This window comes from Pseudomonas sp. GM80 (assembly GCF_000282515.1).
GTDB lineage: Bacteria > Pseudomonadota > Gammaproteobacteria > Pseudomonadales > Pseudomonadaceae > Aquipseudomonas.
The window spans coordinates 1-47,825 of the sequence record NZ_AKJD01000053.1; the positions used below are offsets into that span (position 1 = coordinate 1).

42 protein-coding genes are annotated in these 47,825 nt (G+C 60.6%); 26 read left to right on the plus strand and 16 right to left on the minus strand.

Annotation, left to right across the window (positions count from 1 at the left end):
- Positions 1-384: 384 nt before the first annotated feature.
- Positions 385-1,527, minus strand: a complete 1,143-nt coding sequence (locus tag PMI37_RS07810; RefSeq protein ID WP_008079668.1) for a pectate lyase family protein — start codon at positions 1,525-1,527, stop codon at positions 385-387.
- 199 nt (positions 1,528-1,726) lie between these two features.
- Between PMI37_RS07810 and PMI37_RS07815 the strand changes: the two genes are divergently transcribed.
- Positions 1,727-2,482, plus strand: a complete 756-nt coding sequence (locus tag PMI37_RS07815; protein ID WP_008079675.1) for a FadR/GntR family transcriptional regulator — start codon at positions 1,727-1,729, stop codon at positions 2,480-2,482.
- A 4-nt stretch (positions 2,483-2,486) separates the two neighbouring features.
- On the opposite strand, the gene PMI37_RS07820 is transcribed toward PMI37_RS07815, so the two are convergent.
- From PMI37_RS07820 to PMI37_RS07830, 3 genes are all read right to left on the minus strand, one after another.
- Complete coding sequence (locus tag PMI37_RS07820) at positions 2,487-3,380, minus strand: SMP-30/gluconolactonase/LRE family protein (protein ID WP_008079676.1); 894 nt, start codon at positions 3,378-3,380, stop codon at positions 2,487-2,489.
- Positions 3,377-4,219 carry an NAD-dependent epimerase/dehydratase family protein gene (locus PMI37_RS07825; protein WP_008079677.1) on the minus strand — a complete coding sequence of 281 codons (843 nt, stop codon included), beginning with the start codon at positions 4,217-4,219 and terminating at the stop codon, positions 3,377-3,379. Before PMI37_RS07825 ends, PMI37_RS07820 begins: the two co-directional genes overlap by 4 nt.
- 96 nt (positions 4,220-4,315) lie before the next feature.
- Positions 4,316-5,041 carry an oligogalacturonate-specific porin KdgM family protein gene (locus PMI37_RS07830; protein WP_008079678.1) on the minus strand — a complete coding sequence of 242 codons (726 nt, stop codon included), beginning with the start codon at positions 5,039-5,041 and terminating at the stop codon, positions 4,316-4,318.
- 360 nt (positions 5,042-5,401) lie between these two features.
- Between PMI37_RS07830 and PMI37_RS07835 the strand changes: the two genes are divergently transcribed.
- The 9 genes from PMI37_RS07835 (at position 5,402) to PMI37_RS07875 (ending at position 15,835) form a co-directional block, all read left to right on the plus strand.
- Positions 5,402-6,556: a mandelate racemase family protein gene (locus PMI37_RS07835; RefSeq protein ID WP_008079679.1), complete on the plus strand. Its 1,155-nt coding sequence runs from the start codon at positions 5,402-5,404 to the stop codon at positions 6,554-6,556.
- 72 nt (positions 6,557-6,628) lie between these two features.
- Positions 6,629-8,239, plus strand: a complete 1,611-nt coding sequence (locus PMI37_RS07840) for an ABC transporter substrate-binding protein (protein ID WP_008079680.1) — start codon at positions 6,629-6,631, stop codon at positions 8,237-8,239.
- An 84-nt stretch (positions 8,240-8,323) separates the two neighbouring features.
- A complete protein-coding gene (locus tag PMI37_RS07845) occupies positions 8,324-9,337 on the plus strand; it encodes an ABC transporter permease (protein ID WP_371924614.1) in 1,014 nt (337 codons plus the stop codon).
- Positions 9,338-9,383: 46 nt separating this feature from the next.
- The gene (locus tag PMI37_RS07850; RefSeq protein WP_008079682.1) at positions 9,384-10,994 is read left to right on the plus strand and encodes an ABC transporter substrate-binding protein; all 1,611 of its coding nucleotides are present in this window, start codon (positions 9,384-9,386) and stop codon (positions 10,992-10,994) included.
- Between the two features lie 62 nt (positions 10,995-11,056).
- A complete protein-coding gene (locus PMI37_RS07855) occupies positions 11,057-11,974 on the plus strand; it encodes an ABC transporter permease (protein ID WP_008079683.1) in 918 nt (305 codons plus the stop codon).
- Between the two features lie 11 nt (positions 11,975-11,985).
- Positions 11,986-12,825, plus strand: coding sequence for an ABC transporter ATP-binding protein (locus PMI37_RS07860; protein WP_008079684.1), 840 nt, complete (start codon positions 11,986-11,988; stop codon positions 12,823-12,825).
- Between the two features lie 10 nt (positions 12,826-12,835).
- Positions 12,836-13,612 (plus strand): ABC transporter ATP-binding protein, encoded by a 777-nt coding sequence (locus PMI37_RS07865; RefSeq protein WP_008079685.1) that lies wholly within the window; start codon positions 12,836-12,838, stop codon positions 13,610-13,612.
- 23 nt (positions 13,613-13,635) lie between these two features.
- Positions 13,636-14,004 carry a 5-carboxymethyl-2-hydroxymuconate Delta-isomerase gene (locus PMI37_RS07870; RefSeq protein ID WP_008079686.1) on the plus strand — a complete coding sequence of 123 codons (369 nt, stop codon included), beginning with the start codon at positions 13,636-13,638 and terminating at the stop codon, positions 14,002-14,004.
- Between the two features lie 13 nt (positions 14,005-14,017).
- Positions 14,018-15,835 carry a glycosyl hydrolase family 28 protein gene (locus PMI37_RS07875; protein ID WP_008079693.1) on the plus strand — a complete coding sequence of 606 codons (1,818 nt, stop codon included), beginning with the start codon at positions 14,018-14,020 and terminating at the stop codon, positions 15,833-15,835.
- An 8-nt stretch (positions 15,836-15,843) separates the two neighbouring features.
- On the opposite strand, the gene PMI37_RS07880 is transcribed toward PMI37_RS07875, so the two are convergent.
- Positions 15,844-16,122 carry a hypothetical protein gene (locus PMI37_RS07880; RefSeq protein WP_008079695.1) on the minus strand — a complete coding sequence of 93 codons (279 nt, stop codon included), beginning with the start codon at positions 16,120-16,122 and terminating at the stop codon, positions 15,844-15,846.
- 100 nt (positions 16,123-16,222) lie between these two features.
- Entirely contained in the window at positions 16,223-17,827 is a 1,605-nt protein-coding gene (rtcR, locus tag PMI37_RS07885; protein WP_008079696.1) for an RNA repair transcriptional activator RtcR, read from the minus strand.
- A 204-nt stretch (positions 17,828-18,031) separates the two neighbouring features.
- Here rtcR and PMI37_RS07890 point away from each other — a divergent pair, with 204 nt between their 5' ends.
- The 5 genes from PMI37_RS07890 to PMI37_RS07910 all read left to right on the plus strand — a co-directional run bounded on the left by PMI37_RS07890 (position 18,032) and on the right by PMI37_RS07910 (position 23,460).
- The gene (locus tag PMI37_RS07890; protein ID WP_008079698.1) at positions 18,032-19,579 is read left to right on the plus strand and encodes a TROVE domain-containing protein; all 1,548 of its coding nucleotides are present in this window, start codon (positions 18,032-18,034) and stop codon (positions 19,577-19,579) included.
- Between the two features lie 336 nt (positions 19,580-19,915).
- Positions 19,916-21,142, plus strand: coding sequence for an RtcB family protein (locus PMI37_RS07895; RefSeq protein ID WP_008079700.1), 1,227 nt, complete (start codon positions 19,916-19,918; stop codon positions 21,140-21,142).
- Positions 21,143-21,156: 14 nt separating this feature from the next.
- Positions 21,157-21,945 carry a nucleotidyltransferase domain-containing protein gene (locus PMI37_RS07900; protein ID WP_008079701.1) on the plus strand — a complete coding sequence of 263 codons (789 nt, stop codon included), beginning with the start codon at positions 21,157-21,159 and terminating at the stop codon, positions 21,943-21,945.
- Between the two features lie 8 nt (positions 21,946-21,953).
- A complete protein-coding gene (rtcA, locus tag PMI37_RS07905) occupies positions 21,954-22,979 on the plus strand; it encodes an RNA 3'-terminal phosphate cyclase (RefSeq protein WP_008079704.1) in 1,026 nt (341 codons plus the stop codon).
- 151 nt (positions 22,980-23,130) lie between these two features.
- Positions 23,131-23,460, plus strand: a complete 330-nt coding sequence (locus tag PMI37_RS07910) for a hypothetical protein (RefSeq protein ID WP_008079706.1) — start codon at positions 23,131-23,133, stop codon at positions 23,458-23,460.
- 58 nt (positions 23,461-23,518) lie between these two features.
- Here the strand turns inward: PMI37_RS07910 and PMI37_RS07915 are convergent, their stop codons facing one another.
- Together PMI37_RS07915 and PMI37_RS07920 are read right to left on the minus strand one after the other, a co-directional pair.
- Entirely contained in the window at positions 23,519-23,932 is a 414-nt protein-coding gene (locus PMI37_RS07915; protein WP_008079714.1) for a VOC family protein, read from the minus strand.
- A 158-nt stretch (positions 23,933-24,090) separates the two neighbouring features.
- Entirely contained in the window at positions 24,091-24,678 is a 588-nt protein-coding gene (locus PMI37_RS07920) for a hypothetical protein (RefSeq protein ID WP_008079717.1), read from the minus strand.
- A gap of 124 nt (positions 24,679-24,802) precedes the next feature.
- On the opposite strand from PMI37_RS07920, the gene PMI37_RS07925 reads away from it, so the two are divergent.
- Positions 24,803-26,614 (plus strand): ABC transporter ATP-binding protein, encoded by a 1,812-nt coding sequence (locus tag PMI37_RS07925; protein ID WP_045123055.1) that lies wholly within the window; start codon positions 24,803-24,805, stop codon positions 26,612-26,614.
- Here the strand turns inward: PMI37_RS07925 and PMI37_RS07930 are convergent.
- The 3 genes from PMI37_RS07930 to PMI37_RS07940 form a co-directional block, all read right to left on the minus strand.
- Positions 26,611-27,555 (minus strand): alpha/beta hydrolase, encoded by a 945-nt coding sequence (locus PMI37_RS07930; protein ID WP_008079722.1) that lies wholly within the window; start codon positions 27,553-27,555, stop codon positions 26,611-26,613. The genes PMI37_RS07925 and PMI37_RS07930 overlap by 4 nt on opposite strands.
- Before the next feature lie 112 nt (positions 27,556-27,667).
- Complete coding sequence (locus tag PMI37_RS07935; protein WP_008079724.1) at positions 27,668-28,666, minus strand: NAD(P)H-quinone oxidoreductase; 999 nt, start codon at positions 28,664-28,666, stop codon at positions 27,668-27,670.
- A 71-nt stretch (positions 28,667-28,737) separates the two neighbouring features.
- On the minus strand, positions 28,738-30,012 hold the full coding sequence (locus PMI37_RS07940; RefSeq protein WP_008079726.1) for a YbfB/YjiJ family MFS transporter: 1,275 nt from the start codon (positions 30,010-30,012) through the stop codon (positions 28,738-28,740).
- Between the two features lie 111 nt (positions 30,013-30,123).
- Between PMI37_RS07940 and PMI37_RS07945 the strand changes: the two genes are divergently transcribed.
- Together PMI37_RS07945 and PMI37_RS07950 are read left to right on the plus strand one after the other, a co-directional pair.
- Positions 30,124-30,999 (plus strand): LysR family transcriptional regulator, encoded by an 876-nt coding sequence (locus PMI37_RS07945; RefSeq protein WP_008079728.1) that lies wholly within the window; start codon positions 30,124-30,126, stop codon positions 30,997-30,999.
- Positions 31,000-31,250: 251 nt separating this feature from the next.
- The gene (locus tag PMI37_RS07950; RefSeq protein ID WP_008079730.1) at positions 31,251-31,709 is read left to right on the plus strand and encodes a hypothetical protein; all 459 of its coding nucleotides are present in this window, start codon (positions 31,251-31,253) and stop codon (positions 31,707-31,709) included.
- A gap of 49 nt (positions 31,710-31,758) precedes the next feature.
- Here PMI37_RS07950 and PMI37_RS07955 read toward each other — a convergent pair whose 3' ends face one another.
- Positions 31,759-32,481, minus strand: a complete 723-nt coding sequence (locus PMI37_RS07955; protein WP_008079732.1) for a pirin family protein — start codon at positions 32,479-32,481, stop codon at positions 31,759-31,761.
- A gap of 222 nt (positions 32,482-32,703) precedes the next feature.
- Between PMI37_RS07955 and PMI37_RS07960 the strand changes: the two genes are divergently transcribed.
- Complete coding sequence (locus PMI37_RS07960) at positions 32,704-33,654, plus strand: GlxA family transcriptional regulator (RefSeq protein ID WP_008079734.1); 951 nt, start codon at positions 32,704-32,706, stop codon at positions 33,652-33,654.
- Between the two features lie 90 nt (positions 33,655-33,744).
- On the plus strand, positions 33,745-35,181 hold the full coding sequence (locus tag PMI37_RS07965) for an ATP-binding protein (protein ID WP_045123056.1): 1,437 nt from the start codon (positions 33,745-33,747) through the stop codon (positions 35,179-35,181).
- Here the strand turns inward: PMI37_RS07965 and PMI37_RS07970 are convergent.
- Both PMI37_RS07970 and PMI37_RS07975 read right to left on the minus strand, forming a co-directional pair.
- Positions 35,134-37,932, minus strand: coding sequence for an ATP-binding protein (locus PMI37_RS07970; RefSeq protein ID WP_008079737.1), 2,799 nt, complete (start codon positions 37,930-37,932; stop codon positions 35,134-35,136). The genes PMI37_RS07965 and PMI37_RS07970 overlap by 48 nt on opposite strands.
- Positions 37,933-38,054: 122 nt before the next feature.
- Positions 38,055-38,486, minus strand: coding sequence for a helix-turn-helix domain-containing protein (locus tag PMI37_RS07975; protein WP_008079738.1), 432 nt, complete (start codon positions 38,484-38,486; stop codon positions 38,055-38,057).
- 208 nt (positions 38,487-38,694) lie between these two features.
- Here PMI37_RS07975 and PMI37_RS07980 point away from each other — a divergent pair, with 208 nt between their 5' ends.
- The 5 genes from PMI37_RS07980 (at position 38,695) to ycaC (ending at position 43,770) form a co-directional block, all read left to right on the plus strand.
- Positions 38,695-39,618 (plus strand): LysR family transcriptional regulator, encoded by a 924-nt coding sequence (locus PMI37_RS07980; protein ID WP_008079739.1) that lies wholly within the window; start codon positions 38,695-38,697, stop codon positions 39,616-39,618.
- Positions 39,619-40,156: 538 nt separating this feature from the next.
- Positions 40,157-40,573, plus strand: a complete 417-nt coding sequence (locus PMI37_RS07985) for a DoxX family protein (protein WP_008079740.1) — start codon at positions 40,157-40,159, stop codon at positions 40,571-40,573.
- Entirely contained in the window at positions 40,566-41,192 is a 627-nt protein-coding gene (locus tag PMI37_RS07990; protein ID WP_008079741.1) for an antibiotic biosynthesis monooxygenase, read from the plus strand. Before PMI37_RS07985 ends, PMI37_RS07990 begins: the two co-directional genes overlap by 8 nt.
- Positions 41,193-41,235: 43 nt before the next feature.
- Entirely contained in the window at positions 41,236-43,074 is a 1,839-nt protein-coding gene (locus PMI37_RS07995) for an amidohydrolase (protein ID WP_008079742.1), read from the plus strand.
- 72 nt (positions 43,075-43,146) lie between these two features.
- Positions 43,147-43,770 (plus strand): isochorismate family cysteine hydrolase YcaC, encoded by a 624-nt coding sequence (gene ycaC / locus PMI37_RS08000; protein WP_007913541.1) that lies wholly within the window; start codon positions 43,147-43,149, stop codon positions 43,768-43,770.
- 78 nt (positions 43,771-43,848) lie between these two features.
- Here ycaC and PMI37_RS08005 read toward each other — a convergent pair whose 3' ends face one another.
- A complete protein-coding gene (locus tag PMI37_RS08005) occupies positions 43,849-45,276 on the minus strand; it encodes a mechanosensitive ion channel family protein (RefSeq protein ID WP_008079743.1) in 1,428 nt (475 codons plus the stop codon).
- A 249-nt stretch (positions 45,277-45,525) separates the two neighbouring features.
- Positions 45,526-46,542 (minus strand): alpha/beta hydrolase, encoded by a 1,017-nt coding sequence (locus tag PMI37_RS08010; RefSeq protein WP_008079744.1) that lies wholly within the window; start codon positions 46,540-46,542, stop codon positions 45,526-45,528.
- Positions 46,543-46,770: 228 nt separating this feature from the next.
- Here PMI37_RS08010 and PMI37_RS08015 point away from each other — a divergent pair, with 228 nt between their 5' ends.
- Complete coding sequence (locus PMI37_RS08015) at positions 46,771-47,670, plus strand: LysR family transcriptional regulator (protein WP_008079746.1); 900 nt, start codon at positions 46,771-46,773, stop codon at positions 47,668-47,670.
- Positions 47,671-47,825 lie beyond the last annotated feature (155 nt).

Below are 47,825 nucleotides of genomic sequence, written 5' to 3' on the forward strand. Positions count from 1 at the left end.
GATCAATCAATTGGTCCAGTAGTGGTGTAGTTGCGCAGGGCCTCATCGCGAGCAGGCTCACTCCCACAGGATTCTGTGTTGTGAAGTAAATTGCATTCGATCATTGAGAGCACTGAGTTGATCCAGTAGTGGTGTGTCTGATTTTTCGCTGGTGTCTGACCTGTCCTCATCGCTGGCAAGCCAGCTCCCACAGGTTTTGGTGTTGTGTCGCAGATCGTATTGACCACATGGCTCCTTGTGGGAGCTGGCTTGCCAGCGATGGGGCCAGTCGGGGCAATAAATAATCCAGTTTTTTTCAGGACTTCACCCCTGCACGGTCTTCAAGCAGACATGAAAAAGCCCTCGTCACCGAGGGCTTTTCATTAACGCGGTTACATCGATCAATCAGATCTTGCCAGCGCCAGCCTTGGCTTTAACATCAGCAGCGACTTTGTCCGCGTTCAGCGGAGTGTAGCTGTAAGGCGGGGTCCAGCCGATGCTCGAACTCCACGAACAGCTCAGTGCGCTGCCATTGAGTGTCGAGCCTTGGTCGCGGTAAACGCTGCCGCCGTAGTCGCCGGCGATTTTGTCGCAGCCGCTGATGCCGGAGATTTCGAAAGCGTTTTTCTCGGAAAAAATCTTCGAGTTTTTGCCCACGCCGTGCGCGTAGCTGAACGGGTAGACCTTATGACTGGTGCTGCCCACGTGATAGTTGTTGTACAGGTGCACCTGGCCGAAGCGAACGCGTGGTGCGCGTGCGGAGATGTTTTCGAACAGGGTATTGTGAATCGTGACCTTGAGCTTGCCATCATCGGTGGTGCGGCTGTCGCTCGAACCGATCAGGTTGTTCTTCTCGTGCGATTTGAACGCTGAGTAGGAAATGGTCACGTAGTTGGCACCGTTTTTCACGTCCAGTGCGCCGTCGTGGTGTTGCTTCGGACGACCGTTGGCAGTGCCGTTCTGGTCATCGGTGCGGCGGCCATCGGTGAAGGTGACATGGTCGACCCACACATTGTTGGCGCCTTCGATGGTCAGCCCGTCGTACTCGGAGTTCCAGTTGCCGGCGCTGCCGTCATTGGCGTCCCAGATCGGCTCGGGATCCCACGGGTTTTCGATGGTGATGTTGCGGATGATCACATCGTTTTCCTTGGCATAGAAGAAACCCTCGCGGATCTCTGCCGTGCTGCTCGTACCGACGATGGTCGTCTTGCCCGGGATATCCAGACGGCCGCGCTTTTTCATATCGGCGGTCGTCGTATAAGCTTTGCCTTCGCTGACGTCGATGAGCCCGGTAATCTTGATGATGCGACCGTTGGTGCCGACCGACGCGCTGAGTGCGGCTTTCAGTTCGGCGGCGTTCTTCACGGTGTAGATGTTGTTGGCTGCGGCTTTGGAGCCGCCCTTGGTGCCACCGTTTTGCGTGGCCCAGCCCGTCGTTGCAACATCGAGCCAGATATCGGCCGCTTGTGCAGGCAGGCTGGAAAACAGCAGGCTGCCGAAGATGGCGCTGGCCAGTTTGCAGGCCGTGAAGGTTGATGGTTTTGTCATGAGTAATCAGATCCTTGATTAACTTGAGGGTTTTACACGCGAAGTTTCGACGTGTTTCTCGAGCGGACGTCCTTATCGCCATTGCAGCGAATCGAACGTCCGCTGCATGAGAAATCCTATCATGTGAACTGGTGCGTTGTCGTACAACTGAATGGGCTATGATGCGTAATTATTCGAAAATTCGAGATTTTTGTTGCTGATGGACAGACCCAACGCCACACCCAATGTTCGTCGCCGGCATCGCAGCCTGGCGGAGGACCTGGTCACCGAGCTGTCCCGACGCATTTGCAGCGGCGAACTCGCGCGCGCGACGAAGCTGCCGACTGAATCTCAGGTCATGGCCGAGCACGGCGTCAGCCGCACAGTGGTGCGCGAGGCGATATCGCGTCTGCAGGCAGCAGGCCTGGTGGAAACCCGTCACGGTATCGGCACCTTTGTTCAGGACATTCCCAGCCCGAGCGGTTTTCGCATTGATCCGGACAGCATCGTCACGCTTGAGGATGTCCTGGCGGTGCTTGAGTTGCGCATCACCCTCGAGGTCGAGGCCGCTGGCCTGGCGTGCGCGCGACGTACCGATGAGCAACTGCAACTGATGCGTGACTCGCTGGACGCCATCAATTCCCGCGCCGTTAGCGTCGACTACGCCGTGTCGGCGGATTTCCAGTTCCACCAGCAAATTGCGCTGGCCACCGGCAACCGCTATTTCACCGACATCATGCTGCACCTGGGCGCGAACATTCTGCCGCGCACACGCCTGCATTCCAAGCGCCTGGAGAATGACCGCAAGGAGCCGTATCTGGAGCGCCTCAGTCGCGAGCATGAAGACATTTACATTGCGATTGTCCGGCGTGATTCCGACGCCGCACGCGCAGCCATGCGCTTGCATCTGTCCAACAGCCGCGAGCGTCTGCGCCGTGCCTACGAAGCTGCAGACGCGGCGGCGTTGAACGTCTGACGCCTCAGGCGCGGGCCTTGGGTTCGGGCAGGCCTTGAACGCCTGGGTTGAGGGCAAAGACTCCGCCCGCCAGCGGCTGATCGGTGAGATCGATGCCTTGCGGGCGAATCGAGGTGACAAACAGGGTGTCCAGCCGCGGGCCGCCAAAGGCGCACATCGTCGGTTTCTTCACCGGCACCGGCAGCGCGCGATCCAGTTTCCCCTGCGGGGTAAAGCGCAGCACCAGGCCGGCATCAATTGCGCAGATCCAGTAACAGCCGTGTGAATCGACGGCCGCTCCGTCCGGTCGACCGGGGTGGTCGTTCATGTCGACGAACAGGCGGCGGTTGTGCGGCGTGCCGCTGTCAATGTCGTAATCGAAGGCCCAGATCAGTTGCCGGCTCGGGTGCGAGTCGGACAGGTACATGGTGCGGCCGTCGGGGCTGAACGCCAGGCCGTTGGGCACCACGAGTTCCTCCAGTTGCGGCGCCAGCACTGATACATCGTTCAGGTGTTTTGCGTCGTAGCGATACAGCGCGCCAACCGCCTCGGCGCCCATGGCGGTTGGCATCGAGCTGGCCCAGAAGCGTCCCTGACGATCGCAACGACCATCATTGAAACGCATCCTCGGGCGGGCGTGCTCGACGCCGATGAGCTTTTCCGCAGCCAGACGTCCGTCAGCCTGCGGGCGCAATTTAAACAGGCCACTTTCCTGCGCGCCCAGCCAATGTCCCGCTTCGCTGCGGGCGATACAGGCGAGCATTTCGTCCGCCTGCCAGCAGTCGGTCTGGCCGTCGAGTTGCCAGCGATGCAAGCGGCCGGCCGGAATATCCACCCAATACAAGGCGTTCTCGTCGGCTTGCCAGACCGGGCTTTCACCGGTGGCGTTGCGCGCATCGACAATCAGTTCGGCCGTCATGAGCGCGTCTGCGCTGGCGCTTCAAACGGACCTGCTGCGGTAAAGGCGCCGCCCTGGTACAAGCGGTCGGGATGGTCGGCGGCGAGTGCCGGTTGTTGTTCGACCTGTGCGCGAAAGGCCTCGGAACTGTCCTGCGGCGCAAAGCCCAGGTGCGCGGCGTGGCGGTTGTTCCACCACTGATCACGGTTGGCGGACACCCCGTACACCACGCTGTGCCCGACATCGCTGGCCAGCAGAGCGCGGGCGATCAGGTGCTCGAGATCGGTATAGCTCAACCAGGTCGCCAGCATGCGCAGGTTGCGCGGTTCGGGGAATGAGGAACCGATGCGCAGGCTCACTGTTTCAATGCCATAGCGGTGGAAATAAAAGGTTGCCATGTCCTCGCCGTAAGCCTTCGACAAACCGTAATAACCGTCCGGGCGACGCGGCGAATGGGCGTCGATCTGTTCGTCCTGCGAGTAGAAACCGGTGACGTGGTTGGAGCTGGCGAACACGATGCGCTTGACCCCGTGCAGGCGCGCGGCCTCATAAACATGAAAGGTGCCGCGAATATTCGCCTCGAGGATTTCTTCGAAGGATCGCTCCACCGAGATCCCGCCCAAATGCACGATGGCATCGATGCCCTCGGCCAGCGCGGCGACAGCGGCCTTGTCGCTCAGATTGCAGTTGATCACTTCATCATGCGCGCCGCGGCTCGGCGTCATCGCACTGATGTCCGAGGAGCGGACGATGTCGGCGTGAACCTGCAGGGTTTCGCGCAGAATCTGGCCGAGCCCACCGGCGGCGCCGGTCAGCAAAATACGGTTGAAGGGTTTGGCCAGCGTGGTTTGTGTGGTCATGGTCGGGTCTTCCATTACGCGGAGGTGAAGAGGGTGGGCGGCAGGGTGTCTGCCCGACAAGCGATGCGCGCTCGCCAGGCAAAAGCTGCGCGCGGCTTACATGAAGTTGTATTGCACGCCCAGACGCCAGCGAGCCTGGCGGTCGGGTGAGGTGGACTCGACTTTGATGTCGCCGATTTCCATGAAGGGCGCCCATTGTTTGGTGAGCTTGTATTTGATGATCAGGTTCTGTTCGTAGTCGCTCTTCTTGTTGTCGTAGCGGATGTAGTCGGTCTTGAAATAGATGAACTGATATTCGTAAGCCCACTTGTTGGCTGGCGTGTAGCCGAGCCAGCCTTCGAAGCGGTGGGTGGTCTGGTCATCCTTGTAGTGATCGGGCATGTCTTTGTTGACCTGGTCGCGATCGAGTTTGCGCAGGTCCAGGCGGTAGCGCGTCGCTACGTAAAAGGCGTCATCGATTTTGTAGTTGTACTTGAGGCCGAACTTGTAGGCGGTCGCATCCTTGGAGCTGTCCATCTGAAACGCCGGTGTCAGCGTCGACTGCGCGCTGAGCTTGTAGTTGTAGCTCACCGTGAACTCGTGGCCGTTGTTGACCATGTTGTCGTAGGCGACATCTTTGCGGTCACCGGCCGTGCGGTATTTCATTTCCGCCTCAAATCCCAGGCCACTGTCCAGGCGGTAGTTGAGCTTGATTCGGTCGGCGTGGGCGCTGTCCTCCTCGGTGTACTGATGGCGGTAGTTGAGGCTGGCAGAGTCAGCGAGGGCAGAGAAGGGCAGGCCGAGGGCCGCGACAGTGACGAGCGTGCGTAGGGTGGTGTTCATACGGTCTTCTTTTTTGTTTTTGTTAGGGTCGTTTGACGAGTACTACAGGCACCGCGATGTTGCGTATGGCTCTCATTTGAGGCGCAGATATAAGTTATCGTACGACAAGATGACTCGTCTACGTGATTTTGCTCATTTGGAAACATGTTGATACATATATGCCATGTGAATAGGGGTCTAAAGCAAATCCTGTTATTCAGTAGTCGTCTTTAAAATTGGCGCTTTGATGGGCGCTTAGCTGCAAAGGCTTGGAAGAGCAGAAGGGTTATTGGGTCTTTTCAAGTGTTGTACGATGACCTATGATCGGTCGCAACCGACGACACTCCTGTCACAAATCCAATAAGAAGGCTCAAGACGTCCATGAGAATCACAGCAGTCAACGTCCAGGTTTTTTCCTATCCCACCCGCCGCGCAGTCGACAGCGCCGGTCATGCTCATCCCGGCGATGTCAGTCAGGCGCAAATGGCGTTGCTGCGCATCCAGACCGAAGACGGCAAGGAGGGTTACGCTCTCGGAGCGCCGGAGCTGATTCGTCCTTATGTGCTGGATGGTTTTGTGCGCAAGGTGCTGGTCGGGCAGAACGCCTTTGATCGCGAAAAGATCTGGCATGACCTGGCGCACTGGCAGCGTGGCAGCGCCAGCCAGTTGACTGATCGCGCGCTGGCGTTGGTCGAGCAGGCGTTGTGGGACTGGGCGGGGCGCAAGCTCGGCGTGCCGGTGCACAAGTTGATCGGCGGTTTTCGCGACAAGGTGCCGGCGTACGGCTCAACCATGTGCGGCGATGAATTGCCTGAGGGCCTGGCAACGCCGGAAGACTACGGACGCTTTGCCGAAACGCTGGTCAAGCGCGGCTACAAGGCGATCAAGTTGCACACCTGGATGCCGCCGGTCTCGTTCGCACCGAGCCCGCGCATTGACGTCAAAGCTTGTGCGGCAGTGCGCGAAGCGGTGGGCCCGGACATCGCCTTGATGCTCGACGGTTATCACTGGTACAGCCGCACCGAAGCGCTGTACATCGGACGCGAACTGGAAAAACTCGACTTCGCCTGGTTTGAAGAACCGATGATGGAAGAGTCCGCTGAATCCTATGCCTGGCTGGCGGGGCAACTGGACATTCCGGTACTCGGCCCGGAAACCCTGTCCGGCAAACACCTGAGCCGGGCCAGTTGGGTCAAGCACGACGTCTGCGACATTCTGCGTGCCGGCGTCGCCGGGGTCGGCGGGATCGGGCCTTGCCTGAAAGTCGCGCACATGGCCGAGTCGTTTGGCATGGACTGCGAAATCCATGGCAACGGCGCAGCCAACCTGACGGTGGTCGGCGCGATCAAGAACTGCACCTGGTACGAGCGCGGCTTGCTGCACCCGTACCTGGATTACGACGAGGTGCCTGCGTACCTCAAGCGCCTGGTCGACCCGATGGACAGTGACGGTTTTGTGCACCTGTCCGACCTGCCGGGTCTGGGCGAAGACATCGACTTCAACTTCATCGAGATGAACACACTTAAAAGCTTCTGACGTGTACGCGGGCTGCCCGGTGCATGCCGGGCTGTCCGAGAGCCCTATAAATATAAGAAAGGCACTCTCGCTATGAACATTCTTCCTTCGCTGTGGGCGCGGGTTCTGGCGGCTACCCTGACGGTGACCGCGCTACCTGCCGTCCATGCCAAAACCCCGGCCGATCAATTGATCGTCGGCATGAGCATGATCAATCTGCTGTCTCTCGACCCGGCGGCGGCCACCGGCCTGGACGTGTCCGAGATCAATGCCAATCTCTATGACATGTTGCTGGTGCAAGACGTCGCTGCGCCGGATCAGCTGTTGCCGGCACTCGCCGAGCGCTGGCAAGTCAGCGACGACCGCAAGACCCTGACCTTCAATCTGCGCCAGGGCGTGCAATTTCAATCGGGCAACCCGTTGAGCGCTGAAGACGTCGCCTGGTCATTGCAGCGCGTGCTCAAACTCAACCTCGCATTGGCTTCCACTTGGAAGGCTTACGGTTTTACTGCCGAGAATGTCGAGCGTTCGATGCGCGCGACCGATGCCAATACCTTCGTCATTGAATTGCCGCGACCCACCGATCCGCAGTTGGTGCTCAACACGCTGGCGACGTCGCCAAGCGCTTTCATTCTCGACCGCAAAAAAGTCCTCGAACACCAGAAGAACAATGACCTCGGCGCCGCCTGGCTGGTGACCCACGCCGCCGGCAGTGGTGCCTTCGTGCTCAATGACTGGCGGGCCAACGATGTGATTCTGATGAGCCGTTTCGACGGTTATTGGGGTGGCCCGGCCAAGCTCAAGCGCATCGTCATGCGCAACATGACCGAGTCGCAGTCGTTGCGTCTGATGATTGAGCGCGGTGACCTTGACATCGCCAAAGGCATGTCGGCGCCGGACATCCAGGCCTTGCAGAACAGCGACAAGGTCCGCACGCAAACTCTGCAACGCGGCACGCTGTACTACGTCGCACTGAGTGTGAAGCAGCCGATGTTCGCCGACGCGCGCGTGCGCAAGGCTGTGCGCTCGTTGATCGACTACCAGGGCATCAACCAGACCGTCATGCCGCACTACGGCGTGATCAATCAGCGGCCGATGCCGTTGGGACTGGCCGCGCGTCTGCCGGATCCCGGTTATCGACTGAATGTCGATGAGGCAAAAAAACTTCTCGCTGACGCCGGTTACCCCAACGGGTTCAAGACCAGCATCCGCGTGCTGGCCGAACCGCCCTTCATCAACATTGCCTCCAATCTGCAATCGACGCTGGCGCAGGCCGGGATCGAAGCCAGCATCATCACCGGCACCGGTAACCAGATCTACGGCGCCATGCGTGAGCGCAGTTTCGACATCATCGTCGGCCGTGGCGGTGGCGGCGCCGAACGTCATCCCCATTCGAGCCTGCGCACGCTGGTGTACAACCCGGATAACCGTGACGAAGCCAAGCTGAGCAACTTCCAGGGCTGGCGCACTTCGTTTTACAGTCCCGCGTTGAATCAGTTGATCGAGAGTGCCGAAGTCGAGCCCGATGCGCAGAAACAGCAGGCGCAGTATCAGGACATTCAGCAACAACTCGATCAGCAAGTGGGCGCCATTCTGCCGGTCTCGCAGATGACCGACACGGTGCTGGTCTACGCCGATGTTGCCGATTTTCAGGGGCACACGGCCGCGACCACGCGCTACAAAGACGTCTACAAAAAACGCTGAAATGCACGGATGAACTTCGCGTGCCGGGTGCACCGGTGACCGTTTTATCAGGAGCTGACTATGTTTGTTATGACTGCCTCTGCCATGGGAGCCCGCGCCTCCAATACCGCGCGGCGTGCCAGCACGGTACTGGTGACGTTGCTGGGCCTGCTGGCGCTGACGTTTATCATCGGTCGGGTGATGCCGCTCGATCCGGTGCTGGCGGTGGTCGGGCCGGACGCCGACAGTTCGACCTACGAGCAGGTGTACCGGGCGATGGGGCTCGACAAGCCGATCTGGACCCAGTTCGGCCTGTACCTCAACGACTTGCTGCACGGTAATTTCGGCAACGCGCTGTTGACCGGGCACCCGGTGCTCGATGACATCCGCCGGGTGTTCCCGGCCACCATCGAGTTGGCGACCCTGGCCATCCTCTTCGGTGTGCTGATCGGTTTGCCGCTGGGCGTCTGCGCGGCGAGCAATCAGGGGCGACTGGGCGATCATGTCGCCCGAGTGATCACCCTGTTCGGCTATTCCACGCCGATTTTCTGGCTGGGCATGATGGGCCTGCTGGTGTTCTACGCCTGGCTCGGCTGGGCCGGGGGCGCCGGTCGCATCGACCTGGCGTACGACGGCATGGTGCCCGAAGTCACCGGGCTGTTGCTGATCGATTCGAGCCTGGCGGGCGATTGGGAAGCCTTCGCCAGCGCCTTGCGCCACATCGTCTTGCCGGCGCTGATCCTCGGGCTGAACTCGGTGGCTTACATCAGTCGGATGACGCGCAGCTTCATGCTCGAGCAACTGTCCCAGGAATACATCATCACCGCTCGGGTCAAGGGGTTGTCGCGCCGCCAGGTGGTCTGGGGTCACGCCTTTCGCAACATCCTCGTGCAGTTGCTGACGGTGGTGGCGCTGGCTTACGGCTCGCTGCTCGAAGGCGCGGTGCTGATCGAAACGGTCTTTGCCTGGCCGGGTTTCGGCCAGTACCTGACCAGCAGCCTGATGCTCGGCGACATGAACGCGGTGATGGGCTGTGTGCTGGTGATCGGTTTGATTTTTGTCGCGCTCAACCTGATCAGCGATGCCTTGTACAAGGTCTTCGATCCGCGCACGCGTTAACACGCCTGGCAGCAGCACTAAAAATTATAAAAAGAAGGATTTTTCAATGACGACTGCATTTACCAAACTGCACGCTGGCCTGTTGGCGGCGATCCTGGCTCTGGTGCCGATGACGCAGGTCAGCGCCAAGACGCCGGCCGATCAACTGATCGTCGGCATGAGCATGGTCAACCTGTTTTCCATCGATCCGGCCAACGCGCCCGGCCTCGACGCTTCCGGCGTCAATGCAAATCTTTACGACACTCTGGTCAAGCGTGATCAGGGCAATCCGGAGCAGCATCTGCCGCAACTGGCCGAGCGCTGGACGATCAGCGACGACGGCAAGCAGATAACCTTTCATTTGCGTCAGGACGTGAAGTTTCACTCCGGCAATCCGCTGACCGCTGAAGACGTGGCCTGGTCGCTGTACCGGGTGATGAAACTGAATTTCGGCCTGGCCACGACCTGGAAAGCCTACGGTTATAACGTCGACAACATTCAGTCACTGATCCGCGCCAGCGATACCCACACGCTGGTCGTCGACTTGCCGCAAACCATGGACCCACTGTTATTGATCGACTCGCTGGCGATCTCGCCAAGCGCGGTGGTGATCGATCGCAAAACGGCTTTGGCGCATGAGAAAAACGCTGACCTCGGTGCTAACTGGCTGGTGACCAACGAGGCCGGCAGCGGACCCTTTGTGCTGAGCAAATGGACGGCGAACGACTCGCTGTTGCTGACCCGCTTCGACGGTTATTGGGGCGGTGCTGCCAAGCTCAAGCGCGTGGTGGTGCGGCACATGACCGAATCGCAGTCGCTGCGCCTGATGCTGGAACGCGGAGACCTCGATCTGGCGTATGGCATGGCCGCACCGGACATCCGCGCCATCGACGGTTCGGAAAAAATCCATGTGCAGTCACTGCCGCGCGGCACCATGTACTACGTCGCGCTGAGCATGAAACAGCCCGAATTTGCCAATCCCAAAGTGCGCGAAGCGGTGCGCAACCTGATCGACTACAAGGGCCTGGACGAACAGGTGATGCCGTATTACGGCCAGCTGAATCAGCAGCCGATGCAACTGAGTCTGGCGGCGCGCCTGCCGGATCCGGGTTATCACATGGACGTCGCCAAGGCGAAAAAACTCCTCGCCGAAGCCGGTTATCCGGACGGCTTCACCACGACCATTCGCACATTGTCAGAGCCGCCCTTCATCGACATCGCCGCGCGCCTGCAAGCGACGCTGGCCGAGGGCGGGATCAAGGCCAGCATTGTCAACGGCACTGGTAACCAGGTGTATGGCGCGATGCGCGCGCGCAACTTCGACATCATCGTTGCGCGTGGGGCCGAGCGCTATCCGCATCCGTATTTCAGCCTGCGCACGTTTGCCTACAACCCCAACAACAGCGATGACGCCGGCCTGCCGAATTTCCAGGGCTGGCGTGCGTCGTTTTTCAGCCCGCAGCTCAATAGCCTGATTGATCAGGCCGGGGTCGAACGCGATGCCGGCCAGCGCCTGAACCTGTACCACCAGGCACAGAAAATCTACGACGAGCAGGTCGGCCCGATCATGATGATTTCGCAGATGACCGACACCGTGGTCAGCGCCGCCGACGTCAAGGGTTTCGCCGGTGATGATGCCGAGGCGACGCGGTATCTGGGTGTCTACAAACAACGCTGAACGCTGCCCGGTGCGTCGGCGTACGCGCCGGGTGATCCTGAATTCAATCCGAGAACATGCCCATGATTGCCAACATGTCTTCTACTGATTCGAGCGCCAAGCGGCGGTTGGATCGTACCCCCGGATCCAGCTTCGACGCCTTCTGCAAAAGTGCCCTGAAAGTCTTGCGGCACTTGTTGCGCAACCCGATGACCCTGGCCGGATTGCTGGTCGCTTTGGTGCTGGTGGTGGTGGCGCTGTTTGCGCCGTGGATCGCCACCCATGATCCGGTGGCGCAAAACCTCGCCAATGCCCTGCAGGCGCCGGGCGCTGCCCACTGGTTCGGCACCGATGAATACGGCCGGGATATCTTCAGTCGGCTGGTCTACGGCTCGCGCATCACGCTGTACATCATCAGCCTGGTGACCGTGATCGTCGGCCCGATCGGCCTGTTTATCGGCACTGTCTCCGGCTACTACGGTGGTGTGGTCGACACGGTGTTCATGCGCCTGACCGACATCTTCATTTCCTTCCCCAGCCTGGTGCTGGCGCTGGCGTTTATCGCTGCGCTCGGTCCGGGCCTGGAGCACGCGGTGGTAGCGATTGCGCTGACGTCGTGGCCGCCGATCGCGCGACTGGCACGGGCGGAAACTCTGTCGTTGCGCAAGGCTGACTTCGTCGTGGCGGTGGAGCTGCAAGGGGCTTCGTCCACGCGAATCATCCTGCGGCACATTGTGCCGATGTGCATGTCGTCGGTGATCATCCGCCTGACCATGAACATGGCCGGGATCATCCTCACCGCAGCGGCTTTGGGCTTTCTCGGTCTCGGTGCGCAGGCGCCGTCGCCGGAGTGGGGCGCGATGATTTCCACCGGGCGCCGCTACATGCTCGAGTGCTGGTGGCTGGTGGCTGTTCCGGGGGCCGCAATCATGTTGGTCAGCCTGGCTTTCAACCTGTTGGGCGACGGCCTGCGGGACATTCTTGATCCGCGCAGCGAGTAATCGGAGGCTGTATGTCTGCAATCAAATTGAACGTCGAAGGGCTCAATGTGCGCTTCGTCAATGCTCAGAAAGAAACCCATGCCGTGCGCGATGTGTCCTTCACCTTGGGGCGGGAAAAACTTGCCATTGTCGGTGAGTCGGGCTCGGGTAAATCGACGGTCGGGCGCAGCCTGCTGAAACTGCACCCGGCCAGCGCGCGGATCACCGCCAAGGCCATGCAGTTCGGTGAAGTCGATCTGCTGTCAGCCGGCGAAAAGGTCATGCAGAAGATTCGTGGCCAGCGCATTTCGATGATCATGCAGGACCCGAAATACTCGCTGAACCCGGTGGTCAAGGTCGGCGATCAAATTGCCGAGGCGTATCTGGCGCACCACAAGGCCAGCCGCAGCGAGGCCCGCGAGCGGGTGCTGGAAATGCTCGAAAAGGTGCATATCCGTGATCCGCAACGGGTCTACAACCTGTACCCGCATGAGGTCTCCGGTGGGATGGGCCAGCGGATCATGATCGCGATGATGGTCATCACCCGACCACAAGTGATCATTGCCGACGAGCCGACCTCGGCCCTCGATGTCTCGGTGCGTCAGCAAGTGCTCAACGTGCTGGAAGAACTGGTCGAGCAGCAGGAAATGGGTCTGATTTTCGTCAGTCACGACCTCAACCTTGTGCGCAATTACTGCGACCGCGTGTTGGTGATGTACGCCGGCAGGGTGGTCGAATCGCTGGCCGCCTGCGACCTGCAACAAGCGCAACATCCCTATACCCGAGGCCTGATGGCGGCGTTGCCGAGCATGGACAACCGTCGCGAACGGTTGCCGGTGTTGCAACGCGATCCACTGTGGCTGACTTGCTGAGGAATCGACCATGTCCATGATCCAAGCACACGCGCTGAACCTGAGTTTCGGCGCCGGCCCGGCCCTCAATCAGGTGCTGCACGACGTCAACCTCAGTGTCGCCGACGGCGAATCCTTCGGCCTGGTGGGGGAGTCCGGCTCCGGCAAGACCACCGTATTGCGCTGCCTGGCCGGGCAGTACCGGCACTGGACGGGCGAGTTGAGCATTGCCGGCGCGCCGCTGCAGCACAAGATTCCCAAGGAACATTTCCGTCAGGTGCAGATGGTGTTCCAGGACCCTTACGGCTCGCTGCATCCGCGCCACACCGTCGACACGGCGCTGCGTGAGCCGCTGATTATCCACGGCGTGCGCGATAAGGACGACCGGATCAACGAGATCCTGCTCAAGGTCGGTCTGAACGACAGTTACCGTTTTCGCTATCCGCACCAGTTGTCCGGTGGCCAGCGCCAGCGGGTGGCGATTGCCCGTGCGCTGATTCTCGAGCCGCGCGTATTGCTGCTCGATGAGCCGACCTCGGCGCTGGATGTCTCGGTGCAGGCGGAGATTCTCAATCTGCTGGCGGATTTGCGCCGGCGCGAGAAACTCACCTACCTGATGGTCACTCACGATCTCGGTGTGGTCACGCACCTGTGTGATCGGGTAGCGGTGATGCAGCAGGGCAAGATCGTCGAGCTGCTCGACAGTCAGGCGCTCAGCCAGGATCTGGCAAGCCACGCCTACACGCGGATGCTGGTGCAGGCCAGTCGTGATTTCAGCCAGGAGTCGGTGCACCAGCTCGCTGGTTAAGCCGATCCATCAAGGAGCGCGACATGCCGCATTGTCTTATCGATTGCCCGCAAACCCTGGCCCAGCGTGTCGGCGAGCAAACCCTGCTCGCTGCCGTGCATGACGCCCTCGATGCCTTCGGCCTGTTCAAGGCCGGGGACATCAAGGTGCGCCTCAATACGTTCACGCATTACCGCTGCGGCGCGGGCGCGGACGATTTTGTCCACATCGTCCTGTCGGTGTTGTCCGGGCGCAGTGCTGAACAGCGCCGGCGTCTGGCCTCGGCGACCGTGGCGGCGCTGCTCGCTTTGCTGCCGGACGTCGAGTCGCTGTCGATGGAGGTTGTGGAAATGCCCCGCGAGACATTCGTCAACCGCAGCCAATACCTGCAAGAAGCCGGATTGTCGGCCTGAACAAGGAGTGCTCATGCCTTATCGAAATGTTGTTCCGACGCGGCGCAAACAGCCTTTGGCTTTGTCGCTGGCGGCCACGTTGACGCTGGTTTGCAGTGTGCCGTCGTGGGCGCTGGAGGCGCCGGTAAAACTGCAGGTGCCGACCCTGGCCTACGATGATCAGCAGATCATCCTGGTCTGGGAAAAGCCCGCCGATCACGCCGATATCAGCGACTACCGGGTCTACGCCAACGGTGTGTTGCTGGGCGGCAGCAACGCCAACAATGACCGCGTCTCGCCGGCCAAACCTTACATCGACCGCTTCTACGAACAGGATGTTGCCGGTTTTCATCATCGCATCGGCATTCACAGTTACACCGCGCAAGGCTTGAAACCGGATACGGCCTATCGGTTCACCGTGCGTTCGGTGGGCACCGATGGCACAGAGTCGGCCGACAGCCCGCCCGTTGTACAACGGACGAGCAAGGTCGCCGCCGTGTTCGATGTCAGGAAGTACGGCGCCAAGGGTGACGGCAAAAGCCTTGATACTTTGGCGATCCAGAACGCCATCGACGCCTGCACCCCTGGCTGCAAAGTATGGTTGCCCAAGGGCACTTACAAAAGCGGGGCGCTTTACCTGAAGAGCAACATCACCGTGGAAATCGCCGAGGGCGCAACGCTGCTGGGTTCCGAGCGGGCCGAAGACTATCCGCTGGCCGGCTATATCCAGTATCCGTATTCGAGCACCGTGCGCCCGGCGTCGCTGATCAACGCCTTGCCGCGTGATCCGCGTCAGCATCAGTCGTTCGAAAACATCCGCATCGTCGGCAAAGGCACGATTGACGGTAACGGCTGGAAGCGCCGCGCCGATGTCGTCGACGAACGCGGTCAGCCATTGCCGTTCTACCTGCCCAGCGACAACACCCGCTACCAACAGGACGGCATTCTGGCCAAGGCGCAAGTCGAACAAGCGGTGGCGCGCGGCATGAACGTCAAGGATGCCTACGGCCAGATGCGCTCGTCGCTGATCACCCTGCGCAACGTGAAAAATGTGTTCTACGGCGGTTTCACCGTGGTGAACCCGGCCTTCCACGGGATCATGAACCTGGAAACCGAAAACGTGGTGCTGGCCAATACCACGCATAAAACCTACGACGCCAATAACGGCGACGGTATCGAATTCGCCAACAGCAAGGGCGCGATGGTCTTCAACAACTTCTTTGATACCGGCGATGACTGCGTCAATTTTGCTGCGGGTACCGGGGCCGATGCCGTGCAGCAAAAGCCGCAGGAAGACGCCTGGATCTTCAATAACTACTTCCGCAAGGGCCACGGCATGGTGGTTGCCGGCAGCCATACCGGCGCGTGGATTCAAAACATCCTCGCCGAAGACAACGTTTCCGATGGCACCGATGCCGGCCTGCGCATGAAGAGCACCAACTTCATGGGCGGCGGCGCGCGTAACGTGATCTTCCGCGACTCGGCGATCCGCAATACGCTCAAGCAGGCGTTCATTTTCACCCTCGACTATAACGATCCGAACGCCAAGTTGGATTACCAGCGTTCAACCATTCCCGGGCAGTTCCGCGATATCCGCGTCGCCGACGTGAGCGTCGAAAATGCTCAAGGCAGGGCGATCGAGGTCAAGGGCGACAGTCAGCATGACGCCTGGCATCAAGGGTTGGTGTTCGAGCGCGTACGCTTCAGTGGCTCGGCCAAGGCGCAGATTGACGGGTTGAAGGATTCGCTGTTCGAGCATGTGTCGTTCAGCGGGCACGGCGCTACCAACCCGTGGCAAATCACCGGCAGTGTCGGGCTGACGTTCAAGGATGTGCAGCCACCACCTCCGTAGAACCCTGATCAAGGTTTCGGCGATTTACCGAGATCTTCCGAGTCGCTTGAAGTGGCTGCATCTTTTGCCGTTTCATGCGACTCGGCGCCGGAGTTCGAGCCCGACGCCTCTTCACCTTTCTTGTCGGCCTTGTCTGCGTTGGACTGAGCTTTGCCGGCCTGATTCACGCCGGGAAGCGCGGTCGGTGGCGCGGCAGACTCGTCAGCGGTCTTCGCGGCTGCCGAGGCGAAAAGCGGGCAGGCCGCGAGCAGGCCGGCCAGGGTGATTGCTGCAATTTTGCTGTTCATGATGGGCGTCTTCCGGTCGAAGCGGATGGTGATTCATTGGAAGCGCCCGGCAAGCAAAGGTGCCCGCTGCTGGACGGGCGGTCTGTCGCTAAAATTCGCCTCACTTGGGTTCGATAATCTGGCCCCACTCGAGCCCGAATCGGCCGAGGTATTTCCTCAGTCGATCGGCATCGTTGGGTTGTGCCTTGGCCTGGCGCGATATTCCGAACAGCCGGCGGCCGGCATCGGACAAGCTGTCTGCCTGCCGGCATACCTCGATCACTGCCTTCAATTGCAAGCGGTCAAAAAGATCCATGGTTTCGGCGTCCCCCGGCAATTCTCCTGAAATCGCCTGCGGTTGCGCCAAGCCCCAGGCATAACGCAGCCGGTCGATCTCTTCCTGCACCTGCGCCTCATCAATCCGTCCGCTGTCGGCGAGGGTCGCCATGCGCGTAATCGACGCCGACAATTCGCGGAAGTTGCCCAACCACGCCGCCTCGCGAGAGCTGGCGAACGTCAAGTAGCTGCGCCGGGCTTCGAGGTTGAAGCGCACCAGTTGCCCGTGTTCGCGGGCGTGGCGTTCCAGCTCAAAATCAATGTTCGGTTCAATGTCCTCGCGGCGGCCGGCGAGGCCGGGCAGGTCGAACGTCCACAGGTTGATGCGCGCGTACAAATCTTCGCGAAACAAACCATCAGCGACTCGGCTGCGCAGGTCGCGGTGGGTGCCGGCGATGATCAGGAAATCGCTTTCAACTTCCTTGTCCGAGCCCAGCGGAAAGAAGCGTTTTTCTTCAATCGCCTTGAGCAGCATCGCTTGCTCGTCTGCGCCCAGTTCGCCGATCTCATCGAGAAACAGCATGCCGCCATCGGCAGCGCGCAACAGGCCATCGCGAGCGTTCTGTGCGCCGGTGAAGGCGCCTTTGACATGGCCGAACAGCGCCGACATCGCGCCATCGCCACGCAAGGTGGCGCAGTTGACCTCGACAAAACGCCCTTGCATCTGATGGCGACTGCGTTTGAGTTCGTAGATGCGTCGGGCGAGGAAGGATTTGCCGGCGCCGGTCGGGCCGATCAGCAGCATCGGCGCCTTCGAGCGCACGGCCACGCGCTCGATCTGTTCGATCGAGCGGTTGAAGGCGGCGTTGCGTGTGGCGATGCCGGACTTCAAGAACTCCAGGCCTTCGAGGCGCTTGTTGGCGAAGCGCGAAGCGATGCGATCGTAACGCGACAGGTCGAGATCGATCAGGGCATGCGTGCCGATGGCGTGATCGCTTTCGCTGTTGCGCTTGGCCGGGGAGGTCTGGATCAGCCGCGCTGGCAGATAGCGCGCCTCGGTCAGCAGGAACCAGCAAATCTGCGCGACGTGGGTGCCGGTGGTGATGTGGACGAGGTAGTCCTCGCGCTCGGTGTCGAAATCGTAGGCGGTGGTGAAGTCGTGCAGTGCGCCGTAGACCTCTTCGAAATCCCACGGGTTGCGCAGTGACATCGGGTGCAGGCGCACTTCGGTCTCTGGCGAAACCTGCTGGATGTCGACGCGCACCCGCTCGGCGAGGCTGACGTCGCGGGCGTCGATGCCGTGAATCAGCTCGAGCCGGTTGATCAGCACGTCTTGCTGTTGGCAAAGGCCAACACTGGGGCGCCAATGGCTCCAGCGATTGGCACCCTTGCCGACGCGATCGAGGGTGGCGCCGATAAATCCGATGGCGACGGTTTGCTTGCTTGGCATGTTTATCTCAAAAGATAAAAGACGATATCCAATGATAAATATTCGGTGATGGGTTTGTCGTCAGTTGATTCGATGAAATACGGCATAAAAAATAAAAATGTTGTAAATCAATAAGATATAAATATTTTTCGTTGGAAATCAAAAGCTGGCACAGCCGCTGCAATGTCTATCGCAACGAACAGGACAACACAGCGAGATGCCAAGATGGCCAACTCAACGCTCTTCAACACGCAATCGAATCACCTGCCGGCCTGCGACACCTTGAATGCTTCCGGTGCCAGCGCTTATGCCTACAGCCCGAAGCACCAACTGGCGCAATTGGCTGTGACCGGTTGCCTGAACCAGACCTTTTACGCCTCCGCAGAAAGTCAGCTGGATCAAGTGTTGAAGCTGGTGGCCGAACTCGACAGTCGCTTCGTGGCGAAAGCCGCGATCTACGCTCGCAAGAAAGGGCACATGAAAGACATGCCGGCATTGCTGCTGGCGGCATTGACCGCGCAGCGTTCAAGTCTGGTGCCAGAGGTTTTCGAGCAAGTGATCGACAGCGGCAAGATGTTGCGCAACTTTGTGCAGATCCTCCGTAGCGGTGCCACCGGGCGTAAATCCCTTGGCTCGCAACCCAAGCGTCTGGTGCAGAACTGGCTGAACAGCGCGACCGAGCGGCAACTGCTGCAAGCGTCGATCGGCAATCAACCGTCGTTGGCGGACGTGGTGAAGATGGTTCACCCCAAACCTGCCGAAGCGTGGCGCGAAGCGTTTTTCGCCTGGTTGATCGGCAAACCGGTGGAGGCAAAAGCCTTGCCGGAGCTGACCCGCGATTTGCTGGCGTTTCGCAGCGGCGCGAGTGATGAGGTGCCGGCGGTGCCGTTTCAGTTGCTCGGCAACGAAACACTGAGCAAGGAACAATGGGCCAATCAAGCCCGCAACATGGGCTGGCAGGGACTGCGCATCAACCTCAACACCCTGGCGCGGCACGGCGCGTTTGAAGTGCCGGGGTGCATCGACTATGTCGCGGCGCGATTGGCCGATCCACAGGAAGTGGCGAAGGCGCGGGTGTATCCGTACCAGTTGTTGTCGGCTTATCGGATGATGGGCGAAAACACCCCGGCAGCGATCCGCGACGCCTTGCAGGAGGCCCTGGAGTTGTCGCTGGCCAACGTGCCCACGCTTGAGGGCGCGGTGGTGGTTTGCCCGGATGTGTCGGGTTCGATGGGCAGTCCGGTGACCGGTTATCGCCCTGGTGCGACCTCGCAGGTGCGCTGCATCGACGTGGCGGCGCTGGTCGCCGCAGCGGTCTTGCGTAAACAGCCGGCTGCGCGGGTCATGCCGTTCGAGGTCGATGTGGTGGATATCCAGCTCAACCCGCGTGACAGTGTGATCAGCAACGCCGAGAAGCTCGCCGGCATTTTTGGCGGCGGCACCAACTGCTCGGCACCGCTGAAGAGGTTGGCGGACAGCAAGGCCAGGGTCGATACGTTGATCATGGTCTCGGACAACGAATCGTGGATCGATACGCAGCGTCGCGGTGCCAGCGAGACGATGCGTCAATGGGAGCGGATCAAGAAGCTCAACCCACAGGCAAGGCTGGTGTGCATCGACATCCAGCCAGGCCATGCAACACAAGCGGCGGATCGCGATGACATCTTGAATGTCGGCGGTTTCAGCGATGCGGTGTTCGACGTGATCGAGCAGTTCACCGGCGGCCAATACAGTGCGCAGCACTGGGTCGAGGCGATCGAAAGCGCGTCATGAATTGATTGATCACCGGCGCTGAATGCCGATGGGACTACATCCAAAACGTCTCATCAAGCCCTTGTCAGCGCCAGTGACGGCACGAATGCCTGATGGCTGTACATCCAAGGCCGGTTAAGTCCGGAGCGCGGCAACGCGCAACAGTCATCAACTTTTGTCGTGCCACCTTTTTTGCGGTTATTGGCAGCGAATGCGACAGGCACTACATCGGAAAGCGGGTTCGACTCCCGCCCCGGCAACGGGGGCTCAACTGGCAGAGCCACAGTGCCTGTGTTTTTGTCGCTGCGACTTACAGAACAACGCCGAATCATCGGCCAATGAATAAAGAATGAAGACATGAAAGAACACACTTACCAACTGCTCGAAGTCGCCAACGGCAAACCGATCAAACTCTGGACCGAAGGCGTCCCGGTGGAAAAAGAGGCCCGCGAGCAGTTGATGAACACCGCGAAAATGCCGTTCATCTTCAAACATCTGGCGGTCATGCCGGACGTACACCTGGGCAAGGGTTCGACCATCGGCAGCGTGATCCCGACCGTCGGCGCGATCATTCCGGCCGCAGTAGGCGTCGACATCGGCTGCGGCATGATCGCCGCGCGCACGTCGCTGACGGCCGCTGATTTGCCGGACAACCTGCTCGGTCTGCGCAGCGCCATCGAGCAAGCCGTGCCGCATGGCCGCAGTTCAAACCGTTCGCGACGCGACAAGGGCGCCTGGGATGAAATCCCGCAGCAAGCCGATCAGGCCTGGGCGGGACTGCAACCACGGTTCAAATTGATTACCGACAAGTACCCGAGACTGGCCAACACCAACAACCGTGGGCACCTCGGTACGCTCGGCAGCGGCAACCACTTCATTGAAGTGTGCCTGGATGAAGCCAACCGGGTCTGGTTCATGTTGCACAGTGGCTCGCGCGGTGTCGGCAACGCCATCGGCAACCTGTTCATCCAGATGGCTCAGGCGGATATGCGTCAGCACATCGCCAACCTGCCGGACCGTGACCTGGCCTACTTCGAAGAAGGCAGCCAGCACTTTGATGATTATGTCGAAGCAGTGGGGTGGGCGCAGGACTTCGCCAGGCAAAACCGTGAGCTGATGATGCGCGCGGTAATTCAGGCGACTCGACAGATTATTCGCAAGCCGTTTGAAGTGGCGCTGGAAGCGGTCAACTGCCACCACAACTACGTGCAGAAAGAGCGGCATTTTGGTGAAGAGGTGCTGGTCACCCGCAAAGGCGCGGTGTCGGCGAAGAAGGGCGAGTTGGGGATTATTCCGGGCTCGATGGGCGCCAAGAGTTTCATCGTTCGCGGTCTGGGCAACGAAGAGTCGTTCAGCTCCTGCAGCCACGGTGCCGGCCGCACCATGAGCCGCACCAAGGCGAAGAACACCTTCACCGTCGAAGATCAGATTCGCGCCACTGCCCACGTCGAGTGCCGCAAGGACGAAGCGGTGATCGACGAAATTCCGATGGCCTACAAGGACATCGACAAAGTCATGCACGCCCAGCGTGAGCTGGTGGAAGTGCTGCACACCTTGCGTCAGGTGGTGTGCGTCAAAGGATAAAAGGAAAGCAGGTCATGGAACTGAAAGAGCGTCATCCGCTGTGCGACACGATGCGTGCGCGGGTAATGGAAGAGCTGGCGCGCCTTGAGCGTGAACGCAATGTCACCGTTTTGTATGCCTGTGAGTCCGGCAGCCGGGCCTGGGGTTTTGCCTCGACCGACAGTGATTACGACGTGCGGTTTGTTTATGTGGAGAAGCCCGAGTGGTTCGTCCAGGTCGATACGCCACGTGACGTGATCGAACGTCCGCTGGACGATGAGCTCGACGTCAGTGGCTGGGAACTGCGCAAGACCCTTGGGTTGTTGCGCAAGTCCAATCCGACGTTGCTCGAGTGGCTCGATTCGCCACTGGTTTATCGCAGCGAAACCGCTCAAGTGGCACAGCTGCGCGAACTCGCTGAAGCGTTCTACAGCCCGCCAGCGGCGCGCAATCACTATCTGTCGATGGCGAAGAAGAACTTCCGCGGTTACCTGCAAGGGGAAACCGTACGGTTCAAAAAGTACTTCTACGTGCTGCGGCCGCTGCTGGCGGTGCGCTGGATCGACCAGGGCCGAGGCCGACCGCCGATGACCTTCGCCGATCTGCTGACCACGGTCGACGACCGCGCGCTGCTCGCTGAAGTCGACGAACTGCTGGCCCTCAAACGCAATGCCGACGAAAGCGCCTACGGGCCGCGTCGTCCGGCGCTGCACGGGTTCATCGCCGCCGAGCTTGAGCGCGAAGTGCCCACATTACTCAGAACGTCGGAAGACTCGCGACGCCTGGATCGGTACCTCAGGGAAACCGTCGGGTTGTACGCGTAAGGAATGCAATGAAACAGGAAGTGATAGAACTGGACGGTGCCATCGGTGGCGGCCAGGTGTTGCGCAGTGCCTTGAGCCTGTCGATGCTGACAGGCCGGGCGTTTCGCATTAAACAGATCCGCGCCAAACGCAGCCGTCCGGGGCTGTTGAGGCAACATTTGACGGCGGTCATGGCGGCGGCCGAGGTTTGCGGCGCGACGGTTGCCGGTGCGCAGTTGGGCTCGCAAGCGTTGAGTTTTGAACCCGGTGCGATTCGCTCGGGCGATTACCAGTTCGCCATCGGCACGGCCGGCAGTTGCACGCTGGTGTTGCAGACCTTGTTGCCGGCCCTGTTGCGGGCACCGCAGGCGAGTCGGGTGCGCATCTCGGGTGGTACGCACAACCCGCTGGCGCCGCCGACCGATTTCCTCGCGCGCAGTTGGCTGCCGCTGTTGCGGCGGATGGGCGCCAACGTCGAGCTGGGCTTGTTGCGACATGGGTTTGTCCCGGCAGGCGGTGGCGAGATTGAGGTGAACGTGCAGCCGTCGAATCTGACGCGGCTGGATCTGTGCGAACGCGGCGAGGCCATCTCGCAACAGGCATCGGCGCTCACCGCCGGGCTGGCGCCGACGGTGGCCGAACGTGAGCTGAGCCAGGTGGCCAAGCGCTTGAGTCTGCCGCCTGCGGCGCTGCAACATGTCACGCTCGATGCGGCGCGGGGCCCGGGCAATGTGTTGTTGCTAGAGTACGCATTCGAGCACGTCACCGAAGTGTTCAGCGCGTTTGGCCAAGTGTCGCTACGGGCTGAAAAGGTAGCTGATGCCGCGATCAATCAGGCCGCCGACTGGTTGCGCAGTGGTGCTGCGGTGGCCGAGCATTTGGCCGATCAGTTGCTGTTGCCAATGGCGCTGGCCGGTGGTGGCTCGTTCACCACGCCACGCATGACCGAGCATCTGCACAGCAATATCGCGGTGATCGAGTTGTTTTTGCCGGTTCGCATCGATTGTCGGGAGGAGGGCGCTGATCGATTGCGCGTTGAGGTCATCGCCAACTGATTGCCAGGCCAGGGGCGGTGGGATTTCATCAGGAAATCCCGCCGCCCTTTTTTACGTCCGCAAAAAACTCGCGAAAGGCGGCAAATTGCTGGCCCCCGGATTTTTGCTTCCCCGGCAAAATCGCCTTTTTTCAAAAGGTTAGGTTGGCTCTATGCGGACGATTGTCATCACCGTTGCAACGCTTTCCCTGGCTGTCCTCGCCACTGGGGTGCAGGCGAAAGAGTTGAGTAAAAGCCATCGCTTTGCCTGCACCTGGGGCTCGGACATTGCTGCCGGTGCCCAGCAATCGAAGCTGTCGGGCGTCTCGCTTTATGGCGCACGTAAACAATTGCAGGTACGTCGCTTCCAGCAGCCGTGGATGCGCATGACCGCGATGGGGATTGTCGAGCAAACCTACAACAGCACGTCGAAGCTCAAACCGGCGGCGGTCAAGCAGACCTATTACGAACAATGCGTGCGCCACGAATTGGCCCAGCGTTAATACAAAAAGCCCAACCTGAACAGGTTGGGCTTTTTCATGGCTGACGAAAATCTCAGCGTTACTTCTCACTCTCGCAATTGACCATCCACGACGCGCCAAAGCGATCCACCAACATGCCGAAGCGCGCAGCCCAGAACGTCGCCTCCAGCGGCATGTCGACGCGGCCGTCCTTGGCCAGGGCGTTAAACACTCGCTCGGCTTCAGCGATGCTGTCGACGTTCAGCGAAATCGAGCAGCCACTCATGCCCTGGGTGGGGCGGTCGGGTGTGGTGTCCGAGGCCATCATCCTCTGATCGCCGACCTTCAGGCAGGTATGGATGATCAGACCATGATGTTCTTTGGGCACATGTTCGGCAGCAGGTGTTTCGCCGAACGTCATCATCGCCTCAAGCGTTCCTTGCAGGGCTTGCGCATAAAAGGTGAAGGCTTCGCGGCAGTCACCATTGAAGATCAGGTACGGGTTGATTTTCATCTCTCTGCTCCCGGCAGTCAGGCGCGGAGCGTGGCGAGGGTTCGCCGGGTTCCGCGATGGCGGTTAAAACATAGCAGAGCGTTGGACGTCGGGACGGGCAGAGTCTTCCAGACGTTTTTCTTATGAGAAATGCTGGGTTTAGCACTGCACTGGTCTGCCTAATCGACGATGACGCGATCGCCGCCCAGGCAAATTGACAATTGGTGGCCTTGTTTATCGAATGCGCAACTCGGCAGCGGCTTTTGCAGGGCGTTTTTTATCGGAAACCCGACAAACAACAGGGCGATGAGCAGTGCCACGACGAACTGGCCGATGAGGAGAGGGCGGGACGGTAGAGCGGTGGTCTTGAAGCGCGGGCGCAGGAACAGCCCCAAGGCCACAAAGGCGGCACCGGTCAACATGGCTCGGCCGATTTCGTCTGGACTGACGCTATAGATCAACTGATCCGCATTGTCTGGATAGTTGAGGTAGCAAAAGGTGCCAATGCCCAAAGTAGAAACGCCTGCGCCGACGCAGGCAAAAATCGATCCCGGCGTGCGCAAGATCAAGGTCAACAACATTCCCGTCACGGCCATGAGCCAGCCGCCGTTGAACACTAGCCCGTTCATGCCGCCCATCAAGGTGCCGCCGACGTCGGTCGGTTTCAATAGCTTCCAGTCAGTGAAAACGATGTGCGCCAGCAGTGACAGCGCGGCAAGCCAGCAGATCAGGTAGTAAATCCATAAAGCTTTGGGGCGGGTTAACACACGCAGTCCTTTTCGTGGTGTCGGGGAGGGCGCCAGTATGCCGAGGAACCTTTGCGGTGTGAAATTCAGTGGTGGCGCTGGAGTACCATGAGCCACTGTCATCATCTGCAGAGCTTATTACCGCATGCCTGATCTATCGCGTATCACCTCTTTGTTTGATCAGGCGCAGCGAGCCATGCGACTGGTCTGGGAAACGTCGCGTGGCTTGTTTCTGGGGCTGGTGCTGGCAACGCTGGTGGCCGGCTTGCTGCCAGCACTGGCGGCATGGCTGGGCCAGCGGATTGTCGATGCCGTGGTGGCGGCGATGCAGTTGCACGCACAACAAGGCAATGCGCCGCTGTGGCCGGTGTTGCGCTATGTATTGCTGGAAGCTGGGGTGTTGGCGCTGTTGTCCGGCACGCAACGAGCACTGTCGGTGCAGCAGTCGCTGCTGCGCGTGCAACTGGGGCAGAAGGTCAATACGCTGATCCTGGAAAAAGCGCAGACCCTGTCACTGGTGCAGTTCGAAAACTCCGAGTTCTACGACAAACTGGTGCGCGTGCGTCGCGAGGCATCGACCCGGCCACTGGCGCTGGTCATGAAGTCGTTGGGCTTGATTCAGAACCTGATCATGCTGATAAGTTTTGGTGTGCTGCTGGTGCACTTTTCCCCTTGGGCGCTGGTGCTGCTGGTGGTGGGGGCGTTGCCGGTGTTCTTTGCCGAGGCGCATTTTTCCGGTGATGCCTTCCGCCTGTTCACCCGCCGCGCGCCGGAGAGTCGCCAGCAGAGCTACATCGAAACTTTACTGTCCCACGAAACCTATATCAAAGAAGTCAAGCTGTTCGGCTTTGCCCCACTGTTGCTGCAACGCTATCGCGACACGTTCGCCAGGCTGTATGCCGAAGACCGACGCCTGACATTGCGGCGCGACGGCTGGGGTTTCGGCCTCGGCCTGCTCGGTACTGCGGCGTTCTACGTGGCCTATGCGTGGGTGGTGATCGATGCCGTGCATGGCCAGATCAGTCTCGGTCAGATGACCATGTACCTGGTGCTGTTCAAGCAAGGTCAAAGTGCGGTGAGCAGCAGCCTGAGTGCGATCAGCGGCCTGTACGAAGACGGCCTCTACCTGACCAGTCTTTATGAATACCTGGCCGAACCGGTGCAGGCGGATACCGGCCACCTGACCGTCGGAGCCTGCCCGGGCGATGGTCTGCGTTTCGAAAACGTCGGTTTCCGTTATCCCGGTGCCAGTCGGCCAGCCCTGGAAAACATCGACCTGCAATTGGTGCCAGGCAAGAGCATGGCGTTGGTCGGGGAGAACGGTTCCGGCAAGACCACACTGATCAAATTACTGACGCGGCTCTACCGCCCTGACCAGGGGCGCATTCTGCTCGACGGCAGCGATTTGCAGGATTGGCAGGAGACCGCGTTACGTCGGCGCATTGGCGTGATTTTTCAGGATTACATCCGCTACCAGTTTAGCGTCGGCGAAAACATCGGCGTCGGCGATACCCTGGCGTTCAACGACCCGCAGCGTTGGCAGGAGGCCGCTGCCCAAGGCATGGCGGCACCCTTTATCGAAGGGCTCGACAAGGGTTATGCGACGCAGTTGGGGCGCTGGTTTGCCGGTGGCCAGGAATTGTCCGGTGGGCAGTGGCAGAAGATTGCCTTGTCCCGCGCGTACATGCGCCGTGATGCCGACATTCTGATCCTCGATGAGCCGACCTCGGCGCTCGACCCGGCGGCGGAAGCGGCGGTGTTCGAGCATTTCAGCCAGCACAGCGAAGGACGCATGACGTTGCTGATCTCCCACCGTTTTTCCAGCGTGCGCAATGCCGACCACATCATCGTGCTGCAACAGGGGCGGATTCTCGAGCAGGGCGGCCACGAGCAACTGATCGCCGCTGCCGGGCACTACGCGCAACTGTTCGACTTGCAGGCGCGCGGCTACCGTTAAGTGTCCCGGCCGCTGCGCACGTTCGCCGGCCCGGCGACACGGGGCGCGGGTTTGCTCTGCATCAGGCTGTCGATGGCCTTGCGGTAATTCTGCCCGCCGAGCGCCATGCTGTTGTTGTGGGTACCGCCCGGCACCAGTAGCAGACGCTTGGGTTGCTGCGCGGCATTGAACAGTTGTTCGCTGAAGCGTGATGGCACGAATGCGTCAGCCAGACCATGCACCACCAGCAGCGGCATGTGAATGTCGGCAATCTTGTCGATCGAATTGAATTTCTGCGACATCAGCCAGTTCACCGGCAGCGAGGTGTGGGCCACGGAGGCGGCGACATCCGCCAGCGTGGTGAAGGTCGACTCGATGACCAATCCGCGCACCGGCAGCGGGGTGTGATTGCGCGCCGCGTTCTGACCCAGTTCAGCCGCCAGGTCGACCGCCACGGCACCGCCGAGGGAGTGGCCGTAGATCAGGCGTTTGTTTGGGTCCGGTTGCAGCAGTTTGAAACGTTCCCACGCCACCCGCGCATCTTCGTAAACACTGCTTTCCGACGGCAGATCGCCGCGACTCTGACCGAAGCCCCGGTAGTCGATGGCCAAGACCGAGTAGCCTGCCGCGCGCAATTGTTCGATGCGAAACAGTTGCCCGGTGAGGTTCCAGCGCACGCCGTGCAAATACAGAATGGCCGGAGCATTGGCCTTTTCTGCCGGCCACCACCAGGCATGAATGTTTTGCCCGGCCTTGAAGCTTTTCGGCCGCAGGTCCAGTTCCTGCACGCTGCCGGGCAGGCCGTGATACCAGCCCGCCGTGCCCGGCTCGATGCGAAACAGCAGCTTGCGTTCGGCGTGTTCCAGCACCGCACAACTCGTCGGCACGCCAATAATCAGCGCGGCCATGCAGGCGAACGCCAAACGGCGGCGACGCAGACGAGTCATGAAAGACAGGAACATTAAACGTTTCACCCATGCGCAGACAAAGAACGCTTTTTACCAGATGCCTTGGTCGGCGCGGGACATTTTCGACCACCGCCCGCAGCGCACAGTTACAAAATGCTGCAACGGCTCAAGCCACCTGCAAGACAATTTTGCCGATATGGTCGCCGGCCTCCATGTGCGCATGGGCCTGCGCGGCCTCGGCGAGCGGGTAGACCTTGTCGATGATCGGCAGGCAACGCCCGGCAGACAGCGCTGGCCATACGTGCTCGCGCAGTTGCCTGGCGATCGCAGCTTTTTCGGCAGCACTGCGGGCGCGCAGGAGCGATCCGGTGATGACCGCGCGTTTGGCCATCATCGCCAACAGATCGAAGTCGTTGGCCCGTGCGCCGCCGAGAAAGCCGAGCATGACCAGGCGGCCATCCATCGCCAGGGCGCTGACGTTATCGTTGAGGTACGAACCGCCCATGATGTCGAGAATCACATTGACGCCCTGGCCAGCGGTTTTCTCGGCAATGACTTTGGCGAACTCGGCCTCGCGATAATTGATCGGCTGGCCGCCGAGTTTGCTGATCGCTGCGCATTTCTCAGGGCTGCCGGCGGTGGCGAACGCTTCTATGCCGAATTCGCGGCAGAGCATCAGCGCGGTGGTGCCGATGCCGCTGCTGCCGCCGTGAATCAATGCGCGTTGCCCGCGACTGGCGCCGCCAAGGCCGAACAGGTTGGCCCAGACGGTAAAAAATGTTTCCGGGATCGCGGCCGCTCGGACCCAGTCCAGCCCGTCGGGTATCGGTAAGGTCTGGCCGGCCGGCACTGCGCAGTACTCGCTGTAACCACTGCCGTTGGTCAGCGCGCAGACTTTGTCGCCCACGGCAAACTCGCTGACACCGGTGCCCAGCGCGACCACTTCACCGGCCACTTCCAGGCCGGGGATCGGGTCCATTCCGGGCTTCATCGGATACTTGCCGGCGCGCTGCAAGGCATCCGGCCGGTTGACGCCGGCGGCATGCACGCGGATCAGCACTTCGCCAGCGGCAGGCGTCGGCAACGGCACGCGCTTGGGCTGGAGGACATCCGGGCCGCCGGGCGCGGTGATTTCGATTCGGGTCATTTCGTTGGGTAGGGACATTTCGGTTCCTCCTGGTAAAGGTGTGTGTAGATGGGAGTCGTGCAGCGCTCGATAAATTCAGGTCGATCCGGTTAACCCTGTGGCAGTGAGCTTGTTCGCGTAGGCGCCGTGGTGCTCAGTGAGGTGTTTTCAGACGGATTGCTATCGCGAGCAGGCTCACTCCTACAGTGGCTTGCGTGTTTCCATGCATATGCGGCTTGCTCCAACATCAGCGCCACGACGATTGCGCCAGCGGCAATCAGGAACAGCAAGGCGTGATGGCCGCCCGAGGCATTGAACAGCGCCGAATAAGCAAACCCGGCCAGCGCCTGAAAGGAGGCAAACGACACCGTGGCGCGGCTCCAGGCAATTTGTTGGCGATGATGTTCCGGGACCAGTTCATGCACGCGAGCCAGGGCCAGGGGGACGATGCCGGGCGGAAAAGAGCCGAGTATCACCGCAAGCAGCGCCAGCGCCAGGAACGAATGGGCCACCGCCAGCAAACCAAGGGCAAGCGCCTGCACCACCAGCACCAGGCGAATGCTCCAGAGCGCGCCAAAGCGATCCGCCAGAAAGCCATAACTCACCGGCCCGACAATTGCCCCCAAGCCATACATCACCCACACCAGCGCACCGACATGCGCGCCGGCGCCGAGCCCACGGGCGACGTAATCGACCAGAAAGACCATGGCCGGTACCAGGCCCGCCGCCATGAATGCATATTGGGCGAACAACAGATAAACGCCGGGCGGTGTCGGCTGAGCCACCGCGCTGTGTGGCGCGGCAACAGGATGTGGCAGATCAGTCGGCCAGCCGAACCAACTCAGCGCCGTCAGCACCAGCGACAAGGCGCCGAGCCCCAGCCAAGTGGCTTGCAACCCCAGGCTCAACAGCGGCGGAACAATTGTCCCGGAGCCGGCGATGCCCAGGCCAATGCCGAGAAAAATCGCTCCACTGGCCAGCCCCCGACGCGCCACCGGCACATGCGGCAGCACGTTGGCGGCGACCAGCACCATGATCGCGCCACCGGCGACCCCCGACAGCAGGCGCCAGCCGAAAAACCAACTCAGCGACAGCGGATACGCACAGGCAAAAAACGCTGCCGTCACCGCCAGCATCATCAGGCGCAGCGATGTTTTGTTACCCAGAAGTCGCGCCAGCGGTCGGCCGAGCAGGGCGCCGATCAGATAGCCGACCAGATTGGCGGCGCCGAGGTAGACCACGTCACTGGCGGCAAACCACTGCGCCTGAATCAGCGAAGGAATCAACGGTGTGTAGGCAAAGCGCGCCAGACCGATGCTGACCAGGCTGGCGCAGAGCCCGGCGAAGATCGGCAGCCAGACGCCGGTCGAGGATGAGGTACGCATAATGGCGATTCCGAGGAAGGTTTATGGCGCCCAGCTTATCGGCTATCGTTGCGGCGATAATGCAGCGAATTGGCGGCACACTGATGCAGATTTGCATCATCAGGAGTTTCTATGAATTGGGATGATGCGCGGGTATTTCTCGCCGTTTGTCGCGAGTCCACATTGCGCGGCGCGGCGCGCGTTCTGGGGGTAGATCAGGCCACCGTCGGCCGGCGTGTCACCGCGCTGGAAAAATCCCTTGGCGCGACCTTGTTCTTGCGCACTTCCGACGGCTACGCACTGACGGCGGTTGGCGAAGCGGCACTGAAAAGTGTGGAAAAAATGGAGCATTCGGCGCTGGAACTGGAGCGGCAGATTCAGGGCCTCGATGATCGTCTGACCGGCAACGTGCGGATCAGCACCACCGATTCGCTCGCCATCGACTTTCTGATCCCGGCCATCGCCAGGCTGCACGAGCAACACCCGGATGTGCGCGTGCAACTGGACGCGTCGACGCAGATTCTCAGCCTGGCCAAACGCGAAGCCGACATCGCCGTGCGCAACACCCGGCCGGACAATCCGGATTTGATCGCGCGACGGATCGCTCGTTGGCCGGTGGGGTTGTTCGCGTCCCAGGCTTATGTCGACGCCAAGGGAATTCCGCAGCCGAATTCAGCGTTCGAGGGCCATGATCTGGTGGTCTATCAACCGTACTTGCAGGGCAACAAAGACCTGACCCTTGTCTCTGAACCGCTGAATCGCGGGCGCATTGTCGCCGGGCTCGGCTCCAGCCTGTTGGTGCGCCGCTCTATTGCGGCAGGCCTGGGTGTAGGAGAAATTCCCGTGTACATGGGCGAGCGCGATGGTTTGGTCAGGCTCTGGCCAGAGCGGACGCGGCCATTGCCCTACGAGGTCTGGCTGGTGACCCACGCGGATCTGCGCCATACCGCGCGGGTGAGGGCGGTGATCGAGCAAATTGTAGAGGCGTTTGCGGCGCAGAACGAATAGTGGCGGGGCTGTTCTGGCAAGGCTACATCGCCTGACGAAACAGCCTACAGCAGAGGCAGAATCGGCCGGCTTGTCAGGTTTTTGGAAGGGTTCTATCGTTTCGACAGCTCGGTAAGAGACGCAGGTCTCGTACTGATGTGATGTAACAGGGACGGTATCGGTAGACCCAGGAAGGTGTCGAATTGAAAACCATGCAAATCAGTCAATCTCCAGTCAGTGACGTAACGAGCAAAGGTCGGAACCCCCAAGCCATGAACGCTATCAGTCGTGAAGAATTCAATGCCAGGATCGAGACCATTGAAACAAGGATGGATGCTCGGCTGGACGCTGTGTCGGCAAAAATCGACGGGTTTCTCTCGGTTCAGGCAGGGCGCGACAAGACCCAAGCCGAACGCGAAAACACTCAAGTCGAACGAGAAAAAACTCAAACCGAACGAGACAAGCGCTACGACCTGATCGCTCAGGAGATGCACGAACTTGCCCGAGGAGCGCAGGAGGCTGCCCGGCAAGGCGCTACGGTAAAGGCCAATGTCTGGGCTGCAACGGCCGTCCAGTTACTGGGCATAGTCGCCATTGTCGTCGGCTCTTATTACGCCAACCAGGCCAACATGTATGTAGCGATTCAAAGCACCCTGACGGCCATTCAGGCCGGCAAGGAGTTCAGTGTTCCCACGCCGTTCATGTTGCCATTGCCCACACCGCCACAATAAAAAACGGCCTTCAAGGAAGGCCGTTTTTTGTGGGCGTTAAAACACCGCATCATGGCATCTGCGGCAACTCCTGCGGCCGCAGATCAAACACCAGTACTTCGGCATCCACGCCATTGCTCAAGGTCAGCGCCTGTTCTTCACGAACCCGTACGCCATCGCCTTCCTGCAATTGCACGCCATTGAGTTCAACACGGCCACGTGCCACATGCACGTAGGCATAACGGTCAGCCGCCAATTTGAGCGTGGCGCTTTCCTTGCCATCGAACAGGCCGGCAAACACCCGTGCATCCTGACGGACTTTCAACGAACCTTGTTTACCGTCGGGCGAAATGATCAGTTGCAAGCGACCACGTTTCTGCTCGGCGCTGAAGTGCTCCTGCTGATAGCGCGGTTTGGCGCCGCTGACTTCCGGCACAATCCAGATCTGCAAAAAGTGCACAGGCTGGCTCGCCGAATGGTTGAACTCGCTGTGCGCCACGCCGCTGCCGGCGCTCATCAGTTGTACGTCGCCAGGGCGGATCACTGAACCGGTGCCAAGGGTGTCCTTGTGTTCCAGTGCGCCTTCCAGCACGTAGGAAAAAATCTCCATGTCGCGGTGCGGGTGTTGGCCGAAGCCCTTGCCGGCCGCGACGCGGTCGTCATTGATCACCAACAGGTCGGAGAAACCCTGCTCACGCGGATCGCGGTAGCTGGCGAAAGAGAAGGTGTGGAACGACTTCAACCAGCCGTGATTGGCGAGGCCACGATCGGAGGCTTTGCGAAGAGTCAGCATGATGAAATCTCCTGGGGGGACGTGAATTCGTCCGAGTGAGGAGAAGCTTACTGGTTACCATCCAATGCAATAAGTAGATGAAAATTGAAAGACTGTCCCGTTCAGGTTGACAGTAATGCGCAGCAGTTCACGCATTTTTTTCCGTCAACCGCGCTGCACTTGGCCATAATGCTCAGCCTGCTTGATGCGTTCATTTATTTTTGATTTCAGCGATGGCTCCCCATGAAAACCGTGGCAATGGTGTTGTTCCCCGACTTTCTCCTGCTCGACATGGCCGGGCCGATGGAGGTCTTCTCGGTTGCCAACCGCTATCTCAAGCCTGAGTCGCATTACCAACTGACGACATTGGGCACCGAGCACGGGCCGCTGCGTGCATCCAACGGTGTGCTGGTACACACCGACCGTCATATTGATCAGGCGCAGGAGCACCATGATTTGTTGCTGGTGCCGGGCGGTCCGGGGGCCTACAACGAAAAACACCCACCGTTGCTCGACTGGTTGCAAGGGGCGGTCCGGCGTGCCGAGCGCTACGGATCGATCTGTACCGGGGCGTTCGTGCTCGGTCACGCCGGTTTGCTCGATGGCTACCGAGTGACTACGCACTGGAGCTACACCGAGCGCCTGATCAAGGGGTTCCCCAAGGCCAACGTCACGACCGATCAGATCTTTGTCGAGGATCGCAACCTGATCACTTCAGGCGGTGTGACCGCAGGGATCGACCTGGCCTTGGCCGTCGTCGCCCGCGATCACGGGAAAAAGGTCGCGCAGGATGTTGCCAAAGTGTTGCTGGTGGTGATGAAACGCCAGGGCGGCCAGGCGCAGTTCAGCCCCTTGATGGCGGCGGTTGCACCGCAGGAAACACCGATCACCCGCGTGCAGAACTTCGTCCTGGAGCACATTGACGAAGCCTTCAGCGTCGAGCGCATGGCCGGGTTGGCCAACATGAGCGCGCGGCACTTCGCTCGCGTGTTCACCCGCGATGTCGACATGACCCCGATGGAGTTTCTGCAAAGCGCGCGCATCGACTGCGCGCGAAGCCTGCTGGAAACCAGCGAACTGCCCTTGAAAACCGTGGCCTATAAAAGCGGTTTCGGCAGCGTGCGGCACATGCGTTTCCTGTTCGCTGAAAAGCTCGGCCTGACCCCCGCGCAGTACCGCGAACAGTTCAGCTAGAGCGGTTCTGTCCGTTTCGCGCACCCGGATGTCCGTGCTGCGCCCCGCGTGGCAGTTGTCCCGTCACCCGAGGCTGCCAAGATGGTTGGCATGAACAGCCTCAACGATTTGCACGCGGCATCTGTCCTGCGTTTCGGGCCTTTCGCCTTTCATTTGCGCCAGCGTCTGATCCTCGAAGGGGATCGGCAATTGCGCATGGGCGGCCGCGCGCTGGACATCCTTCAGGTGCTGGTCGAGCGCGCCGGCCGGGTGGTCAGGAAGGAGCAACTGATTGCGCTGGTCTGGCCCACGTCGGTGGTCGAAGAGATCAACCTGCGTGTACACATAGCGGCGTTGCGCCGGGCGCTTGGCGATGGCGAGAACGGCCAGCGCTACATCGTCAATGTGCCGCAATGCGGCTACAGCTTTGTCGCCCCGGTACACGGTGACAGCGTGGCGCAAGTGGTCTTCGAAAGCCTGCAAGCCCCCCAGCATAATCTGCCCGCGCGGTTGACACCGGTGACTGGCCGCGATTCGCTGGTCGGCGCCCTGGTGCGGCAAGTGCCACTGTGCCGATTGATGAGTGTGACGGGGCCGGCGGGCGTGGGTAAGTCGACCGTGGCGTTGCGGGTTGCAGAACTGCTGCTGCAACTTTTTCGTGATGGCGTCTGGCTGGTGGATCTGGCGCTGATCGATGATCACACGCGGCTGCTCGACCATGTTCTGCAAACCCTCGACACCGATGTGTCCACGCTGGCGACTCAGCACTGTTTGCTGGTGCTCGACAATTGCGAACACCTGCGCGAAGCCTGCAAGGCGCTGACCGAGACGTTGCTGGGAGCGGCGCCGCGCCTGTCGATCCTCGCCACCAGTCGCGAAGCGCTGCAAGCCCACCTGGAAACCGTGCAACTGTTGCCACCCCTGAGCGTTCCCACGTCCTCGGCGTTGAACAGTGTCGAGGAGACCATGGGCTATTCGGCGGTGCAATTATTTGTCAGTCGTGCGCGTGCCCGGCAGCAGGGTTTCTGCTTGCGCGAACAGGATTTGCTGGTGATCCGCGACATCTGCCGGCGACTCGACGGTCTGCCTCTGGCGATTGAGCTGGCAGCGGCGCAGATCGATGCGCTGGCGCTGCTGGGGTTGCAGGCGCAGTTGGGCAATTGCCTGCAATGGCAGGGTCGCCGCACTGCGGTGCCACGGCATCAGACAATGCAGGCTGCTCTGCAATGGAGCTACCGAAGTTTGAGCGAACCGCAGCAGCGGGTGCTGCAACGTCTGACGGTGTTCAAAGTGGGTTTTACACTTGAGGCGGCGCTGGCCGTCATTGCCGAGGCCAACGGCCAATCGATCATCGAGCAGTTGGTGCACAAGTCGTTACTGACAGTGGCGCGCGGTGACGGGATTGCGCAATACCGCATGCTCCATACCACTCGGCTGTATGCCCGGGAAAAGCTCATCAGCGGCGATTTCGAGCATCGCCATTTACATTATCTGGGTCGTTCAGCCCAAGCGGGCGACGTGCACCTGACTGCGCAACGCATCGAGTAGCAGGCGCACCTTGCGCAAATCCGGCGTGGCGTAGCCTTCGGTGAAACGCTGGTAGATCGGGGTCAGCAGGTCCAGCGCTTGGTCATAACGCGACTGTTGCTGCCAGAGTAGGGCCAGTGAAGTGGCGCTACGCAGTTCCCAGGCCAGCGCGCCTTGGGATTGGGCGATCGACAAGGCCTGCAGCAGGGTCTGTTCGGCTTCGTGAACTTCAGTAGGGGTTGAACTCAGCAACTGCTCCGCCCGAGCCCGCAAAATCTCCGCCGTGCTCCAGCCCGCCGCGCCACTGTGAGCCCGCTCCAACAGCGCTTGATCAACGAAACGGCTGTCCAGCGTGACCATGATTTCCTTGATCAATCCGCTGTCATCGGCCGGCACCGAGGCGTTCGTCGGCGCATCGATGACCTGTGCATAGTGTCGCGCCCACGTATAGAACAGCAGCACCGAATGCTTCTGCGCCTGTTCCAGCAACAGCTGCAGCAAGGCCTTGGCATTCTGCCGATCGCCGTTGTAATGGGCGATCAGGCAACTGGCCAGCGCCAGCGTGTAGCAGATCGAGGTGCCGTGATTGATCTGCACCGCGATGTCCAGCGCCTGGCGCGCCGTGCGCCAGGCCTGCTCGGGAAACCCCTGCAGCCACAAGACCCGGGCGAGCACCGTCAACGAAGCCACGCTCTGGTCGTATTGCACGCCGAAACCGTGAGTAAACCGATTGAGATGACCGCTCTGCGCCATGCGCTGAATCACCTGTTCGGCATGCAGGCGGGCCTGCGGCTGATCGCCGGCGTAATGCAGCGCCAGCACCCGCAACCGGTGAGTGCTCAGCGACAACAGCGGATCACCGTGCAGGCCGAGACGATCGAATTGTTCGCTTTGCGCCAGGGCGGCCTGATACTGGCCGCAACTGAGGTTCACGGCCATGTGCCCGGACACGGCGCGCAGTTGCCCGGCGAGATCGCCATGCTGTTGCGCCAGGGCGTGGGCGCTGGCGAACGCTTCGATGGTTTCCGGGGTGCCGCCCCAGGTGTGATAACAGGCGCTGCCGAGCGCCAGTTTCAAAGCGATTTGCAGGTGCGGGCAGGGCTCGTCAGCATTTTCCAGCAGCATCAAGGCCTGGCGCACGTAGCCGCCATACTCCTTGAGCAGCGACAACTCCTGCCATAACGGCGCCGACGTCGCCGCCAGCGCAATCGCCAAATCCGCCGGGCCAGCGCCCTTGAGGCTCCAGTCCAATGCCGCGCGCAAATCTTCCAGACCGCGGGCGTAGCGTTCGATCCACAGCGCGGTCGGAGTGTGCTCCCAAGCGCTCTGCGCCTGATGCATCAACGCCAGGCAGCGTTCGCCATGACGTTTGCGGGTTTCGTCGAGCTCGGCGACCTGATCGAGTTTTTCCAGGGCATAGCGCCGGGTGGTGTCGAGCAAGCGGTAAAACACTTCTTCATCGCCGACCTCGACATTGAGCAGCGACTTGGCCACCAACTGCGTGATCGAGCCAAACACGGCCCCGGGCACGATGCGCTGACCGCCGATCACGGCGGCGGCAGACTCGAGCGTAAAGCCGCCGCGAAACACGCCCAAGCGGCGCAGGCAGGTCTGTTCGCAAGGGCCGAGCAGATTGAAGCTCCAGTCCAGCGTGGCGCGCAGCGTGACGTGACGCTCCTGACTGCCCGGCACCAACGGCGGTAAGCGCCCCTGCAACTGACTGAGCAACCCCGACAGGTCGGCGCTGTTGATTTGCGCTGCCGCCAATTCCAGCGCCAGCGGAATACCGTCCAGGCGCTGGCAGATCTCGATGGCCTGCGCCAGGTTGGCCTCATCGAGTTCGAAATGTTCATCGGCGGCCATGGCGCGTTCGACAAACAGTTGCAACGCAGAAAACCCCAGCGCCTGCGTACGATCCTCGACGGCCGACGGTGGCGGACAATCGAGCGATTCCAGACGCTGCACGTATTCGCCCTCGGCGCGCAGGCTCTCGCGGCTGGTGGCCAGAATGTGTACCTGCGGCGCGCCGCGCAACAGGCTTTCGCTGAGCAGCGCTACTGCGTCGATCAGGTGTTCGCAATTGTCGATCACCAGCAGCATCTGCCGCTCGCGCAGGCCGTTGATCAGACTCGCCAGCGGATCGCCGTCGTGCAGCAGAATGTCGAGCAGGGCGGCCAGGTGCGAGCAGATCATGCGCGGGTCGCTCAGGGGCGCCAGATCGAGCAAGCGAATGCCGTCGCGGTAGCGTCCGATCAACTGCTCGGCAACGCGCAAGGCGACGGTGGTTTTGCCGATTCCGCCGGGGCCGACCAGGGTGATGCAGCGCTGGCGCGGCAGTTGCGTCATCAGGCTGTCGACCAGTGGCTGGCGGCCGATCATCCGCGTGCGGCGCAATGGCAGGTTATGTCGCCCGGCGCTGTCGCCGACAGGTTGCTGTTCGATGGCGTGCAGCAGGATCGGCGCAACAAAACTGTAACCGCGTTGCGCCACGGTGACGATGTAGCGCTGCCCGGCCTGGCCGTCACCGAGTGCCTTGCGCAGGGCTGCCATGTGCACACGCAGGTTGATCTCTTCGACAACGCTGTCAGGCCAGACCGCGGCCATCAACTGTTGCTTGCTGACCACCTCGCCGGCATGCGCCAGCAGGGTCAGCAGAATGTCCATGGCACGACGCCCCAGACGCAGCGGCTGCTCGCCTTCAAGCACCAGGCGTTGTGCCGGATGGATTCGATAGGGGCCGAAACCGATGGCCTGATTCGCTGGGAAACTCAACAGCTCGCTCCTGTGCTGATGCGGCGGCCCCGACAGACCGCGCGCAAGCCGTCTGTTTCGAGGTGTCCGGGCATAATCCTCAGGTTTGCGCGTCGGTGCAATGGCTGGTAGCGGCGGCGGGTTCACAACACGGCAGGCGAGGGGCGCACGCTGTGCTGTTCGCGCACGACTCGGCAGCGCCAGGCGAACGGATTGATCCCTTCGCTGCGGGTGAAAATATGGCAGAAATGCGCCTGATCGCAGAATCCGCACTCCAGGCTGATTTGCGTCAGGCTCAGGTCAGTGTGCTGGATCAGAAGCTTGGCGCGAGCGAGGCGTTGGCGGCGAATCCAGTCTTGGGGCGATACCCCGGTGCTGCACTTGAAGGCCCTGGAAAAGTGACTGCGCGACAGCGAACAGGCCTGTGCCAGTTCCGTCACTTCCAGGCTTTCGCCGAGGCGATCCAGAATCAGTTGTTTTACCCGCCGCACCCGTTGCGGGCTGAGGCCGCCGGTGCGCGGGGTGCCGGGTTCGCAGGCAGGGGCGAGGGCGGCGGTGTGCTGTGAATGAGCCATGGCCAAGGTCCGTGTCGGTGGGGAATGCACACGGGCGCCTTCCCTCAGGTCAAAAAACAACGCTGCGCAGTGAAGCGATTGTTGGGTGCAGACCTGCGGCTGACGAGTTAATCGTTGTTAATTTGCTTGGCTGACCGGCGCTTCAAGGGCGGTTGATCGAGTAAAGTGCGTAGCACTTGCTGGCTGGCCATAAAAGGAAATCGAGCCCATGAACCGTAATGATCTGCGCCGCGTCGACATGAACCTGCTGGTGATTTTCGAAGCGCTGATGTTCGAAAAGAACCTGACCCGCGTCGCTGAAAAACTGTTTATGGGGCAACCGGCGGTCAGCGCCGCACTCGGTCGTCTGCGCGACCTGTTCGACGATCCGTTGCTGCTGCGCAACGGCCGGTCGATGGAGCCCACGGCTCGCGCCCTGGCGATTCTCAAGGAGTTGCAACCGGCGATGGACGTGATCTCCGGCGCGGTCAGCCGGGCCAAGGAGTTCGATCCGGCCAGCAGTTGTGATGTGTTTCGTATTGGTTTGTCGGACGACGCCGAGTTCGGCTTGTTTCCGCCGCTGTTGCGTCAGCTTCAAGAGGAGGCGCCGGGCATCGTCGTGGTGGTGCGGCGCGCCAACTACCTGTTGATGCCGGCGCTGCTGGCTTCGGGTGAAATCTCTGTGGGCGTCAGCTACACCACCGACCTGCCGGCCAACGCCAAACGCAAGAAACTGCGCGACATTCCCTGCAAAGTCTTGCGTGGCGATGATCGTCCGGGGCCGCTGACGCTGGACGAATATTGCGAACGTCCGCACGCGATGGTTTCGTTCTCTGGCGACTTGAGCGGCAATATCGACATGGATCTGGCCAAGGTCGGTCGCAGTCGCCGCGTGGTTCTCGGCGTGCCGCAGTTCAGCGGCTTGCGCGCCTTGCTCGCCGGCACCGAAATGATTGCCACTGTGCCGGATTACGCCGCCTGCGCACTGGTGGAAGGCTGTGCTCTGCGCGCCGAAGATCCGCCATTCCCGATCGATGCCGCGCAGTTGTCGATGGCGTGGAGCGGGGTGCATGACAACGATCCGGCGGAGAAATGGCTGCGCGCAAGGATCAGCCAATTCATGGCGGCGCCGCTGGATATCCCGGCGATTTAAATCCCATTGCAGTCCTCAAGTACGCATCACCCCCTGTAGGAGTGAGCCTGCTCGCGATAGCGGTTTATCAGGCAACATTGCCGTGTCTGACAGACCGCCATCGCGAGCAGGCTCACTCCTACATTGGATGGGTGTGAACCAGGAATTGTCGGTGACTTAAACAACGCCGTTTAAGCAACACCCGCAGACACTCTTTCAGGCTACGCAACGTTGCGCCTTTGCCTACAGCCGGTTCTAGAGTCCCGGTCTGCGACCCGCGTATAGCTGCCACCCTCATTCGTCTCGCAGCGAATCGTGGCAGCTCCATCGAGTGTAGGAACGATCAGAAATCCTGTGGGAGCCTGGCTTGCCAGCGATGGCGTCAGCTCAGCCAACGGTGATGGCGTCTGACACTCCGCTATCGCTGGCAAGCCAGCTCCCACAGGAGGTTGCGGTGTTCACAGAATCCCGGCACAGCGCAGAACTGAGCACACCCATCCAATTTCCTCCCAGCCCTCCACGGCATGATTCACCCCAATAACTTATAAAGGCTGGGCCCATGCACGTTGCTCAACGGGATGAACAGGCACTCGACATCGGTTTGCTGTTCCTGCGGGTCAGCGGCGGGTTGTTTTTAGTGTGGGTCCACGGTTTGCCCAAGCTGCTGGACTTCACCGCGCAACTGCAATTGATCGAAGACCCGTTCCACCTCGGCGCCCACCTCACCCTCATCCTGGCGATCTTCGCCGAAGTCCTCTGTCCACTACTGATCGTCGCCGGGTTACTGGCGCGATTGGCCTGCGTGCCTATTCTCTTTGTGCTGCTGGTAGCACTGCTGGTCGTGCATCCGCAATGGAGTGTGGCCGAGGGGCAGTTCGGCTGGTTGCTGTTGATCCTGTTTACCACTGTGTTGATCGCCGGGCCGGGACGGCTGGTGATTCCTGTTCGTTTGCCCGGAGTGCTGCGTTATGCCTGAAGTCCTCAATCCACAAGCACCGGGGGCCGATGAAACCGTCACGTTGATCATCAAGCACCGGATCAAGGCCGGTTTCGAGTCGGCGTATGAAGCCTGGCTGCGCAATATCGTCCGCGTGGCGAGCCAGCGTGAAGGCCATTTGGGCGTAGACGTGGTGCGTGGCAAACGCGGCCGTCTCGATTTCTACACCTGTGTGCTTCGTTTCAGCTCCACTGAAGCGATGCAAGGCTGGCTGGAGTCGCCGCAGCGTCAGGCACTGGTCGCCGAAGCCGCGCCGATGCTGGCTGATGGCGATCAGACCGAAGTTGCGCCGATCAAAGAGTTCTGGTTCTCGCCGCTGGCCGATGCCGCTTCGCCGCCGCCGCGCTGGAAACAAGCAGTGGTCACGCTGCTGGTGATTCTGCCGCACACCTTGCTCGTGCCCCTGATCTGGGGGCCGCTGCTGGGGCTGCATCCAATCCTGTCCAATTACGTGGTCGCCACGTTCCTGATCACCCTGACCATCGTCCTGTCGGTGGTGTACGTGGTGATGCCGCCGGTCACCCGTTTGTTTACGCCGTGGCTCGAAGCCAGTCAGGCCCATGAACACCTCGATTCCCAAGAAACCTCGCCGCGTTGAGCGCGCGGGGTTTGCTCCTTTTTACTTTGCTTGAGGAACTGCGATGAGCGCCGATCTGATTCTGTTCAATGGCCAATTTCATACCGTCGACCGCACCAAACCGCTGGCCAGTGCCGTGGCGATCACCGATGGGCGCTTCGTCGTCGTCGGCAACGACAACCAGGCCATGGCCTTGCGCGGGCCGAACACGCAAGTGGTCGACATGCACGGCCGCTGCGTGATCCCCGGACTCAACGACTCGCACTTGCACCTGATCCGTGGCGGTTTGAACTACAACCTGGAATTGCGCTGGGAAGGCGTGCCGTCGTTGGCCGACGCCCTGCGCATGCTCAAGGATCAGGCCGACCGTACGCCGACCCCGCAATGGGTGCGCGTAGTCGGTGGCTGGAACGAATTCCAGTTCGCCGAAAAACGCATGCCGACCCTGGAAGAAATCAACCAGGCCGCGCCGGACACCCCGGTGTTCATCCTGCACCTGTATGACCGTGCGTTGCTCAACCGCGCCGCGCTGCGCGTGGCCGGTTACACCCGCGACACGCCGAACCCGCCGGGTGGCGAGATCGTTCGCGACAGCAATGGCAACCCGACTGGCATGCTGGTCGCGCGGCCAAACGCGATGATTCTCTACTCGACGCTGGCCAAAGGGCCGAAGCTGCCGCTGGAATATCAGGTCAACTCGACCCGCCAGTTCATGCGCGAACTCAATCGCCTCGGCCTGACCAGCGCGATCGATGCCGGCGGTGGTTTCCAGAACTACCCGGACGATTACCAAGTGATCGAGCAACTGGCCAAAGACGACCAGTTGACCGTGCGCATCGCCTACAACCTGTTCACCCAGAAACCGAAAGAAGAACTGAGCGATTTCCAGAACTGGACTGGCAGCGTCAAGTTGCATCAGGGCGACGACTACCTGCGCCACAACGGCGCCGGCGAGATGCTGGTGTTCTCCGCAGCGGACTTCGAAGACTTCCTCGAACCGCGCCCGGATCTGCCGCAGACCATGGAAGAAGAGTTGGAACCGGTGGTGCGCCACCTGGTTGAACAGCGCTGGCCGTTCCGTTTGCACGCGACGTACAACGAATCGATCAGCCGCATGCTCGACGTGTTCGAGAAGGTCAATCGCGACATTCCTTTCAACGGTTTGCCATGGTTCTTCGACCACGCCGAAACCATCACCCCGCAGAACATCGAGCGGGTGAAAGCGCTGGGCGGCGGCATTGCGATTCAGGATCGCATGGCGTTTCAGGGTGAATATTTCGTCGACCGCTACGGCAAGCAGGCTGCCGAAGCGACTCCGCCGATCAAACGCATGCTCGCCGAAGGCGTACCGGTCGGCGCCGGCACCGATGCGACGCGGGTGTCGAGCTACAACCCGTGGACTTCGCTGTACTGGATGGTCAGCGGCCGTACCGTCGGCGGTCTGGCGCTGTACGAAGAAGGTTTGCCGCGCACCACCGCGCTGGAACTGTTCACTCACGGCAGTGCCTGGTTCTCCTCGGAACAGGGCAAGAAGGGCCAGATCAAGGTCGGTCAACTGGCGGATCTGGCGGCGCTGAGCGCGGACTTCTTCCATGTCGAGGAAGAAGCGATCAAGTGGATCGAATCGGTCATGACCGTGGTCGGCGGCAAGATTGTTTACGCTGCCGGCGACTTCGAAGACCTCGGGCCGCGCTCGATTCCGGTGCTGCCGGACTGGTCGCCGGTGGTCAAAGTCCCGGGCCACTGGCGGCCGAACTCGCCGTTGCAGGCGCAGGTTCACCAGTGCAGCGGCCCGTGCGCCGTACACACCCACAGCCATGAAAAGGCGCGAATGTCGAACGCACCGGTCAGCGACTTCGCCGGGTTCTGGGGCGCGTTCGGCTGCTCCTGCTTCGCTTTCTGATTCTCCCCCAAAGCGCCGGCCGACCGGTCGGCGCTTCACGCTTCATCCATCCGTCCATCCAGGAGTTTTCCCATGAGCGTTCCTTACACACGTCTGAACAAAGATGATGCGGTTGTACTGCTGGTCGATCACCAGACCGGCCTGATCTCGCTGGTACAGGATTTCACCCCGAACGAATTCAAGAACAACGTGCTGGCGCTGGGCGACATCGCCAAGTTCTTCAAACTGCCGACGATCCTCACCACCAGCTTCGACGCCGGCCCCAACGGCCCGATCGTGCCTGAGTTGCGCGAGCAGTTTCCGGATGCACCGTTCATTCAGCGTCCAGGCCAGATCAATGCCTGGGACAACGAAGATTTCGTCAAGGCGATCAAGGCCACCGGTCGCAAGCAACTGATCATCGCCGGTGTGGTGACTGACGTTTGCGTGGCGTTCCCGACGCTGTCGGCGATTGCTGAAGGTTATGAAGTGTTTGTTGTGACTGACTCGTCCGGCACCTTCAACACCACCGTGCAGCAAGCGGCGTGGGCACGGATGTCGGCGGCAGGTGCACACCTGTTGAACTGGTTCTCGGTGGCGTGCGAGCTGCAGGGGGATTGGCGCAATGACATGGAAGGGTTGGCGCATTTGCTGTCGGAGCGTCTGCCTAACTACCGCAACCTGATCAACAGCTATACCAAGTTCACTGCCAAGTAAGATCAAAAGATCGCAGCCTTCGGCAGCTCCTACACGCGTTCTCATGTAGGAGCTGCCGAAGGCTGCGATCTTTTGTTTTCAGCGCCTCTGCAACCAGCGCAGAAAACCACTTTTGCTGACAGGCGCCGGCCTTGCCATCAACGCGAGATGACTGTTCTGCTGACGCACCGCCTGCAATTTATTCAACGCCCGACTGACCTCCGTGCGCTGCTCCATGCACTGACGAGTGAGGTTCTTGTCGAGTCGATAAATGATGCTCGACGTCAGCGCCGTGAACGTCGCCTGCGACGGCGTATCCGCCAGAATGCTTTGTTCACCCATGACCTCGCTCGGCCCCATGCGACCGGCCTCGACCTTGCTGTCGCCGTCCGCCACCGTCGCGCTGACCACCCCGGTGGCAATCACGAACAGACTGTCCGGCACTTCGTCCAGATCCAGCACCACCTGGCCCGCCGAGTACTGCTGCGCGACCATCGATTCAGCGAGGCGATCACGTTCTTCGCTGCTCAGCGAACGGAAGATTTTCACTTCATCGAGCAGCGCGCGAGCACGGGTGGACGGTTCAATTACGCCGTCTGGATGGCGCGAAATGCCTGCCGCTTCCAAATGCCGGTGAGCCAGGTCGAACAGCTGATTGCGCACTTCGCTTTTCTTGCCCAGTTCGGCAATGAAACCGCTGGCGACGTATTCCGACATCGTTTCACCGGCCTCTTTCAGCACGGCTTTGGGTGCCGGGTTGAGCAACAGAGCATTGCTACCCTGCAAGGTACGGTCGAGCGCATCGAGCACTCGACGCGGGCGAATGTGGTTCGGCACTTTGATGCTGATCGACACGCCGTGCATGTTGTTCGGGCGGCTGAGGTTGACGATTTTCGCTTTGGCCGCAACCGAGTTCGGCACCACCGCGATGGTCCCGGCGCTGGTCAGCAGGTGCGTGGCGCGCCAGTCGATGTCGAAAACCTTGCCTTCGACGCCGTCGATCATCACCAGATCATCTACTTGGTAGGGTTTGGTGGTGTTGAGGACGATCCCGGAAAACACATCGGCCAAGGTACTTTGCAGCGCCAGACCGACGACAATAGCGACGACGCCGGAGGTCGCCAGCAAGCCTTTGACCGGCAGTTCCAGCACGTAGCCGGCGGCGGCAACGATGGCCACCAGAAACACCAGCGCACCGATGACGTCCTGCAACAACCGCCCGCTGTGACCGATGCGGCGCATCAGCGCCAGGCCGATTATTTCGGTCAACACGCGAGCTGCATACAGCCACCAGAGAATCCCCAGCGCCGTTGCCCCCAGTTGCGCCACGCGATCATCGGCGAACAGCGGCGCCTGCAACGGGCTGACACCGGCGTTGATCACCAGCGCGCTGAAGGCCAGAAACAGCGCCAGGCGCACCGCCACTTTCGGCGCACGATGGGTGAAGGGCGTGAAGTGCCAGAGCACGGCGTCGAGCAGCAGCAGAACAGCGCTCAGGGACAGCAGGTGGGTGAGGAGGAAGGACATGGAAGACTCCAGTCTAAGTCGAACTCTGCGGGCGATAATAATTTTGTCATTGAGGAACCTGTGGCGAGGGGATTTATCCCCGTTGGGTTGCGAAGCGACCCTAAAACCATCGACTACGATTTTTCTGAAATACCGCATTCGCTGATTTCACGACGGCTGCGCCGCCGAACGGGGATGAATCCCCTCACCACAGGTTCTTCATTTGCAGGGAGATCTCACCACACTGTTGGGTGTGGCGAGGACTTGGGCTCAGTTCAAATGGGTTTTCAGCTCAGCCGCCGCCTGACGCACTGCCGCCTGCACCTCAGGAATCTGGCTCAGCGGATTGAGCAGCCCAAAGTCATGAATCATCCCGTTGTAACGCACCGAGGTCACCGCCACGCCGGCCGCATCGAGATGCCGCGCATAGCCTTCACCTTCATCACGCAACACGTCGAATTCAGCGGTCTGCACCAGGGCGGCAGGCAAGCCTTTGAGCTGGTCGGCGCTGGCGTTGAGTGGCGAAGCATGGATCTGCGCACGTTCGGCCGGGTTGGTGGTGTAGTTGTCCCAGAACCACTGCATCATGTCTTTGGTGAGGAAATGGCCCTCGGCAAATTGCTGGTACGAACCGTCATCGAACTGCGCATTGGTCACCGGCCACATCAACAGCTGAAAGCGCAGTGCCGGGGTTTTCTGTTCCTTGGCCATCAACGCCACGACTGCCGCCATGTTGCCGCCGACACTGTTGCCGGCCACCGCCAGACGGTTGCCGTCGACACCGATGTCCTTGCCGTGCTCGGCCACCCATTTGGTTGCGGCGTAGGCCTGGTTGATTGCGGTCGGGTACTGCGCTTCCGGCGACGGCGTGTAATCGACGTACACCGCGACGGCGCCGGAACCCACCACCAAGTCACGAATCAAGCGCTGGTGCGTCGGGTAATCACCGAGCACCCAGCCGCCGCCGTGGAAGAACATGAACACCGGCAATTCGCCTTTGACCTTGGCTGGACGCACCACTTTCAGGTTGATCGTCTGGCCATCGACCTTGATCGCCTTGTCGCTGACTTCAACACCGGACAAATCCACTTTCACCGAAGCCTGCGCACCGGTCAGCACCGCACGGGCGTCTTTCGGGCTGAGTTGCTCCAGTGGTTTGCCACCACCGGCGGTGAGGGCGTTGAGGAAGGCTTGGGTGTTGTGTTCGACACCGCTGCTTTCGGCGGCGAAAGCGTTGCCGATGGAGAGGGCGAGGAGGGAGGCGGTCAGCGTCTTTTTAATGTTCATGTTCAATTCCATTTTCAAATGTGTGATGTAGGAGCTGCCGCAGGCTGCGATCTTTTGATCCTGCTTTGGCCTTTTTCCAGCCTCTGCGCAGATCAGGATCAAAAGATCGCAGCCTGCGGCAGCTCCTACCGGTAGGGGGTTGTTTTCAAACCGTGAGCACAGATTAATGAGCTGCTCGAAAGTGAAAAAGCGGCTATAAAGCGTTTAACTGTCCACCAGAGAGTGACAATGAACCCGTTCGAAGACATGCGTATTTTTTGCCAGGTCATGGAGTCCGGCAGCTTCACGTCGGCGGCTGATCAATTGGGGTTGTCCAAGCAGTTCGTCAGCCGGCGTTTGATGCAGTTGGAAGAGCGTCTCGGCGTGCGGTTGTTGAACCGCTCGACGCGGCGCCTGGACGTCACGCCGCTGGGCCAGAGTTATTACGAATCGGCGTTGCGCTTGCTGGGTGAAGTCGAACAGGTAGAGCAGGGCATCGCCGGGCAGACCGCCGAGCCGCGTGGGACGATCCGCGTGAGTGCGCCGCTGTCGTTTGCCGTGGCGCATCTCGGTTGTCTGCTGCCGATGTTTTTGCAGCGCTACCGGGAGGTCACGGTAGAGGTGGATCTGAGTGATCGGCCGGTGGATTTGCTCGGTGAGGGCTACGACCTGGCGCTGCGCATCGGCGTGCTGGAAGACTCGACCCTGATCGCCCGCCGTATCGCTTCCATCGAACGGGTGTACTGCGCCAGCCCGGCGTATCTGGCTGAACGCGGCACGCCCCTTGATCCGGAAGACCTGCACAGCCATGACTGTTTGCCGTACGGGCATAGTCGTTCGGTGCAATGGCGCTTCAACGCGGGGCAGGGCAAGCCGGTGCTGGTGAATGTCACCGGACGCATGCGGGTGAACAATGGCGAGCTACTGCGGGATGCGGCGGTGCAGGGGATGGGGATTACCTATCTGCCGACGTTTATTGTTGGCGCGGCGCTGAGGGATGGCCGGCTGGTGCCGGTGCTGGATGATTTGCGTCCGGAGCCGCTGACGTTGTCGGCGGTGTATCCGCAGCATCGTCAGGCTTCACGACCGGTGCAGGCGTTGATCGAGTTCCTGCGCGAACGCCTCAACCAAAGCAACGTCGCCCTCTGATCCTTACGCAGATCAAACTGTAGAAGCGAGCCTGCTCGCGATAGCGATTATTCAGACACTTATGCTGTGCCTGACTCACTGCTATCGCGAGCAGGCTCACTCCTACAGTTGATCGCAGGCGACTGTGGATCTGCGTACACCACTGAACCCTGTGG

What these genes read in the sequence shown, in the direction of transcription:
- PMI37_RS07835 (WP_008079679.1), top strand. Translation starts at nt 5,402, where the DNA reads ATGAGAATCACAGCAGTCAACGTCCAGGTTTTTTCCTATCCCACCCGC.
- PMI37_RS07810 (WP_008079668.1), bottom strand. Translation starts at nt 1,527, where the DNA reads ATGACAAAACCATCAACCTTCACGGCCTGCAAACTGGCCAGCGCCATC.
- PMI37_RS07965 (WP_045123056.1), top strand. Translation starts at nt 33,745, where the DNA reads ATGAACAGCCTCAACGATTTGCACGCGGCATCTGTCCTGCGTTTCGGG.
- rtcA (WP_008079704.1), top strand. Translation starts at nt 21,954, where the DNA reads ATGAAACAGGAAGTGATAGAACTGGACGGTGCCATCGGTGGCGGCCAG.
- PMI37_RS07865 (WP_008079685.1), top strand. Translation starts at nt 12,836, where the DNA reads ATGTCCATGATCCAAGCACACGCGCTGAACCTGAGTTTCGGCGCCGGC.
- PMI37_RS07925 (WP_045123055.1), top strand. Translation starts at nt 24,803, where the DNA reads ATGCCTGATCTATCGCGTATCACCTCTTTGTTTGATCAGGCGCAGCGA.
- PMI37_RS07860 (WP_008079684.1), top strand. Translation starts at nt 11,986, where the DNA reads ATGTCTGCAATCAAATTGAACGTCGAAGGGCTCAATGTGCGCTTCGTC.
- PMI37_RS07990 (WP_008079741.1), top strand. Translation starts at nt 40,566, where the DNA reads ATGCCTGAAGTCCTCAATCCACAAGCACCGGGGGCCGATGAAACCGTC.
- PMI37_RS07870 (WP_008079686.1), top strand. Translation starts at nt 13,636, where the DNA reads ATGCCGCATTGTCTTATCGATTGCCCGCAAACCCTGGCCCAGCGTGTC.
- PMI37_RS07975 (WP_008079738.1), bottom strand. Translation starts at nt 38,486, where the DNA reads ATGGCTCATTCACAGCACACCGCCGCCCTCGCCCCTGCCTGCGAACCC.
- PMI37_RS07935 (WP_008079724.1), bottom strand. Translation starts at nt 28,666, where the DNA reads ATGTCCCTACCCAACGAAATGACCCGAATCGAAATCACCGCGCCCGGC.
- PMI37_RS07855 (WP_008079683.1), top strand. Translation starts at nt 11,057, where the DNA reads ATGATTGCCAACATGTCTTCTACTGATTCGAGCGCCAAGCGGCGGTTG.
- PMI37_RS08015 (WP_008079746.1), top strand. Translation starts at nt 46,771, where the DNA reads ATGAACCCGTTCGAAGACATGCGTATTTTTTGCCAGGTCATGGAGTCC.
- PMI37_RS07840 (WP_008079680.1), top strand. Translation starts at nt 6,629, where the DNA reads ATGAACATTCTTCCTTCGCTGTGGGCGCGGGTTCTGGCGGCTACCCTG.
- PMI37_RS07955 (WP_008079732.1), bottom strand. Translation starts at nt 32,481, where the DNA reads ATGCTGACTCTTCGCAAAGCCTCCGATCGTGGCCTCGCCAATCACGGC.
- PMI37_RS07845 (WP_371924614.1), top strand. Translation starts at nt 8,324, where the DNA reads ATGGGAGCCCGCGCCTCCAATACCGCGCGGCGTGCCAGCACGGTACTG.
- PMI37_RS07945 (WP_008079728.1), top strand. Translation starts at nt 30,124, where the DNA reads ATGAATTGGGATGATGCGCGGGTATTTCTCGCCGTTTGTCGCGAGTCC.
- PMI37_RS07900 (WP_008079701.1), top strand. Translation starts at nt 21,157, where the DNA reads ATGGAACTGAAAGAGCGTCATCCGCTGTGCGACACGATGCGTGCGCGG.
- PMI37_RS07995 (WP_008079742.1), top strand. Translation starts at nt 41,236, where the DNA reads ATGAGCGCCGATCTGATTCTGTTCAATGGCCAATTTCATACCGTCGAC.
- PMI37_RS07875 (WP_008079693.1), top strand. Translation starts at nt 14,018, where the DNA reads ATGCCTTATCGAAATGTTGTTCCGACGCGGCGCAAACAGCCTTTGGCT.
- PMI37_RS07980 (WP_008079739.1), top strand. Translation starts at nt 38,695, where the DNA reads ATGAACCGTAATGATCTGCGCCGCGTCGACATGAACCTGCTGGTGATT.
- PMI37_RS07895 (WP_008079700.1), top strand. Translation starts at nt 19,916, where the DNA reads ATGAAAGAACACACTTACCAACTGCTCGAAGTCGCCAACGGCAAACCG.
- PMI37_RS08010 (WP_008079744.1), bottom strand. Translation starts at nt 46,542, where the DNA reads ATGAACATTAAAAAGACGCTGACCGCCTCCCTCCTCGCCCTCTCCATC.
- rtcR (WP_008079696.1), bottom strand. Translation starts at nt 17,827, where the DNA reads ATGCCAAGCAAGCAAACCGTCGCCATCGGATTTATCGGCGCCACCCTC.
- PMI37_RS07880 (WP_008079695.1), bottom strand. Translation starts at nt 16,122, where the DNA reads ATGAACAGCAAAATTGCAGCAATCACCCTGGCCGGCCTGCTCGCGGCC.
- PMI37_RS07950 (WP_008079730.1), top strand. Translation starts at nt 31,251, where the DNA reads ATGAACGCTATCAGTCGTGAAGAATTCAATGCCAGGATCGAGACCATT.
- PMI37_RS07910 (WP_008079706.1), top strand. Translation starts at nt 23,131, where the DNA reads ATGCGGACGATTGTCATCACCGTTGCAACGCTTTCCCTGGCTGTCCTC.
- PMI37_RS07850 (WP_008079682.1), top strand. Translation starts at nt 9,384, where the DNA reads ATGACGACTGCATTTACCAAACTGCACGCTGGCCTGTTGGCGGCGATC.
- PMI37_RS07985 (WP_008079740.1), top strand. Translation starts at nt 40,157, where the DNA reads ATGCACGTTGCTCAACGGGATGAACAGGCACTCGACATCGGTTTGCTG.
- ycaC (WP_007913541.1), top strand. Translation starts at nt 43,147, where the DNA reads ATGAGCGTTCCTTACACACGTCTGAACAAAGATGATGCGGTTGTACTG.
- PMI37_RS07960 (WP_008079734.1), top strand. Translation starts at nt 32,704, where the DNA reads ATGAAAACCGTGGCAATGGTGTTGTTCCCCGACTTTCTCCTGCTCGAC.
- PMI37_RS07890 (WP_008079698.1), top strand. Translation starts at nt 18,032, where the DNA reads ATGGCCAACTCAACGCTCTTCAACACGCAATCGAATCACCTGCCGGCC.
- PMI37_RS07930 (WP_008079722.1), bottom strand. Translation starts at nt 27,555, where the DNA reads ATGTTCCTGTCTTTCATGACTCGTCTGCGTCGCCGCCGTTTGGCGTTC.
- PMI37_RS07815 (WP_008079675.1), top strand. Translation starts at nt 1,727, where the DNA reads ATGGACAGACCCAACGCCACACCCAATGTTCGTCGCCGGCATCGCAGC.
- PMI37_RS07820 (WP_008079676.1), bottom strand. Translation starts at nt 3,380, where the DNA reads ATGACGGCCGAACTGATTGTCGATGCGCGCAACGCCACCGGTGAAAGC.
- PMI37_RS07825 (WP_008079677.1), bottom strand. Translation starts at nt 4,219, where the DNA reads ATGACCACACAAACCACGCTGGCCAAACCCTTCAACCGTATTTTGCTG.
- PMI37_RS07830 (WP_008079678.1), bottom strand. Translation starts at nt 5,041, where the DNA reads ATGAACACCACCCTACGCACGCTCGTCACTGTCGCGGCCCTCGGCCTG.
- PMI37_RS08005 (WP_008079743.1), bottom strand. Translation starts at nt 45,276, where the DNA reads ATGTCCTTCCTCCTCACCCACCTGCTGTCCCTGAGCGCTGTTCTGCTG.
- PMI37_RS07915 (WP_008079714.1), bottom strand. Translation starts at nt 23,932, where the DNA reads ATGAAAATCAACCCGTACCTGATCTTCAATGGTGACTGCCGCGAAGCC.
- PMI37_RS07940 (WP_008079726.1), bottom strand. Translation starts at nt 30,012, where the DNA reads ATGCGTACCTCATCCTCGACCGGCGTCTGGCTGCCGATCTTCGCCGGG.